General features: G+C 60.3%; 51 protein-coding genes (1 of these 51 only partly in view). 22 read left to right on the top strand and 29 right to left on the bottom strand.

Going from position 1 to position 57671, the window contains the following annotated elements; translation table 11 throughout:
* On the top strand, positions 1-1063 hold the 3' portion of the coding sequence (locus HKD28_RS08980) for a peptidylprolyl isomerase (RefSeq protein ID WP_194262342.1). The gene continues 296 nt to the left of window position 1, outside the view; only the last 1063 of its 1359 coding nucleotides appear in the window; its start codon lies beyond the left edge, outside the window; it ends in the stop codon at positions 1061-1063.
* 1 nt (position 1064) lies between these two features.
* Complete coding sequence (rsmA, locus tag HKD28_RS08975; protein ID WP_194267967.1) at positions 1065-1883, top strand: 16S rRNA (adenine(1518)-N(6)/adenine(1519)-N(6))-dimethyltransferase RsmA; 819 nt, start codon at positions 1065-1067, stop codon at positions 1881-1883.
* A 9-nt stretch (positions 1884-1892) separates the two neighbouring features.
* On the opposite strand, the gene HKD28_RS08970 is transcribed toward rsmA, so the two are convergent.
* The 7 genes from HKD28_RS08970 to dnaG all read right to left on the bottom strand — a co-directional run bounded on the left by HKD28_RS08970 (position 1893) and on the right by dnaG (position 9359).
* Positions 1893-3110 carry an SAM-dependent methyltransferase gene (locus HKD28_RS08970; protein ID WP_194267966.1) on the bottom strand — a complete coding sequence of 406 codons (1218 nt, stop codon included), beginning with the start codon at positions 3108-3110 and terminating at the stop codon, positions 1893-1895.
* A 140-nt stretch (positions 3111-3250) separates the two neighbouring features.
* A complete protein-coding gene (rplI, locus tag HKD28_RS08965) occupies positions 3251-3841 on the bottom strand; it encodes a 50S ribosomal protein L9 (protein ID WP_099286870.1) in 591 nt (196 codons plus the stop codon).
* 10 nt (positions 3842-3851) lie between these two features.
* Positions 3852-4142, bottom strand: a complete 291-nt coding sequence (rpsR, locus tag HKD28_RS08960) for a 30S ribosomal protein S18 (protein ID WP_099286871.1) — start codon at positions 4140-4142, stop codon at positions 3852-3854.
* Between the two features lie 5 nt (positions 4143-4147).
* Complete coding sequence (gene rpsF, locus HKD28_RS08955; protein WP_099286872.1) at positions 4148-4630, bottom strand: 30S ribosomal protein S6; 483 nt, start codon at positions 4628-4630, stop codon at positions 4148-4150.
* 159 nt (positions 4631-4789) lie between these two features.
* Entirely contained in the window at positions 4790-5365 is a 576-nt protein-coding gene (locus HKD28_RS08950; RefSeq protein ID WP_194267965.1) for a GNAT family N-acetyltransferase, read from the bottom strand.
* Positions 5366-5386: 21 nt separating this feature from the next.
* Positions 5387-7345 carry an RNA polymerase sigma factor RpoD gene (gene rpoD, locus HKD28_RS08945; protein WP_194267964.1) on the bottom strand — a complete coding sequence of 653 codons (1959 nt, stop codon included), beginning with the start codon at positions 7343-7345 and terminating at the stop codon, positions 5387-5389.
* A gap of 166 nt (positions 7346-7511) precedes the next feature.
* Positions 7512-9359: a DNA primase gene (gene dnaG / locus HKD28_RS08940; RefSeq protein ID WP_194267963.1), complete on the bottom strand. Its 1848-nt coding sequence runs from the start codon at positions 9357-9359 to the stop codon at positions 7512-7514.
* 205 nt (positions 9360-9564) lie between these two features.
* On the opposite strand from dnaG, the gene HKD28_RS08935 reads away from it, so the two are divergent.
* Positions 9565-9936, top strand: coding sequence for a hypothetical protein (locus HKD28_RS08935; protein ID WP_194267962.1), 372 nt, complete (start codon positions 9565-9567; stop codon positions 9934-9936).
* 57 nt (positions 9937-9993) lie between these two features.
* Here the strand turns inward: HKD28_RS08935 and HKD28_RS08930 are convergent, their stop codons facing one another.
* Both HKD28_RS08930 and HKD28_RS08925 read right to left on the bottom strand, forming a co-directional pair.
* Positions 9994-10944 (bottom strand): cation diffusion facilitator family transporter, encoded by a 951-nt coding sequence (locus tag HKD28_RS08930; protein ID WP_194267961.1) that lies wholly within the window; start codon positions 10942-10944, stop codon positions 9994-9996.
* A 129-nt stretch (positions 10945-11073) separates the two neighbouring features.
* Complete coding sequence (locus HKD28_RS08925; RefSeq protein ID WP_194262332.1) at positions 11074-11529, bottom strand: GatB/YqeY domain-containing protein; 456 nt, start codon at positions 11527-11529, stop codon at positions 11074-11076.
* A gap of 260 nt (positions 11530-11789) precedes the next feature.
* Between HKD28_RS08925 and carA the strand changes: the two genes are divergently transcribed.
* Both carA and carB read left to right on the top strand, forming a co-directional pair.
* A complete protein-coding gene (gene carA / locus HKD28_RS08920) occupies positions 11790-13184 on the top strand; it encodes a glutamine-hydrolyzing carbamoyl-phosphate synthase small subunit (RefSeq protein ID WP_194267960.1) in 1395 nt (464 codons plus the stop codon).
* A 3-nt stretch (positions 13185-13187) separates the two neighbouring features.
* Positions 13188-16442 carry a carbamoyl-phosphate synthase large subunit gene (gene carB / locus HKD28_RS08915; protein WP_194267959.1) on the top strand — a complete coding sequence of 1085 codons (3255 nt, stop codon included), beginning with the start codon at positions 13188-13190 and terminating at the stop codon, positions 16440-16442.
* Positions 16443-16496: 54 nt separating this feature from the next.
* Here carB and HKD28_RS08910 read toward each other — a convergent pair whose 3' ends face one another.
* Both HKD28_RS08910 and HKD28_RS08905 read right to left on the bottom strand, forming a co-directional pair.
* A complete protein-coding gene (locus HKD28_RS08910; RefSeq protein WP_194262329.1) occupies positions 16497-16703 on the bottom strand; it encodes a helix-turn-helix domain-containing protein in 207 nt (68 codons plus the stop codon).
* Positions 16703-17227 carry a hypothetical protein gene (locus tag HKD28_RS08905; protein WP_194267958.1) on the bottom strand — a complete coding sequence of 175 codons (525 nt, stop codon included), beginning with the start codon at positions 17225-17227 and terminating at the stop codon, positions 16703-16705. The genes HKD28_RS08910 and HKD28_RS08905 overlap by 1 nt, the downstream gene beginning before the upstream one ends.
* Before the next feature lie 165 nt (positions 17228-17392).
* Between HKD28_RS08905 and greA the strand changes: the two genes are divergently transcribed.
* A complete protein-coding gene (gene greA / locus HKD28_RS08900; protein ID WP_099286880.1) occupies positions 17393-17866 on the top strand; it encodes a transcription elongation factor GreA in 474 nt (157 codons plus the stop codon).
* Positions 17866-19092 (top strand): threonine ammonia-lyase, encoded by a 1227-nt coding sequence (locus tag HKD28_RS08895; RefSeq protein WP_194267957.1) that lies wholly within the window; start codon positions 17866-17868, stop codon positions 19090-19092. Before greA ends, HKD28_RS08895 begins: the two co-directional genes overlap by 1 nt.
* A gap of 3 nt (positions 19093-19095) precedes the next feature.
* Here the strand turns inward: HKD28_RS08895 and HKD28_RS08890 are convergent, their stop codons facing one another.
* The 3 genes from HKD28_RS08890 to msrB all read right to left on the bottom strand — a co-directional run bounded on the left by HKD28_RS08890 (position 19096) and on the right by msrB (position 20516).
* Entirely contained in the window at positions 19096-19383 is a 288-nt protein-coding gene (locus HKD28_RS08890; RefSeq protein ID WP_194267956.1) for a DUF1330 domain-containing protein, read from the bottom strand.
* 81 nt (positions 19384-19464) lie between these two features.
* Positions 19465-20103 carry a uracil phosphoribosyltransferase gene (gene upp, locus HKD28_RS08885; RefSeq protein ID WP_099286883.1) on the bottom strand — a complete coding sequence of 213 codons (639 nt, stop codon included), beginning with the start codon at positions 20101-20103 and terminating at the stop codon, positions 19465-19467.
* Entirely contained in the window at positions 20100-20516 is a 417-nt protein-coding gene (gene msrB / locus HKD28_RS08880; RefSeq protein ID WP_194267955.1) for a peptide-methionine (R)-S-oxide reductase MsrB, read from the bottom strand. Before msrB ends, upp begins: the two co-directional genes overlap by 4 nt.
* 163 nt (positions 20517-20679) lie before the next feature.
* On the opposite strand from msrB, the gene HKD28_RS08875 reads away from it, so the two are divergent.
* The 6 genes from HKD28_RS08875 to HKD28_RS08850 all read left to right on the top strand — a co-directional run bounded on the left by HKD28_RS08875 (position 20680) and on the right by HKD28_RS08850 (position 27059).
* Positions 20680-20871, top strand: coding sequence for a CsbD family protein (locus tag HKD28_RS08875; RefSeq protein ID WP_062033238.1), 192 nt, complete (start codon positions 20680-20682; stop codon positions 20869-20871).
* A gap of 114 nt (positions 20872-20985) precedes the next feature.
* Positions 20986-22518 carry a 2,3-bisphosphoglycerate-independent phosphoglycerate mutase gene (gene gpmI, locus HKD28_RS08870; RefSeq protein WP_194267954.1) on the top strand — a complete coding sequence of 511 codons (1533 nt, stop codon included), beginning with the start codon at positions 20986-20988 and terminating at the stop codon, positions 22516-22518.
* Positions 22505-23785 carry a murein hydrolase activator EnvC family protein gene (locus HKD28_RS08865; RefSeq protein ID WP_194267953.1) on the top strand — a complete coding sequence of 427 codons (1281 nt, stop codon included), beginning with the start codon at positions 22505-22507 and terminating at the stop codon, positions 23783-23785. The genes gpmI and HKD28_RS08865 overlap by 14 nt, the downstream gene beginning before the upstream one ends.
* Positions 23786-23913: 128 nt before the next feature.
* The gene (locus HKD28_RS08860) at positions 23914-25371 is read left to right on the top strand and encodes a S41 family peptidase (RefSeq protein WP_194267952.1); all 1458 of its coding nucleotides are present in this window, start codon (positions 23914-23916) and stop codon (positions 25369-25371) included.
* 18 nt (positions 25372-25389) lie between these two features.
* Positions 25390-26550 carry a divergent polysaccharide deacetylase family protein gene (locus HKD28_RS08855; RefSeq protein WP_194267951.1) on the top strand — a complete coding sequence of 387 codons (1161 nt, stop codon included), beginning with the start codon at positions 25390-25392 and terminating at the stop codon, positions 26548-26550.
* Positions 26547-27059: an RNA pyrophosphohydrolase gene (locus tag HKD28_RS08850; RefSeq protein WP_194267950.1), complete on the top strand. Its 513-nt coding sequence runs from the start codon at positions 26547-26549 to the stop codon at positions 27057-27059. The genes HKD28_RS08855 and HKD28_RS08850 overlap by 4 nt, the downstream gene beginning before the upstream one ends.
* Here HKD28_RS08850 and HKD28_RS08845 read toward each other — a convergent pair.
* From HKD28_RS08845 to HKD28_RS08835, 3 genes are read right to left on the bottom strand one after another with little or no spacing between them, the layout of a single operon-like run.
* Positions 27017-28771: an ABC transporter ATP-binding protein gene (locus tag HKD28_RS08845; RefSeq protein ID WP_194267949.1), complete on the bottom strand. Its 1755-nt coding sequence runs from the start codon at positions 28769-28771 to the stop codon at positions 27017-27019. The genes HKD28_RS08850 and HKD28_RS08845 overlap by 43 nt on opposite strands.
* A 45-nt stretch (positions 28772-28816) precedes the next feature.
* The gene (locus tag HKD28_RS08840; protein WP_194267948.1) at positions 28817-30007 is read right to left on the bottom strand and encodes a CCA tRNA nucleotidyltransferase; all 1191 of its coding nucleotides are present in this window, start codon (positions 30005-30007) and stop codon (positions 28817-28819) included.
* The gene (locus HKD28_RS08835) at positions 30004-30543 is read right to left on the bottom strand and encodes a DUF1285 domain-containing protein (protein ID WP_207728943.1); all 540 of its coding nucleotides are present in this window, start codon (positions 30541-30543) and stop codon (positions 30004-30006) included. The genes HKD28_RS08840 and HKD28_RS08835 overlap by 4 nt, the downstream gene beginning before the upstream one ends.
* Before the next feature lie 152 nt (positions 30544-30695).
* Here HKD28_RS08835 and HKD28_RS08830 point away from each other — a divergent pair, with 152 nt between their 5' ends.
* The 5 genes from HKD28_RS08830 (at position 30696) to HKD28_RS08810 (ending at position 38116) form a co-directional block, all read left to right on the top strand.
* A complete protein-coding gene (locus HKD28_RS08830) occupies positions 30696-31724 on the top strand; it encodes an AAA family ATPase (RefSeq protein WP_194267947.1) in 1029 nt (342 codons plus the stop codon).
* A 5-nt stretch (positions 31725-31729) separates the two neighbouring features.
* Positions 31730-32656, top strand: a complete 927-nt coding sequence (locus HKD28_RS08825) for a DUF58 domain-containing protein (RefSeq protein WP_194267946.1) — start codon at positions 31730-31732, stop codon at positions 32654-32656.
* A complete protein-coding gene (locus HKD28_RS08820) occupies positions 32653-35385 on the top strand; it encodes a DUF4159 domain-containing protein (protein ID WP_194267945.1) in 2733 nt (910 codons plus the stop codon). Before HKD28_RS08825 ends, HKD28_RS08820 begins: the two co-directional genes overlap by 4 nt.
* Entirely contained in the window at positions 35382-37421 is a 2040-nt protein-coding gene (locus HKD28_RS08815) for a DUF7408 domain-containing protein (protein WP_194267944.1), read from the top strand. The genes HKD28_RS08820 and HKD28_RS08815 overlap by 4 nt, the downstream gene beginning before the upstream one ends.
* A 77-nt stretch (positions 37422-37498) precedes the next feature.
* Positions 37499-38116, top strand: a complete 618-nt coding sequence (locus HKD28_RS08810) for an ankyrin repeat domain-containing protein (RefSeq protein ID WP_194267943.1) — start codon at positions 37499-37501, stop codon at positions 38114-38116.
* A 71-nt stretch (positions 38117-38187) separates the two neighbouring features.
* Here the strand turns inward: HKD28_RS08810 and HKD28_RS08805 are convergent, their stop codons facing one another.
* The 4 genes from HKD28_RS08805 to HKD28_RS08790 form a co-directional block, all read right to left on the bottom strand.
* Complete coding sequence (locus tag HKD28_RS08805) at positions 38188-39273, bottom strand: site-specific DNA-methyltransferase (RefSeq protein ID WP_194267942.1); 1086 nt, start codon at positions 39271-39273, stop codon at positions 38188-38190.
* Positions 39270-39893: a ribonuclease HII gene (locus HKD28_RS08800; protein WP_194267941.1), complete on the bottom strand. Its 624-nt coding sequence runs from the start codon at positions 39891-39893 to the stop codon at positions 39270-39272. Before HKD28_RS08800 ends, HKD28_RS08805 begins: the two co-directional genes overlap by 4 nt.
* A 146-nt stretch (positions 39894-40039) precedes the next feature.
* On the bottom strand, positions 40040-40675 hold the full coding sequence (locus tag HKD28_RS08795; RefSeq protein WP_194267940.1) for a DUF4339 domain-containing protein: 636 nt from the start codon (positions 40673-40675) through the stop codon (positions 40040-40042).
* A gap of 76 nt (positions 40676-40751) precedes the next feature.
* A complete protein-coding gene (locus HKD28_RS08790) occupies positions 40752-41042 on the bottom strand; it encodes a CsbD family protein (RefSeq protein ID WP_194267939.1) in 291 nt (96 codons plus the stop codon).
* Between the two features lie 295 nt (positions 41043-41337).
* Here HKD28_RS08790 and HKD28_RS08785 point away from each other — a divergent pair, with 295 nt between their 5' ends.
* Genes HKD28_RS08785 through HKD28_RS08770 form a run of 4 tightly spaced genes read left to right on the top strand, consistent with a single transcriptional unit; the run spans position 41338 to position 50742 of the window.
* Complete coding sequence (locus HKD28_RS08785; protein ID WP_194267938.1) at positions 41338-42684, top strand: efflux RND transporter periplasmic adaptor subunit; 1347 nt, start codon at positions 41338-41340, stop codon at positions 42682-42684.
* 38 nt (positions 42685-42722) lie between these two features.
* Entirely contained in the window at positions 42723-45923 is a 3201-nt protein-coding gene (locus HKD28_RS08780; protein ID WP_194267937.1) for an efflux RND transporter permease subunit, read from the top strand.
* Complete coding sequence (locus HKD28_RS08775) at positions 45920-49198, top strand: efflux RND transporter permease subunit (protein WP_194267936.1); 3279 nt, start codon at positions 45920-45922, stop codon at positions 49196-49198. Before HKD28_RS08780 ends, HKD28_RS08775 begins: the two co-directional genes overlap by 4 nt.
* A complete protein-coding gene (locus HKD28_RS08770) occupies positions 49198-50742 on the top strand; it encodes an efflux transporter outer membrane subunit (RefSeq protein ID WP_194267935.1) in 1545 nt (514 codons plus the stop codon). The genes HKD28_RS08775 and HKD28_RS08770 overlap by 1 nt, the downstream gene beginning before the upstream one ends.
* Before the next feature lie 64 nt (positions 50743-50806).
* Here HKD28_RS08770 and HKD28_RS08765 read toward each other — a convergent pair whose 3' ends face one another.
* The 8 genes from HKD28_RS08765 to secY form a co-directional block, all read right to left on the bottom strand.
* Complete coding sequence (locus HKD28_RS08765; protein WP_194262303.1) at positions 50807-50977, bottom strand: DUF1328 domain-containing protein; 171 nt, start codon at positions 50975-50977, stop codon at positions 50807-50809.
* A 379-nt stretch (positions 50978-51356) separates the two neighbouring features.
* A complete protein-coding gene (locus HKD28_RS08760; protein ID WP_194267934.1) occupies positions 51357-52667 on the bottom strand; it encodes an MFS transporter in 1311 nt (436 codons plus the stop codon).
* 338 nt (positions 52668-53005) lie between these two features.
* Positions 53006-53428: a 50S ribosomal protein L17 gene (gene rplQ / locus HKD28_RS08755; RefSeq protein ID WP_099286909.1), complete on the bottom strand. Its 423-nt coding sequence runs from the start codon at positions 53426-53428 to the stop codon at positions 53006-53008.
* 27 nt (positions 53429-53455) lie between these two features.
* Entirely contained in the window at positions 53456-54475 is a 1020-nt protein-coding gene (locus HKD28_RS08750; RefSeq protein WP_011251942.1) for a DNA-directed RNA polymerase subunit alpha, read from the bottom strand.
* Positions 54476-54606: 131 nt separating this feature from the next.
* The gene (rpsK, locus tag HKD28_RS08745) at positions 54607-54999 is read right to left on the bottom strand and encodes a 30S ribosomal protein S11 (RefSeq protein WP_011251943.1); all 393 of its coding nucleotides are present in this window, start codon (positions 54997-54999) and stop codon (positions 54607-54609) included.
* A gap of 58 nt (positions 55000-55057) precedes the next feature.
* Positions 55058-55435: a 30S ribosomal protein S13 gene (gene rpsM, locus HKD28_RS08740; RefSeq protein ID WP_099286973.1), complete on the bottom strand. Its 378-nt coding sequence runs from the start codon at positions 55433-55435 to the stop codon at positions 55058-55060.
* 216 nt (positions 55436-55651) lie between these two features.
* A complete protein-coding gene (locus HKD28_RS08735) occupies positions 55652-56233 on the bottom strand; it encodes an adenylate kinase (protein ID WP_194267933.1) in 582 nt (193 codons plus the stop codon).
* The gene (gene secY, locus HKD28_RS08730) at positions 56230-57603 is read right to left on the bottom strand and encodes a preprotein translocase subunit SecY (RefSeq protein WP_194267932.1); all 1374 of its coding nucleotides are present in this window, start codon (positions 57601-57603) and stop codon (positions 56230-56232) included. The genes HKD28_RS08735 and secY overlap by 4 nt, the downstream gene beginning before the upstream one ends.
* Positions 57604-57671: the final 68 nt, after the last annotated feature.

The following is a 57671-nucleotide window of genomic DNA, read 5'->3' as shown; positions in this document are numbered from 1 at the left end:
CGACGAACGCCTGAAAACGCAGGAAATCCTCAAGCGCCACATCAACGTGGAGCCGGATCAGATCGCAGGTGCCATCGCCAATATCGAACAGCGCAACGGGATGCCCAAAAACGCCCTCCGCAACCGCCTGGCTTCGGACGGCGTCTCGCTCACGACCCTGATCGACCAGATCCGCGTCCAGATCGGCTGGATGCAGGTGCTGCGTGAAAAGCTTGGCGAGGAAGGCCGCATCACGGCAACCCAGATCAGCCAGCGCGAACAGGCGCTTCAGGCGGAACAGGGACGCCCGCAGTATTTCATGAGCGAAATCTTCGTTCCCGTCGCCGACCCGCGCCATGACGAAGCCGAACTCGCCTTCACCAAAACCATCATCTCCCAGCTCCGCGAGGGCGCGCCGTTCCCGATTGTGGCCGCGCAGTTCTCTCAGGCCCAGTCTGCTCTCGACGGCGGCTCCATGGGCTGGGTGCAGGAAGACAACCTCGATCCGCAAGTCGTCAACATCGTCCGCCAGATGCCGATCGGCGCCATCTCTAACCCCATTCAGGTCGCGGGCGGCTTCGTCATCGCCACCGTTCAGGCCAAACGCGTGGTCGGCAAACAAATGGGCACCCAGCTTGATCTGAGACAGGCCTTTTTCCCGTTCGATGCGCCCCTGAACCCGCAGAACCCGACCGAACAGCAGCGTGCAGCCCTACAAAAAGCCACGACCGCCGTTCAGACGATCCATAGCTGCGATGCCATGGAAGCGCTCAACAAGTCTCTGGGTGAAAAGCGCCCCGGTAATCCCGGTTCTCAGATTCTGGAACGTCTGATGCCGCAGATGAAATCCGTCCTCGAATCGCTCCCCCCCAACAAGGTCAGCCGTCCGCTGGTCTCGATGGACGGTATCGCCCTGCTCATGGTCTGCAACCGGCAGCAGAAAAATCTGGCGCAACAGAGCCCGAGCGAAATCGCCGACCAGCTTATGAACGAGCATGTCGAGCAGGCGTCGCGCCAGCTTCAGCGTGATCTTCAGCGCCGCGCCATCATCGAGATGCGTCCTGCTGCCAAGGCCACCAACTGACGTGTCCCTTCCCTCACTGCGCGACACCATCCAGATCCATGGTCTGGATGCCAAGAAATCCCTCGGCCAGCACTTCCTTCTTGATCCGGGCATCTGCGCCCGGATCGCAGCCCTTGGCGGCGACCTGACCGGGCGCAGTGTCGTTGAAATCGGTCCCGGTCCTGGCGGCCTGACCCGCGCTTTGCTGGACACGCCCGCCACCCGCGTCGATGTCGTGGAAATCGACGAACGCGCCTGGCCCCTGCTTGACGAACTGGCGACCTACTATCCGGACCGTCTTCACGTCGTCCGCGAAGATGCTCTGAAGCTGGACGCGGCCACCCTTGCCCCCGCACCCCGCCAGATCATCGCCAACCTGCCCTATAACGTCGCCACCCCTCTCCTCGTGGGATGGCTGCGACAGGCATCGCAGTGGGAACGGCTCTCCCTGATGTTCCAGCTCGAAGTCGCCGAGCGGATCTGCGCGGAACCGGGCAGTTCGGCTTACGGGCGCCTCGCAGTTCTGGCCCAGTGGTGCGCCACATGCTCGGTCGCCCTGCGCATCCCGCCCGGAGCCTTCTCACCGCCACCCAAGGTCCATTCCGCAGTGGCCGTCATCATCCCACACGCCGAGCAGCCCTCCCCACAGTTGTTCCGCGCCATGGAGCAGGTTACGGCGGCCGCCTTCGGACAACGCCGCAAGATGCTGCGCTCCTCGCTGAAATCCATCGGGGGCGAACGCCTTCTGGAAAAAGCCGAAATCGAGCCCACCCGCCGCGCCGAAACCCTCTCGGTCGCTGAATTCGCACGGCTGGCGGAACTCAATCTCGCCAGCCGCTAAAACTCCTTACTAGCCTGCGCTTTCCCGTTCACGCTCGAACATGTAATCGCGCGTGAACGGCACCGCATCAATCGACCGGGCCAGCTGAAGCTGAAAGTTCATGTGCCCCTGCACCCGGAACGACAGCTCAGCCCCGACCAGATAGAACTCGAACATCCGGACAAAGCGCTCGTCATACAACGCCCGGATCTTCTCACGGTTGGCATCGAAGCGCTTGCGCCATTCCGCCAGCGTACGCGCATAATGCAGACGCAGCACCTCACAATCCGTCATCCACAGACCTGACCGTTCAATCGCTGCCAGTGTCTCGCTCAGAGCAGGCGAGTACCCGCCCGGAAAAATATATTTCTGAATCCAGGGATTGGTCGTTCCCGGCCCGTCCATCCGTCCAATCGAATGGATCAGCGCCACGCCATCCGGCTTCAGACAGGCCTTCACTTTCTGGAAAAAAGCCTCGAACTGCGGCGGCCCCACATGCTCGAACATGCCCACCGAAACAATCCGATCAAACTGCTGGTGCAGGTTGCGGTAATCAATCAGTTCAAACCGGACCTGCCCGTCGAGCCCTTCATCCTTCGCCCGCTGCCGCGCCACAGCAAGTTGCTCGCGTGACAGCGTGATCCCCAGAACCCGTGCGCCGTAATCCTTCGCCAGCGTCAGGGCCATTCCGCCCCAGCCACAGCCGATATCCAGCACCTCCAACCCCGGACGATCCAGATTGAGCTTGGCCGCGATATGGCGCTTCTTGGCACTCTGCGCCTCCTCCAGCGTCATGTCCTCACGCTCGAAATACGCGCAGGAATACTGCCGGTCCTTGTCGAGAAACAGATCGTATAGCGTGCCGTTCAGATCATAATGATGCGCCACATTGCTTCGGGACGTCTTGAGAGAATTCAGCGTCTTCCAGGCCCGGGTGACGTACCGCAGACGGTCCTCGATTTCCTCGAAAACATGCCCATGACTGTTGATGTTTTCCATCAGCACCGTCAGCAGCGTCTCAAGTGTACATCCGTCGGGAACGATGCTGCCCGCCATGTATTCCTCACCAAAGGCGAGACCGGAATTGACGATGAGGGCCCGCTCGGCCTGCTTGGTCCGAAGATGCAGACCCGCCTCAAGTCCCGGCTTTGATCCGCAATAGGTCCGGACAATACCATCGCTGAATGTGACCCGCAGGCGTCCCGTCTGAATGAATTTCCGCAAGACAAAATCCAGAATTCGCTTCATTCCGATCTCCTGATTCCAATACCGGGAAAAAGCCTCAGCGGGCCTCTAGTTGTATCCTGCCAGTCAAATGGACATAAAAAAACCCGGCTCGGGAATATTCCCGGCCGGGTTCTTTAAAACCAAGATCAGCGGTAAAAGCCTTACGCTTCTTCCGAGGCCTCGGCAGCTTCGGCAGCAGCCTCTTCGGCGGCGTTCTCAGCCTGCAGGTCACCAAGGATGTTTTCATCCTCTTCCTGCACGCCGATCTCTTCGCCACGAGCCTGACGCTCGGCTTCTTCAGCGGAACGGGCAACGTTGACCGTCAGCGGAATGGACACTTCCGGATGCAGCACAACGCGTGCTTCCGTCAGACCAAGCTGCTTGATCGGGTGTGCCAGAACAACCTGCTGACGCGAAATCGTCAGGCCGGCATCCGTAGCGGCAACCGCGATGTCGCGGGTGCTGACGGAACCATACAGGCTGCCACTGTCGCCAGCCTGACGGATGACAACAACGGACAGTTCGTGCATGCGCTCGGCAAGGCGCTCGGCCTCTTCGCGCTTCTTGAGGTTCTGGGCCTCAAGCTGGGCGCGCTCGGTCTCGAAACGCTTCTTGTTGGCAACCGTGGCGCGCATGGCCTTGGCCTGGGGCAGCAGGAAGTTACGGGCATAGCCCGGCTTCACGTGCACCAGGTCGCCCATCTGGCCGAGATGCTCGACCCGCTGCAGCAGGATCAGTGCGGTCTGGGACATGATGCTCTCCTCAGTTCACAACGTAGGGGAGCAGGGCGAGGAAGCGGGCGCGCTTGATCGCCTGTGCCAGCTCACGCTGCTTCTTGGCCGAAACGGCCGTGATGCGGCTCGGCACGATCTTGCCGCGCTCGGAAAGGAAGCGGCTCAGCAGACGCACGTCCTTGTAGTCGATCTTCGGGGCATTGGCACCAGAGAACGGGCAGGACTTGCGACGACGGTAGAACGGACGACGTGCGCCAACTGCCGTGCGACGGGCAGCGGGGTTCACTTCGTTTGCGTCAGGCGTGATGGTGTCAGACATGATTCTTACTCCGCTCCAGCCGTCTCGCGAACATCGTCATGCTCGCCGCGTGCACGATATTCTTCACGGTCTTCGCTGCTGCGACGGGGACCGCCACGGCCGCTCTCGAAACGACCAGCCGGCTTGGAGCCGCCACGGAAGTTACCGCGATCGCCACGATCGTCGCTCTTGCGAGCCAGAACCGGAGAGGGGTTCTCGTCGATCTCGTCGACGCGCAGCGTGAGGACGCGCAGCACGTCTTCGTTCAGGCCGAGCTGACGCTCAACTTCGCGCAGCGTGTCGGGGGTGCAGTCAAGGCCCAGCAGGACGTAATGGCCCTTGCGGTTCTTCTTGATGCGGTATGCGAGGGAACGCAGGCCCCAGAACTCGCGCTTCTGGATGGAACCGCCGTTGTCCGTGAGCAGGGTTTCGATGGTCTCGACCAGGGTTTCCACCTGAGCCTGCGACACATCATTACGTGCAATGAGCACGCTTTCATACAATGGCATGAAGACTCCCTTCGGATTGGGTCAACCCGCAACTGGCTCCGACCCATGCCGGAAACAGGGCCCATGTTACAGGGCGCGGGTATAGCCGGCGCGATGCCACATCGCCCGGCAGGGAAAGGCGGCATTAATCACGCACAGCCCCCAAAAGCAAGTCTTAACTCAGAGTCGCCTCAGTCTTTCCGGCACATATTCGTCTGGAACGTCCCATGTTTCAGACACGACATGCCGGACCGCAAATCCCGCCCGACGATAATTCGGAAGCGCATTGGGATGGTCCAGCGTGCAGGTATTGACCCGCAGCCGCCAGCTCCCTGCCCCGAACGCCCGCGCAATGGCATGGTCCAGAAGTGCCCGACCCAGCCCACGCCCCATCGCTTGTGGCAGAAGGCCGAAATAGGCCAGATTGGCATCCCCACCCTGTCGCAGATCCAGCTCATAGAAACCAGCCGGTTCGCCGCTGCTGTCACGCAGAACCATGAAATGAACAGCAGGATCATGGAGGATTTCTCCCAGTTCCGCATCCGGCATCGACCGGCGCATCCACCAGCAGTATTCCTGCCCGACTGTCGAATACAGGAAACGGTAAAGCGGAAGAGCTTCGTTCCCCGTCGTGCGCGACAGGGAAAACCCTTCAGGCAGAACCGGAGAGGGTCGGGAAGAACACGTCTCCAGAAAAGTGACATCCACCGCAAGACGGGTGGATGCCCCTTTCGGCCTGAGCCAGTCCGGCAACATTGCCGCGCGCTCTCAGACGGCTCAGTTGTCGTCGAGGAAGGAGCGCAGCTTGCGCGAACGGCTCGGATGCTTGAGCTTACGCAGCGCCTTTGCCTCGATCTGACGGATACGTTCACGCGTGACGTTGAACTGCTGGCCCACTTCCTCAAGGGTGTGGTCCGTGTTCATGCCAATGCCGAAGCGCATCCGCAACACACGCTCTTCACGCGGCGTCAGAGACGCCAGAACGCGGGTCGTGGCTTCACGCAGATTCGTCTGGATCGCGGCATCCAGAGGAATAACGGCCGTCTTGTCCTCGATGAAGTCACCGAGATGGCTGTCTTCCTCATCACCGATCGGCGTCTCAAGCGAGATCGGCTCCTTGGCGATTTTCAGGACTTTGCGGACCTTCTCCAGCGGCATACCGAGCTTCTCAGCCAGCTCTTCCGGAGCCGGCTCACGCCCGATCTCATGCAGCATCTGACGCGACGTCCGGACCAGCTTGTTGATCGTCTCGATCATGTGGACCGGAATACGGATCGTCTTGGCCTGATCCGCGATGGAGCGTGTGATCGCCTGACGGATCCACCAGGTCGCATAGGTCGAGAACTTGTAGCCGCGACGGTACTCGAACTTGTCCACAGCCTTCATCAGGCCGATGTTGCCTTCCTGAATCAGATCCAGAAACTGCAAGCCGCGGTTCGTATATTTCTTGGCGATCGAGATCACCAGACGCAGGTTCGCCTCGATCATTTCCTTCTTGGCACGCGTGGAATCACGCTCGCCTCGGGAAACGGTCGCATAAACGCGACGGAATTCACCAACCGGCAGACCCGTTTCATGCGACAGGGCCGCAATCTCGCCACGCAGGTTGCGCAGCTGGTCCATGTGCTTGGTCGTCAGGTTTTTCCAGCCCTTGCCGGGCAGCGCGGAAATGCTGTCCAGCCAGGTCGGGTCCAGTTCGCGGCTGCGATATTTGATGAGGAAGTCGTCACGCGAAATCTTGCAGCTCTCAGCCAGACGCATCATCCGGCCTTCAACGCCGTTCAGCTTCTGAACCTGCATCTTGATCTGCGCGACCAGTTCCTCAATCCGGTTGTTGTGCAGATGCACCTGCTCAACCAGACTGACCAGTTCATGACGCAGCTTCTCGTAGGTCTGCTCGGACTTGTCCGAGTGATCCTCGCCGCCCGTCAAGGCCTCAATACGTTTGATCTGGATCTTGCGCAGTTTGTGATACAGCGGCTCGATGGCTTCGAAACGGGCCAGAATTTCCGGCTTCAGCTTCTCTTCCAGCGCGGACAGGGACAGGCCACTGCCTTCCTGCTGCTCGCCGTCGCCCTCTTCGTTCTCGTCCTCGGCCTTGTCGTCCTCTTCGGACGCCTCATCGCCTTCTTCGCCCTCAACCGCGTCCGGATCGGGACCACCGCCCTGACTGGCCTCCAGATCGACGATGTCGCGCAGGAGCATCTCGCCGTCCTTGAGGCGCTCATGCCAGGAAATGATGGCGCGAATCGTCAGCGGGCTCTCGCACAGGCCGCCGATCATCTCATCGCGACCCGCCTCGATCCGCTTGGCGATCGCGATTTCGCCTTCGCGGGACAGCAGTTCAACCGAACCCATCTCACGCAGGTACATCCGGACCGGATCATCCGTGCGGCTGGCGGCCTCGGCATCAACGTTACCGCCCTGAGGGCCTTCGGCCTCCTCGGTCTCGGCTTCGCTTTCCTTCTCGGAAGCGCCTTCGCCTTCGTCCTGATCCTCGTTTTCAAGAACCTGAATGCCCATTTCCGACAGGGCCGCCATGACGTCTTCGATTTGCTCGGAAGACATCTGGTCCTGCGGCAGGACCGCATTCAGTTCATCAAAAGTGATATGCCCGCGTTCACGCCCTTTGGCGATCAGCCGCTTGACGGCAGCGGACTGCGTATCAAGGAGAGTGGCATCCCCCTCCTGTTCCTGCGCGTTCCGATCCGTTCCAGAGGCTGTTTTCGTCGCCATTCGTCTCTCCGTCAACTCCGCCGCGAGTTAGCAATCCGGCAGCGTGCAGGTGGTCGATCCTTCGCCCGAAGTCAAGATTGCAGCCCCAAAGAATGCAACCTTTCGGGAATAAAAATCGTTTCGTATCCGTTTCTTCGCAAGTGATCCCAACACCACATCAGGGCGCTCACTCTCCGACTCTCTCTCCGCTTTTGAGAGCATCGCGCACCCGCAGCCGGGTCATGAGCGCACTGGGAAAGCGCAACCCACTCTGACCAGTCTCATCCACAAAAGACTCCATGTCACCATTCACAACAGCTTTGGTCACGTCTTCTTCAAGAGTGCGCTCGAAAGTCTGGAAATTGACCAAGGCATAAAAATGCCACCAGCTTTCAATGACATCCACCTTCAGGATCTCATCCCGGACCTTCCCGTCCCCCACACCGCGCGGCAGCGGTCCACTTTTCAGCGCCCCAGCCAGATCCGCCAGCCCATGCTCTTCAAGCCACGCCATGCAGCTTTCTTCCGTCAGGGCATCGCGCCCCTCTTCCTGACAGGACCAGTCCAGAAGCGCAGAGCGCAAACGATCCAGATCCGACGGGAGAGAAAGCCCTGCATAGGCCTGTTCCACTTCCGGAAGGATATCGGGATGCTGCAGCAGCATCGTCGTCATGATGTTGAGCCGCTCCACATTGCCCGACTCCACATCGCGCATCGCACCGGGGGCCTGCGTGGACAGCTTCAGACTCTCTCCAGCTTTACGCTGGAAAGTTTTCTTCCGCCTGAAACGCTCGAAGAACATGTCCAGCAGGGTACTGCGATATTCCGACGCCAGAGAGCGGTCCGGGATCAGCTTCGATAACGTCACCAGCTTCTCCCGCAGCGCCGCCCGCTGGTCCGGCCCTGGATCGACCAGCCCCGCCGTCAGAAGCCCGAACAGTTCCTCCGCCATGGACGTCGCGCCTGCCAGCGCCTCCTTCATGGCTCGCGGTCCACGACTGCGGATCAGACTGTCCGGATCGTCCTTCGCATCCAGCCGACAGAAGCGGATCGTCCGTTCCGGCGAAAGAAGCGGCAGCGAAACCTCACACACCCGCAGCGCTGCTCTCGCGCCCGCCGCATCGCCATCCAGACACAGGATCGGCGACGGCGACATGCGCCACAGCAGTTCAAGCTGCTCCTCGCCCATCGCCGTGCCCAGAGGCGCGACCGCCCCCCCAAACCCGGCCTGATCGAGGGCAATCACGTCCATATACCCCTCGACCACCACGAGATCCGCCCCGCGATGCACGCCTTCCCGCGCCAGATCGAGATTGAAAAGCGTCCGGCGCTTGGAGAACAGCGCCGTCTCTGGACCATTGAGATATTTGGGCTGCCCGTCTCCCAGCGTCCGAGCACCAAAGGACATCATCCGCCCGCGCCGGTCCCGGATCGGAAACGTCACACGGTTGAAGAACAGTTCCCCCTTCGGCGCGCCCTGCTCGTCCACGCGCATGACACCCGCACGGATCAGCATCTCAACGTTCACACCATGTGGTCGCAGTTCGTCCAGCAACTGCCGCCCATCACCGGACCAACCCAGACCAAACCGCTCAATCGTCTGATCCGTCAGCCCACGTCCACGCAAATAGGTCAGTCCCTCCCGCCCTTCCGGACGATACAGACGCCGCCGATAGCTCTCCTGCACGAGCTTCAGAACATCGCCCAGCGATTGCGCTTCCCGCGCACGCCCCTCGGTTCGCGGATCCGCTTTCGGAACCTCAAGCCCGGTTTCAGAAGCAAGCTGTTCGACAGCTTCGGGAAAGCTGCGCCCTTCGCTCTGCATCACATAAGAGATCGCATCTCCATGCACACCGCAGCCGAAACAATGGAAATGGTCGTCATAAATATAGAAGGACGGCGTTTTTTCGCCGTGAAACGGGCAGCAGGTTTTCCAGTTACGCCCGGACCTCACCAGCTTGTTGCGCCGCCCGATCAGCGACGGAAGCGGCGTCCGGTTCCGTAATTCATCCAGAAAGGCCGGATCAATTGCCATGGGCAGAAAGAGCCTTTCATGAGCGTTGGAGAAAAGTTTCCCGAGCGCATACAGCGCCAGCGCTCCTGTTTAAAGGAAACTTTCCACCGAAATCCATATCCGTCACATCGCACCGCCCGTTGTTCAGGATACAAGGTTAAGGCATGATTAAAGCTATCTCTCTGCTGCCGGGTCTTCCGACAGCTTTGAAAAACAGGAAACGTTCATGAAAAAGTCCCTGATGCTTGCAGCCGCAACCGGCCTGCTGGCAACGTCGCTCACGACAGCACAGGCCGAACCGGGCGGATGCCTCAAATATGGCGCCGCTGGCGCCGTTGGCGGCCATGTTGCCAACCACCACGGTGTTCTGGGCGCCATGGGCGGCTGCGTGACCGGCATGTATGTGCGTCACCGCTACCGCAAGGAAGCCCGCGCCAAGGCGGCCCTGTACGATCAGGAACACCCGGGCGCCAAAGGCTCTTATGAAGAGAAGGCTACGGCTTATGACGTGGAACACTCCACAAAGCCCGGCCAGATGACTGGCACCGCCCCTGCAACCAACGCACCTGCCGCAACGGCTCCGGCACAGCCCCAGTAAGCACACCACACCGGGCTTCTTTCAACGGAAGCCCGGTTCCATTGAAGAAAGCCCGTTTCAGATCGGAACCGGCACACCATCCCTGTGGTCCTGTGCCTCGACATACATTCGCATGACCGACGGATACCGCGCCCGTGTTATCCGCTCCAGCGCTGACACGCCCTGCTCGACCTGACCGGCCGTCAGCGTATCCTCCCAGTCCAGCGACAGCAGCACGATAATGCTCCCCGGGCCCCGCGTTTCGGTCACAACCTCATTCACCCCAACCACGCCTGGCAGCTTCATCGCCTCCTTGCGCACATAGGCGTCAATTTCCGGATTGCTCTCCCCGACCAGCAAAGAGCGCGTCTCGTTCGTCAGCAGCACCGCCACGATCACCAGAACCACCCCGATCAGCAGCGATGCAACACCATCCAGCACATGCCACCCCGTCACCACGGACAGCACAGTAAAGACCAGCGCAATCATCAGACTGACCAGCGCCGCCCCGTCCTCAAATAGCACGACAAACAGCCCCGGATCGGTACTGCGACGGATCATGGTCCACAAAGATCCCTTACCCGCTGGCATGGACTTCATGGCCACCAGAAAACCATAGCCCTCCATGCTTCCCGAAATCCCGAGAATGGCCACGTTCAGCCACCAGCCGGACAGGACGTGTCCCAGAATGTGAACAGGCTCCATCGCCGACGGATGCCAGACCTTCTCCCAGCCTTCATGCAGAGACGCGACACCACCGCCGACAAACAGCGCGCCCGCCACAACCAGCGTCCAGAAATAAAGCTCCCGGTGATGACCCAGAGGATGCTCTTTCGTCGCCGGAGCCGCCGCCCGCTTCATCCCCACCAGCAGAAGGATCTGGTTGCCGCAGTCGACAAACGAATGAACCGTCTCCGCCAGCATAGCCGCCGAACCGGTCAGCAGCGCAGCGGCCCCCTTCACGCAGGCAATTCCGAAATTGACCCCCAGGGCAATGAAAACGACCTTCGTTGAACCACCTGCGGACATTCTGGCCTCATTCGTAAAATCCGGACATCAAAGTGATGACCGCGACGCGCGTCTGTCAAACGTCCGTCCCAACAAAAAAGCCGCCCCCGAAGGAGCGGCTTTCTGCATCATAGGCTTCTGAACGGTCGATCAGGCCGAAAGATGCGCCTTCACCAACGCACTGGCCTTCGCCGGGTCCAAATCTGCGCCGAAGCGCTCTTTCAGAGCCGCCATGACCTTGCCCATATCCTTCATGCCCGTCGCTTCAGTCTTCTGCACCGCTTCGGCAATCCCGGCCTTCAGCGCAGATTCATCGAGTTCCGGCGGCAGGTAAGACTTGATCGTGGCGATCTCGCCCTCTTCCTTTTCCGCCAGTTCCGGACGACCACCCTCGCGATACATCGTGGCGGATTCCGTGCGGGACTTGATCATGGAGCGCAGGGCAGAAATGATGTCCGTATCCGTCACCTCGGCGCTCTTGGCACGGGCAGCGACATCCAGATCCTTGATCTTGGCCGTGATCCCGCGGATCTGCGCCACCGTCTCGGACTGACCGGCCTTCATCGCCGTCTTGAGGTCATCCATGATCTGCTTGCGAAGCGACATCGCCGTTCTCCTTCATCGGACAGCCCGCAGGAAACTCCCTTGGCGAACTGTCCCTCATTCCTTGAATCGCGGCAAAATCGCACAAAAGCCGGATTGCAACAATCCGACAGCCTCCCAACGCACGAAACGAGCCATTCGGAAAAAACTTCCCACCCCCTCCCGGCATGCACAACACACAGTGGGAAAAAACTTCCCATTCCGTTTCCGATCCCGTATTCAGAGGCTCCAGAGCCTATCCGGCAGCCAGCAACGGGGCGACCATGGACATCGACAGAATCATTGAAAAAGCCGGAGGCGCGGACGAAATCGCCGCTCTTGCGGGCGTCGGGCTTGAGGCCGTGCGCAAATGGCGCCAGTCCCGCATGGTCCCTACCAAACACTGGCCAGCCCTGCTGCGCGTGCCGGGAATCGCCCTTCAGGATCTGACAGCGGATCTCACCGCACCTCAATCCCCACAAGAACAAGCCCCGCAAGAACAAGAAAGAGAGACGGACGTGTCCAATCCCTGCCCTCCCGGCGCCAACGCCGCCCTTGTCCTTGCAGACGGGACAGTCCTGTGGGGCCGTGGCTTCGGCGCCCACACCGATGGCGCCGTCGGTGAACTGTGCTTCTCCACCGGTATGACCGGCTATCAGGAAACCTTGACCGACCCATCCTTCGCCGGACAGATCGTGACCTTCACCTTCCCGCATATCGGCAATGTCGGCACGAACGCCGATGACAACGAGGCCCCGAAAATGGCTGCCCTCGGTGCCGTCGTGAAGGAAGACATCACCGCCCCCGCAAGCTGGCGTTCGCATGAACCCCTCGCGGCATGGCTGAAGCAGCACAACCGTGCGGGTATCAGCGGCGTCGATACCCGCGCCATCACCCGTACCCTGCGCGACAACGGCCCGCAGACCGCCATCCTCGCATTTCCGGAAAATGGCCGCATCGACACGGACAGCCTGCTGAACCGCGCCCGCCAGTGGCCCGGCCTCGAAGGCATGGACCTCGCCAAAGAGGTGACGCAGCCCAAGCGCGTCTGGACACAGGGCGTGTGGGAAACCACCCGCCCGGCCCGGACCGAAAACCGCCGCCGCGTTGTCGCCATGGATTACGGCGCCAAGGACAACATCCTGCGCTGCCTCGTGACCGCCGGCTGTGACGTTACCGTCCTGCCCGCCACGGCCACTGCCGAAGAGATTCTGGAACTCAAGCCTGAAGGCGTGTTCCTCTCCAACGGCCCCGGCGATCCGGCCGCAACCGGCACCTATGCCGTCCCCGCGATCCGCACGGTGCTGGACGCGAACGTCCCCGTCTTCGGCATCTGCCTCGGCCATCAGCTTCTGGCACAGGCGCTGGGCGGCAAGACCTACAAGCTGGACCGCGGCCATCGCGGCGCAAACCAGCCGGTCAAGGACATCGAGACCGGCCGCGTGGAAATCACCAGCCAGAATCATGGCTTCGCAGTGGACGAAAAGTCCCTGCCCGCCGACGTGAAGGTGACGCATGTGAGCCTGTTCGACGGCTCCAACGAAGGCATCGCCTCCACCACAAAGGACGCCTTCTCCGTCCAGTACCATCCCGAGGCGAGCCCTGGCCCGTCCGACAGTTTCTATCTTTTCGAGCGTTTCGTCGCGGTCATGGACCGTCGCGCTAAAGCAGGAGCCTGAGCCATGCCAAAACGGACAGACATTTCGTCCATCCTGATCATCGGCGCTGGCCCGATCGTCATCGGACAGGCCTGCGAATTCGACTATTCCGGCGCACAGGCCTGTAAGGCCCTGCGTGAGGAAGGCTATCGCGTCATCCTGATCAACTCGAACCCCGCCACCATCATGACCGACCCCGGTCTGGCGGATGCGACCTATATCGAGCCGATCACCCCGGAATTCGTCGAGCGCATCATCCTCAAGGAAAAGCCCGACGCCGTCCTACCGACGATGGGTGGCCAGACAGCCCTGAACGCCGCCATGGCGCTCGACAAATCCGGTTTCCTCAAAAAGCACAATGTGGAGCTGATCGGCGCGGACGCGGAAGTCATTGACCGCGCAGAAGATCGCCAGAAATTCCGTGAAGCCATGGACGAGATCGGGATCGAAAGCCCCCGCAGCACCATCGCCCATACGCTCGAAGAAGCCCGCGCGGCCTTGGCCGATGTCGGCCTGCCCGCCATCATCCGCCCGTCCTTCACCATGGGCGGCGCTGGCGGCGGCATCGCCTATAACCGCGAGGAATTCGACCAGATCGTCGCAGGCGGCCTCGATGCCTCCCCCACGACCGAAGTCCTGATCGAAGAATCCGTTCTCGGCTGGAAAGAATACGAGATGGAAGTGGTCCGCGACACCGCGGATAACTGCATCATCATCTGCTCCATCGAGAACATCGACCCGATGGGCGTCCATACCGGTGACTCCATCACCGTCGCCCCTGCTCTGACGCTGACCGACAAGGAATACCAGCGCATGCGGGACGCCTCGATCGCGTGCCTGCGCAAGATCGGCGTCGAGACCGGTGGCTCCAACGTGCAGTTCGGCGTCAACCCCGCCGATGGCCGTCTGGTCGTCATCGAAATGAACCCGCGCGTGTCGCGTTCTTCCGCGCTCGCTTCAAAAGCCACCGGCTTCCCGATCGCCAAGATCGCCGCCAAGCTGGCCGTCGGCTACACGCTGGACGAACTCAAGAACGACATCACCAAAACGACTCCGGCTTCCTTTGAGCCGACGATCGACTATGTCGTCGCCAAGATCCCCCGCTTTACCTTTGAGAAGTTCCCCGGCTCCCCGGCGCTCCTCTCGACGTCCATGAAGTCGGTCGGTGAAGCCATGTCGGTGGGCCGGTCCTTCGCCGAAGCCATCCAGAAGGGCCTGCGCTCGATGGAAACGGGCCTCACCGGCCTCGACCCGGTCGAAGCCCCCGGCGACGGTTCGCACAACGCCTATCTCGCCGCATTGGCCGAGCCGCGCCCCGAGCGCATCCTGATGGCCGCACAGGCCCTCCGCGCCGGACTGTCGGTCGAACAGGTCAACGCAGCCTGCAAATTCGAGCCGTGGTTCCTGCGCCAGCTTGAAGACATCGTGGCCTCCGAGCGCGAGATCGAAAAGAACGGCCTGCCCACGGACGCCTACAACCTGCGCCGCCTCAAGGCCCAGGGCTTCTCGGACACCCAGCTCGCCCGCCTCTCCGGCCAGAGCGTGACGGATGTCGCAGAACTGCGTGAAAAACTGGCTGTCACGCCGGTCTATCGCCGCATCGACACCTGCGCCGCCGAATTCGCGTCCGACACGCCCTATCTGTACTCGACTTATGAAGGCGGGTTCGGTACGCCGGAATGCGAAAGCCGCCCGACGAACCGCGACAAGATCATCATTCTCGGCGGCGGCCCGAACCGTATCGGTCAGGGCATCGAGTTCGACTATTGCTGCGTCCATGCCGCCTACGCTCTGCGCGAAGCCGGTTTCGAGACGGTCATGGTCAACTGCAACCCCGAGACGGTCTCGACCGACTACGACACCTCGGACCGCCTGTATTTCGAGCCCCTGACCGCCGAGGACGTGATCGCCCTGATCCGCACCGAAGCCAAGGGCGGCAAGGTGCTGGGCTGCATCGTGCAGTATGGCGGCCAGACGCCGCTCAAGCTGTCCCGCGCCCTTGAAGACGCTGGCATCCCGCTGCTCGGCACGCCCGCGGACGCGATCGACCGCGCCGAAGACCGCGAGCGCTTCCAGACCATGCTGCGCAAGCTCGGCCTGCGCCAGCCCCGCAACGGCATCGCCCGCAGCCCAACGGAAGCCGAAGCCATCGCGGAAGAGGTCGGCTATCCGGTCGTCGCCCGCCCGTCCTACGTCCTTGGCGGTCGTGCGATGGAAATCGTCTATGACAAACCGGGCCTCAAGCGCTACCTCAACGAAGTCCTGCGCGCCGCAGGTCCGGAAGTCTCGACCGGCCCGGTCCTGCTCGACCACTATCTCAACGACGCCATCGAAGCAGACGTGGACTGCATCTGCGACGGCGAGAACGTCTATGTCGCAGGCGTCATGGAACATATCGAAGAAGCCGGCATCCATTCCGGTGACTCCGCCTGCTCCCTGCCGCCCTACACGCTCTCCCCGGCACTGGTGACGGAACTGCGCTCCCAGACCGAAGCCATGGCGCGCGAACTGGGCATCCGCGGCCTGATGAACGTCCAGTACGCCATCAAGGATCAGGAAGTCTTCGTTCTCGAAGTAAACCCGCGCGCCTCGCGGACCGTACCCTTCGTTGCCAAGGCAACGGGCGTTCCGGTCGCCAAGATCGGCGCGCGCGTCATGGCGGGTGCGAAGCTCACCGAGTTCAAGCTCGATGGCGGTGCGGTTTCTCCACATGTCGCGGTCAAGGAAGCGGTGTTCCCGTTCCACCGCTTCGCCAATGCCGACACGATCCTCGGCCCGGAAATGCGGTCCACGGGTGAGGTCATGGGGCTGGATTCCAGCTTCGAGCGCGCCTTTGCAAAGTCCCAGCTTGCCGCTGGGGTCACACTGCCGCTTGCAGGCACGGTGTTCCTGTCCGTCCGTGACAGCGACAAGGCCCATGTCCAGCCTCTCGCCCGCAAACTGGTTGCCATGGGCTTCACGATCCTCGCCACCAGCGGCACGGCGTCCCGTCTGGAAGACGCCAATATTCCCGTAAAGCGCGTAAACAAGGTGATGCAGGGTCGCCCGAACTGCGTGGATTCCATCCGCTCAGGCGACGTGCAGATGGTCATCAACACCTCACAGGGCGGTCAGGCCGCACAGGACAGCTACGAAATCCGTCGCAGCGCCCTGACCATGGGGATCCCGCACTACACCACGATCGCAGGCGCCCGTGCGGCGACCTATGCCATTGCAGTCCTCAAGGAAGACGATCTGGGCGTGGCCCCGCTCCAGTCCTACTTCAAGGGCGCGTTCTGAACCCTTCCTGACCCTGAAAAACCCCGCCGGAGCACTCTGGCGGGGTTTTTCGTTTCAGTCGCCTGAATATCGAAGAAGATCGCCCGGTTGACAGTCGAGAACCCGGCATAAAGCCTCAAGGGTTGAAAACCGGATCGCCTTTGCTTTGCCTGTCTTGAGAATGGAGAGATTGGCCAGCGTCAGCCCCACTTTCTCCGACAGTTCCGTCAAAGACATCCCCCGCGCCTTCAGCAACTCATCCAGATTGACCTGCACCGGCATCAGATGACCTCATCCATTTCGGACTGAAGCTGAACACCCATCTCGAAAAGTAAGGCGATAAGATAAAGCAGCCCCAAACACAGTGCGGAATCAGCAAGATCCGAAAGAAGCTCAATCCAGGAAAATGGACCGTATGCGGCAGGATCTAGGAAACTTGAAAACACTCCTGCGAAAAAGACAATTCCAGAAAAACAAAAGATTTTTCTGAAAATAATCCAAACAATATCGGAATTATTTCGAGAAAAAATTTTCCCCGAGAGAGCATTGTCAACAATCGAGATTGAATTCCCCAAGATGCTCTTCAAAATATAAAAAATAATAACTCCCACGATCAGGCCAGCCATGTCATTGCCATCGTGCGCCAGAGAGTAGGACTGTCTGTTCCAAAACATATACAGTACCGGCATGAGAACAAGAGAGCCCACCAACAGGAGCAGTTCGCTCCAGAACAAAACCGCTGAAGTAGCGAAAAGAAAACGCAGAACCTGACGAACGCGATGAAGGGCATCAACTGTTTTCATCATGACTTCTCCTTATCGAAAAACGATAAGCACATACACTCATGATCCAACAAGATTTTTATTGCTTTTCGATAAATAAAAATACGCCATCTTGCAAAAAACTCGCCGAAATCCTATATTGTCAGGCTGTTTATCAAGTTTCAGTCACGCTTTTTCGAGGATTTCAGAGTGCAGAAGATCCCCATGACCGCGAAGGGACAACAGCGTCTCGAAGACGAACTGCGGACCCTCAAGAGCGTCGACCGCCCGGCCGTCATCCGCGCTATCGCAGAAGCCCGCGAACATGGGGACCTGTCCGAAAACGCCGAATACCACGCCGCCCGTGACCGTCAGTCCTTCATCGAAGGCCGTGTTTTGGAGCTGGAAAGCATCATTTCCAACGCAGAAGTTATCGATCCTTCGACCCTGACCGGAACGCGTGTCCGCTTTGGCGCACACATCGAACTGGTTGACGAAGAAACCGACAAGGAAGCCCTGTACCAGATCGTCGGCGTCCATGAGGCTGACATCAAGCAGGGCCTGATTTCGATTTCCTCACCGCTGGCCAAGGCGCTGATCGGCAAGGATGTCGGTGATACCGTGTCGGTCCCCGCTCCCGGCGGAGACCGGACTTATGAAATCCTCAAGGTCGCATATCGCTAATGTCTGACGTCCTGACGTCCACCGCCCCTGTTGTGACCATTGCGGATATCGAAAGCGCCCATGAGCGCATCGCATCCACGGTGGTCCGCACGCCGACGATTTCCTGTCCTGCCCTGTCCAAACTGACAGGCGCGGAGATTACGCTCAAGCTCGAGAACCTTCAGGCGATCGGCTCCTTCAAGGAGCGCGGAGCGGCCAACAAAATGGCCCTTCTGACGCCGGAAGAGCGGTCCCGTGGCGTGATTACCGTCTCGGCAGGCAATCACGCTCAGGGTGTGGCCCGTCAGGCCAGTCTTCTCGGCATTGATGCCACCATCGTCATGCCGCGCTTCACGCCCGCCACCAAGGTCGCGGCAACGCAGGCTTGGGGCGCGAACGTGGTGCTCGCGGGCGACGACTTCGCGCAGGCCAGTGAAACAGCCGCAGAGCTTCAAAAGCAGGACGGACGCGTTCTCGTTCATCCGTTCAATGATCCGGCCGTTATCGCCGGTCAGGGCACGGCCGCACTTGAGCTTCTGCAGGACGCCCCGGATATCGACACGGTCGTCGTGCCGATTGGTGGTGGCGGGCTGATTGGCGGGTTTGCCACCGTCATGGCAGCCTTGCGCCCGGACGCTGAGGTGATCGGCGTACAGGTCGAGGCCTATGCCTCACTGTCCAGCTATCCCAAGGAAGACGGCCCGACACTGGGCGGATCGACCATTGCGGAAGGCATCGCCGTTACCAGACTCGGCGATCACTGCCTGAGCGCGTTTCGTAACCGGATTTCCAAAGTTCTCGTTGTCAGCGAGCTTCAGGTCGAGAGCGCCGTCACGACACTGGCCGAAAAAGCCAAGCAGGTCTGCGAAGGTGCGGGCGCGACGGGCCTTGCCGCCGTTCTTGCCTATCCTGAATTATTCAAAGGACGCCGCGTCGCCCTGCCGCTTTCGGGCGGCAACATCAACGCGCGCATTCTCGCCAATACGATCCTGCGCTCCCTGCTCCGGGATGGACGGATCCTGCGGCTGATCTTCCAGATCCCCGATCGTCCGGGCACACTGGCAGATATCTCCACCCGCATCGGCAATTACGGCGGAAACATCATCGAAGTTTCCCATCACCGCCTGTTCGCCTCCCCGTCTGTTCAGACCGCCGAACTTCTGGTGATGGTGGAAGCCCGCGATACCGAACATGCCCACCAGATCGAGACCGATCTGGCGCGGCATTACATCGTCCGGCGGGACTGATCCTCAGACCCCGTCCACGATCACAACATTATACGGCCCGGCCTTCCAGCGATGCTCTGCAGCCTTCTGGTAGGCCGGGCTTTCGTACCAGGCGCGGGCCGAGGCAGCATCCGGGAACTCGATAATCACCACACCATCAGGCTCGGTGCCTTCGAGTTTTTCCTGCCTGCCATAAGCGGCAAGGATTTTGGCCGGAAACCCTTTGAAGGTTTCAGCCACGACTTCCGAATATTTCTTGAATTCAGCCGGATCGGCCAGTTTTTCACGAATGAACAGGGCATAGGCAGGCATGAAAAGCTCTCCTCAGGATGAGCCTCCATACCCGCCACAAAATGCCTGACATTTCAGCACACAAGACCGTGTGTCCGTGCTTTAGCGCGTCCCGAACAGACGGTCGCCCGCATCTCCAAGGCCCGGAACGATATAGCCATGCTCGTCCAGATGGCTGTCGATCGAACAGGTCACGATCTGCACATCAGGATGCAGTTCCGCCATATGGGCAATGCCTTCCGGAACGGCCAGCAGGCAGGCGAAAATCGGGTTCGTCGCCCCAGCCGCCTTCACGCGGGTCAGCGCAGCCGCAGCCGAATGACCCGTGGCAAGCATCGGATCCAGAACGATGCAGGTGCGACCCGGAACATCGCTCGGCATGTTGAAATAATATTCGCTGACCTCAAGCGTCTCATGATCCCGGCGCAGACCGATATGCCCCACGCGCGCGGACGGCACCAGATCCAGCATCCCGTCCAGAAGACCATTGCCAGCCCGCAAGATGGAAACGAAACACAGCTTCTTGCCGTCCAGTTCCTCGCCTTCCATCGGCCCGCTCGGCGCTTCGATATGACGCGGCGCCAGCGAAAGGTTTCGCGTGGCTTCATAGGCCAGCAGCAGGCTGAGTTCGCGCGTCAGGCGCCGGAAACCGGCCGTGGATGTGTTGTGGTCACGCAGACGGGTCAGCTTGTGGCGCACCAGCGGATGGTCGAGGACGATAGGCGGCAGCGCCTTGCTCATGCTTTTTCTCCTTCGGCCGGGCGGAAATCGAGCGCCAGACCATTCATACAATAACGCAGCCCCGTGGGCGGCGGCCCATCGGGAAAGACATGCCCCAGATGACCCTTGCAGTTCGCACAGTGAACTTCCGTGCGGACCATGCCATAGCGGCTGTCCTGCGTGGTTTCGACGCCTCCAGCCAGAGGCTGGAAAAATGACGGCCAGCCGCTGCCGCTGTCATATTTAGCCTCCGAGGAGAACAGCGGGCGTCCACAGGCTGCACAGGCATAGGTTCCCGCACGCTTCTCATCATTAAGCGGGCTGGAACCGGGACGTTCCGTGCCATGCTCGTGCAGGATGCGCCGCTGCTCGGGTGTCAGACCAACGCCGCAACCACTGTCGGTCTGCCCGTTCGGGCCGCAACTCTGGGTCATGCTGGTTCTCCGGAAACTCTGAGGGACGTCTTCTGGGGATGGATCTTTGAGGATGTATGAAAGCGCGGCCGTATTTTGTCACGCATCTTAAACTGTCAGAACGCAACCCGGCACGATGAAACCCGTTAATATCTGCACAACATCAAGACGGAAGGATCCGGTCATGAGTTCCATCGAAGACAAGATCAAAGGCGTTGCCAATCAGGTGACGGGCAAGATCAAGGAAGAAGTCGGCCACGTGACGAACGATGAGAAGCTTGAGGCTGAGGGTATCGCCCAAAACCTCAAGGGAAAGGTCCAGAAGGGCGTCGGTGACGCCAAGGATACTGTCAAAAGCGGTATCGACAAACTCTGAGCCCTGCCTCCGATCACAATGCAGCGCCCGCCTTCATGGCGGGCGTTCGCATTTGCGGGGAATGGTGGCATGATGGACGGCAGTTCCCTCCTTCTTTCCCTTCAGGAGACTGTCATGTCTGCATCCTCAACGCCCCGCCCCGTCATGCTGGTCATTCTCGACGGCTTCGGCTGGCGTGAAGATGACTCCGACAACGCAGTCCGCCTCGCCAATACCCCGACATTCGACACGCTCTGGGCCACCAGCCCGCATGCGTTTCTGAAAACATCCGGCGAGGATGTTGGCCTTCCGGACGGCCAGATGGGCAATTCCGAAGTCGGCCATCTGAATATCGGCGCCGGTCGCGTCGTGATGCAGGAACTGCCCCGCATTTCCCGCAGCGCCCGGGATGGATCGCTGGCCCAGAACCCCGTCCTTCTGGATCATATTGCGGCGCTAAAAGCCTCGGGCGGAACCTGCCACCTCATGGGCCTGATCTCGCCCGGCGGCGTCCATGCCCATCAGGATCATGTTGTGGCACTGGCCAAAATCGTCAGCGCAGCAGGCGTTCCCGTCGCTGTTCACATCTTCAGCGATGGTCGTGATACCGCGCCGCGTTCCGGTGAGGAGTTCATCGGTAAATTCCTGACAGACCTGCCAGACACCGTAAAAGTTGCCACACTCAGCGGCCGCTACTACGCCATGGACCGCGATCGCCGCTGGGAGCGTGTTGACCTAGCCGTCGCGGCCATCCGAGATGCGAAGGGGCCTCACGCTCCGGATGCGCTCTCCGCTCTTCGGGCCAGTTACGACAGCGACAAAGGCGATGAATTCGTTCTTCCCACCGTTCTGGGCGATTACGCTGGAATGAAGGACGGAGACGGCATCCTCTCCTGCAATTTCCGCGCAGACCGTATCCGCCAGCTTCTGGACGTTCTGGTTCTTCCGGATTTTGCGGAATATGACAGCGGACGGAAGATAAAATTCGCGTCCGTCTGCGGCATGTCCCGATACTCCGACCATCTTGCCCCTTACATGAGCGTCCTGTTCTCCAAGGTGCCGCTCGACGATCTGCTGGGAGATGTGGTGGCCAAAGCGGGCAAAACGCAGCTCCGCATGGCGGAGACGGAAAAATATCCGCACGTCACCTACTTCCTCAACGGTGGCCGCGAAGTCCAGTTCGAGGGTGAGGAGCGTATTCTGGTCCCGTCCCCCAAGGTCGCGACCTATGACCTTCAGCCCGAAATGTCCGCACCTGAACTGACGGACAAGGCTGTTGCCGCCATCGAGAGCGGCAAGTTCGACATGATCGTCCTGAATTTCGCCAATCCGGACATGGTCGGCCACACAGGCTCCCTGCCCGCCGCCATCAAGGCCTGCGAAACGGTCGATCAGGGGCTGGGCCGCATCAATGACGCCATTGTCAAAGCAGGCGGAGCCCTGCTCGTAACAGCGGATCACGGCAATTGCGAAACCATGCGGGACCCCGTAACGGGCGGTGCCCATACGTCCCACACCCTGAATGTCGTGCCCGTCATTCTGGCCCATGCAGACGGCAAAACCATTCATGACGGCCGTCTGGCGGATCTCGCCCCGACCATGTTGGCTCTCATGAATATCAGGCAGCCTGACGCAATGACGGGTGTCTCCCTGCTTGAAAGCCCCTGATCCACGACACATCCTGCCGCTTGCCCTGCTCCTGTCGCCCCACTGGGCGACAGCGCATCATGCGGCACACCACCATCCTGCCAAATCAACGGCAACAGCGCCGAGCGCGGGGCAGAAAGCCCTCGCCCGCGCGCAGGCCGCACGTCGCGCGCTGGAACAACAACAGGCCGCAGAAGCCGCAACCCTGCGCGCCAAACAGATCGCATCGGCGCAGGCCGAGGCAAAAGCCAGGCAGGACACAGCCCGGACGCTCGCCTACACCGCCCAGACCCATACGGCGCAGTCCGCCATGGACAGCACCCAAAGCCGCATCCAGACTCTACAGGCCAACATCTCAGAGCTGAAAAAAAAACGGACAGCCGTACAGGCCGACATCCGGCAACAGAACGCCGCCCTGCACCCCCTGCTCCCCATCGCAGCGCGCCTGTCCATCGCGCCTGACGCAGCATTGCTGGCATCTCCGGAAACAGCATCTGAAAGCGTCACCGCCCTGTCCATTCTCGGCGGCTTTTCCCAACTCACCCAACAGCGCGCCCAGACCCTTCAGTCCCGCGAAGACGAACTCCATGCCATCGGCAGCGATCTGGAACAGCAACAGAAAAAACTTTCGGACCTGCTGACGCAGCAGACGCATGAACGCAATACCGCTGCCACCCGGACCCGAATTGCCGCACATCAGGAAGCCGTCGCAGATCAGGGCGCGCAAAAAGCCCGCAAAGCCGTTGCCGACGCCATGCAGGCCGCAGCGGAACTTTCTTCGGAAATTACCAGTCTGGTACAACAGGAAGCACAGGCCCGCGCCGAACTTGAAAAAGAAGCCGCAGCTCTCGCCCGCCAGCACGAATTCGAACGTGCCCGTCATGCGCGCTCACAGGCCCAGTCACTCTCCTCCGCCGGACAGGGCGTTTCCAGCACCGGCGGCCACGCCCCGGTTCCGGGCCATGTGGCGATCCGCTGGGGGCAGGCAACAGAAGCCGGTCCGGCCACCGGTATTACCTATGCCGCCCTCTCTTCTGCCCCCGTACAGGCTCCCTGTACGGGCCGAGTCGAATTTGCCGGTCCTTTCCGCTCTTTTGGGCAAATGCTGATCCTCGATTGCGGACGCAACTATCGTTTCGTGCTGTCAGGACTGGGCCAACTCACTGTTTCGGGTGGCCAAAGCATCAGGAAAGCTGCCACACTCGGCCAGATGCCTGCGGCGGAAGGGATGCTGTTCGTCCAGCTCCGCCACGGCGCACAGGTGGTCAGCCCGGCACCTTTCCTCTGAGCCGGTTTGCCGAGAGCGTCTGACCTTGTAGGATCGTATCTTAGTAATTTGGCAACCTGAACCGGCCTAGTCTCCCTGCGGAGCACCGTCGGCCAGCAGGTTCCTTCGTGCCCGAGGATGGAGATCACATGAAGTTTCGCAGTGGCCTGTTGCTGGGCACCGCCTTTCTGGCCGGACTGGCTGTCGGACCGGGCGCCCTGCGTCTTGCTGGCTCCAGCGACTTTCCGGGCGCAGCCTTCGCCCGTGAGATTTCTCATGACAACAGCGCGGAAACCGTCCGCCTGCTGACGCTGCTGGGAACGGTCATGGACGTGGTGAAGGCGGAATACGTCCACCCCGTGTCCGACAAGGACCTCATCAACAACGCGCTGGATGGCATGGTCGGCAATCTCGACCCCCATTCCTCCTACATGACCGCAGCCCAGTTCCACGACATGCAGACCGAGATTTCGGGCAAGTTTGGCGGTCTGGGCCTGCAGGTTCAGGGTGAATCCGGCCATGTCCGTGTCGTCTCCCCGATCGACGGCACCCCTGCCGCACGCGCTGGCATCCAGCCAGGCGATTTCATCACGATGGTCGACCACAAGAGCATTGATGACCTGACGCTCGATCAGGCCGTCCGCAAGATGCGCGGCGATCCGGGTACCAAAATCAGCCTGACAGTCGTGCGCCCCAAGACCGGCAAGACCCTGACCTTCGACATGACGCGCGAAATCGTCCATGTCCAGATCGTAAAATCTGCTCTCTACGGCAGCACGGGCTATATCCGTCTGACCGAATTCGATGACGATCTTGAAGGCGCCATGCATGCCGCGTTCGACAAACTCAAGGCAGAAGCGGCCAAAACTCCCGGTGGCAAGCTGACCGGGATCATCCTCGACCTGCGTTCCAATCCGGGCGGCAAGCTCGACCAGGCCATCGCGGTCGCGGACGATTTCATCAAGGACGGAGAAATCGTCTCCATTCGCGGTCGTCATGCGGAAAACAACCAGCGCTGGGATGCGAAAGGCACGGACATCACCAATGGCCTGCCGATCGTCGTTCTGACGAATGGCGGTTCGGCCTCGGCCAGTGAAATCGTGGCTGGCGCGCTGAAGGACCATCACCGCGCCATCATCCTCGGCGAAAAGACTTTCGGTAAAGGCTCGGTCCAGACCCTGATCCCAATCGGAGATCAGGGCGCAGTCCGCCTGACAACAGCCCGCTACTATACGCCATCCGGCCGTTCCATTCAGGGCCTTGGGATCACCCCCGATATCCCTGTCTCCGAAACGAAGGACGACGATTCTTACGGATATCGTGAAGCGGATCTGTCTCACATCCTGACGAATATCGGTGGCAACCGGACGACCGAAACACCACGCACGGATATTCCGCCGATTGCGAAATCCATTCCCAAAATGCCGGATGCCAACTGGCCCGCATTTGACGCGACGAAGCCCGCGACGGATTTCCAGCTTCAGCAAGCGATCAAGGTCGTCAACGCTATGGCAGGCATTTCAAATCCGGCTCCTGCGACAGCCCCGGCAACCGAGGTCAAAGCTGCCGCTCCTGCTGCCCCCAAACCGCCCGAAGCACATCACTAACTAAGGACATCCCGGATCGTGCAGAACCGTCCCGCCTCCAGCCGTGCAGGGCTCTGGCAACGACTTCCCGTTATCGGACGCCTTCTGATCGCGTTCTGGGCCGTCCTTCTCGCAGGAGGGGCAGGAGCGGCGGCGCTCCTGTTCCATCAACAGAAACCCGTCGTTCTGGCAAAAACTACTCCCCCGGCACGACCGGAAGCTCCACCTGCACAGAACGCTTCCTCAATCGTCTCCACACCGGTGCCGAAAGAGGCAGTCCGTTCTGTCAGTCCATCTGAGGTGCAGCAACCTGCAACGCCGGTTGCTGCACCGACAGTCATTCCCGCCAAAGCCGTTCCGCCCACATTGGCAGCACCCTCAACCGCCGTGATGCAGCAGGCCCTGCCGTCGGTGCCGTCGCCTGCCGCCGCCAGTCCAGCAGCCGTCGTCAGACCGCCTCCACCCACAGTTCCGGCGGACCAAACCGCCATTGCAATCGTGCTTCAGGGTTTTGGCTATTCCGACGCGCTGACCTACGACGTCCTTTCGCGCATTCCAGCCCCGGTCGCGGTCGGGATTTCGCCTTATGTAAGCAATATCGGCGACATTATTGCCCGCGCCCATGCCAGCCATCGTGAAGTCTATGTCACGCTTCCGATGCAGAGCGCACACCCCGAACGCGTCGATGAAGGCCCGCACGCACTGGGATATGGCAACTCCGCCGCCGATGATCAACGTGAACTGGAATGGTGTCTGTCCAGAGCAACAGGCGCAGAAGGCTTGACGGACGCTTCTGAAAACGGAGACGATCAGCCGGGTGGCGGATATGCGACCTCGCCGGATTTTGCTCCGATTGCCAGTTTCATCAGCAGTAAAGGGCTTTTTTATCTGGCTGGCTCTGCACAGGATGGTCGCCGTACACGCGGCATGACCGCGACGGCCTGGATTGATGGCGACACGGACGCGGCCACTCTGGACAGCCGTCTTGCCGCTCTACTGCCCCAGGACGGAAAGCCCACGAAAATTCTGTTGATGGTCGGTCCTGTCACCCCCGTCATGATCGACCGTCTTGCAAACTGGCTCAAAGGCCCGGCGGCAGGCCGCTTTGTTCTGGTGCCGCCGTCCAGTTTCGTCGATAGCGGCATTGCAAACGATCAGGCCGCCAATCTGCTATCTTCCAGTCCGGTTGCCCCTTTATGAGCGATTGCATGACCCTGCCCTATCGTCCGAATGTCGGAATTGCGCTCTTTAATCGGGAGGGCAAGCTGTTCATCGCCTGCCGGACAGATCTTCCGGGGCGCGTCTGGCAGTGCCCGCAAGGTGGGATCGATGAGGGCGAGACGCCCGAAACAGCCGCCATAAGAGAGATGGGCGAAGAAATCGGCACAAGCAACGCCCGCATTCTTGCCGAACGTGAGGGGTGGCTGTCCTATGATCTGCCATCTGCCCTGATCGGCAAAGCGCTGGGTGGCCGCTTCCGGGGGCAGACCCAGAAGTGGTTCGTGATGGGGTATGAAGGACAGGACTCCGATATTCGGCTGGACCTTCATGAGCCAGCGGAATTCGACTGCTGGGAATGGGTTGCACCGAACGACGTTCTGGAACGCGATCTGGGCTTCAAGAAAGACCTGTATGTCGCATTAATCCCAGAACTGGCGGCCCTGTTTCAGGCCGCCGCCAAAGACTGGGTTCGTACCAGCCGCGCATAAAGACCGTCCTGTCTGAGAAGTTCCGCATGCGTGCCCGCTTCGACGACGGCACCATGATCCATAACGACGATGAGATCCGCCGCCTGAACCGTTGAAAGCCGGTGCGCCACAATTACGGTCGTGCGGCCCGAGCGCAGATTGGCCAAGGCTTTCTGAACTCGCGCTTCACTTTCGGAATCCAGCGCGCTCGTCGCCTCATCAAGCAGAAGCACCCGCGGGTTGCGAAGCAGAGCGCGGGCCAGTGCCACGCGCTGACGCTGACCGCCCGATAGTCGACGTCCGCCCGGCCCCACCCGCGTTTCCAGTCCCGCTGGCAGATTATCGAGAAAATCGACCGCCGCCATGGCGCATGCCTTTTCAACCTCATCCCGCGACGCTGACGGTCGCCCGATCCAGATATTCTCGATCAGGGACATGTCAAACAGGGTTGTGTCCTGACTGACATAGGCGATGGCATCACGAAGGGATGAGAGCGTCAGATCACGCAGATCCACGCCTTCCAGTTGAATACTCCCTTCACTCACATCATGCAGACGCGGGATCAGGGACAGAGCCGTGGATTTTCCGGCCCCGCTAGGCCCGACAAGCGCCACGGTTTTTCCGGGCTGCACGTCGAAAGTCAGGCCCCGCAACGCGACCCGACCATCTTCATAACGATAACCGGCCTGCTCGAACACCAGATGTCCCTTACCAGCTGGCAAAGGTTTTGCACCGGCCCGCTCCATCACGGCAGGAGGTTCATCAATCACCGCGAAAACACGCGACAGTCCGGCCAAACCTTCCTGAAGAGCGGTGTTGAGCGAGCCCAGCGCCCGGATGGGCCGAGACGCAGTCAGAAGAGCTGCAATAAACGCAGTAAAATCTCCGAGCGTCGCACCGCCCTGCGCCGCCCGCCAGCCCGCAAACCCCAGCACGGCAGCCACGGCTGCACCACCCAAAACTTCAAGCACCGGATCGACGCGGGCACGGCCTTTGGCAATGCGCAGAAATGCGGAATGCAGCAGATCAAGGGAATGATCGACCCGCGTGCTTTCCCGGTCTTCCATACGGTAGATACGGATCTGCCGGGCCAGAGCGAAACTTTCGTTCAACAGCGCCGAGGTTTCGCCAATCTGCTCCTGCATGCCGCCCGAAGCACGGCGCACTTTTTTGCCCAGCTTCTGGATGGGGACAGCCGCAACCGGATACAGCACGAGTGCGATCAGACTCAGTTCCCAGTCCGTCACGATCATGGAAATCACCAGCCCCACCACCGTCACAGCGTCTCCGAGCGCGTTGACCACACGGATCATAGCCTCGCGGATCGAGATGGCATCGGTCGTAAAGCGGGCGGCCCATTTGGCAGGCGCGTCCTTTTCAATCGTCGAGACATCTGCCTGGAGCGAATGAGCAAACATGCGGGACTGCAATCCCCGGATCACCGCCAGAACCAGCCCCTGCACGGCAATCGTCTGCCCATACTGAGACGCGGCCTTGAGTCCGGTCACAAGCACGACAAGAGCCGGGACCTGATACAGGATCCGGGAATCATGCGCCGCAAACATGTCCACGGCCCGCTTGATGACGGCGGGATAAAGCGCGGTCAGCGCGGCCATCAGAACGGTCAGAACAACGACGGAAATGATCCGTCCCACATGCTGGCGCATTTCCTCGCGCCAGATGCGTTTCATCAGGACGCGGCTGTCCGTATCAAGGGCTGTGGTTTTCGTCATGTCCGGGGGTGTAGCAAACCTTGCGAAAAGGACGAAACCGCGATCTCACGGATATCCGGCAAGATAGGCCAGACACTGCGCCCGATCCGGCAGACATCCCTGCGCCATCCACCAGTCCCGGCCTTTTTTCAGCCACTGCCCCATTCCCGGCCCCGGCAGGATCCCCTGAGCAAGAGCATCCTTGCCCGATAACGGGAACTGCGGCTGTGGCAGCGCCTGCAATCTGGAGCGAAACCGATCCCAGGTGCTGTCAGGTCCGCCCACGAGACGGGCCTGTTGTAGCCAGTTCCGCTCCACAAGCGGATCCAACTCCTGCTCCGCGCGTAGCCGTCTCAGGTCATCGTCAGACATGCTCAGAGACAAAACCGGTCTGTCTGAAGCCCAAACTTCAATTCTTGCCGCATCTGCGTTGGAAAGTTTCAGTCGTCCAGACAACTCCCGGCTGCTTTTATGGCAAAGGGCGAATAACCTGAGCAAAGGATTTTCCGGAGCACCGCAGTTCAGCAAACGATTCAAATCCACCGGGTCCGGGTTCGGCAGGATCACCGGCAAGAGGCCGACCGCTGCCATTGCTGCGATTGTTTCCGCAAGGCGCGGACCCGACAGTATTCTCAAAAGTTCAGACGCGACCCTTTCGGCAGAAAGCGTCCCAATCAGTCCGAGTTGCTCTGACACGGCTTTACAGGCAGCGCGGTCAGGATTGCCGTTTCCATAACGCGCGTCGAACCGAAAGAAACGCAGTGCTCTCAAGGCGTCTTCTGCAATCCGGCGCGATGCGTCCCCCACGAAACGGACCTGACGATTCTTCAGATCCTCTTGTCCTCCGAAATAGTCATGGAGACGATCATGACGATCCAGCGACATGGCATTGATCGTGAAATCGCGCCGGGCCGCATCTTCCGTCCAGTCCTGCGTCCAGACCACAACTGCGTGACGTCCATCCGTTTCTTCGTCACGACGCAGGGTCGTGATCTCATACGGAACACCATCCAGCACCGCTGTTACCGTTCCATGGGACAAGCCGGTCGCGATCACCCGGATTCCCACATCTTTCAGCCGATGCTGAACGTCCTCCGGAGGCTCTGGAGTCGCAAGGTCCAGATCATGGACAGGAACGTCTGCGAGCAAATCACGAACGGAACCGCCAACAAGACGGGCCTCAGGCAGGACACTCCAGATCCGGTCCAGACCTTTCCGATCCGGCAGCCGCTCCAGCAGACCAGAGCTCTGTGTCATGCAGGCCGCGAAAGCGGGAAAAAGCAGTCCTGACTCCAGACACCGAGACAGGGCTTTCCTTTTACATGACCGGGAACGGCGAGAGCCGCGAGTTCATAATGAACCGCGCGCGTCACCCGTGCCTGGATTGGCAAGGCGCCTTCGCCATCCCGCACATGGATGTAAGGCACCCCCGCACACTCTTCCGAAGGCCGGTCCCAATCACAGGACAACGGATGTTCGGGGCCGATGCAGATCAGTTCGTCCATATTGGTGCGGAAACAGAGATTCTGCTGGCGACCGCAAGTTCCGCGAAAATCCAGTTCGACCGCCACGAACGGGGCGTCCTCGACCTGAATGATCCCCTGTTCCATCGGCGTTTTCAGCCAGTAGATGCCTTCGGGGTCGCGGGTCAGCATGGACGAGAACATGCACAGCATGGCTTTGCGCTTCACCGCAGAGCCCCGATACAGCCATGTCCCGTCGCGCTGGATCAGAAAGGGCAGCTTTCGAGGACCCGTGGACGAGCAGTCGGGAAAGGAGGACGGTGCCACCAGCGGATCTGGAGCCGCGAAGACGTCAGGCCGGACCGCCTGCCGGAGCTGATGATCGCTCAATTTTCCCTCCAACTGCATAAAAACTCTCTTCTCACACCAACTTGGGTGCAATCGAGCCTTGATGAAACCCCCACACCTGTCAGACTGGCACTATGAGCGAGCAGCAATATTCTTCCGGCGTCTCCGCCGGCACCCTGCGGGGCGAGGCGGACGTGGCTGAAGCCGATCGTCTGGCTCCGGTTCTCCATCATGTCCGTCAGGCCATCGGCAGCATTGTTCTGGGCCAGGACAGTGTCATCGAACAGGTCCTTGTCACGATCCTGTCCGGTGGTCACGCACTTCTGATGGGCGCGCCCGGTCTGGGCAAGACCCTGCTGGTCAACACGGCGTCGCAGGTCCTGGGTCTGGAGGCAACGCGCATCCAGTTCACGCCCGACCTGATGCCGTCGGACATTACAGGGGCGGAAATTCTCGATCAGGATGCTGACGGACGACGCGCCTTCCGCTTCCTGCCCGGCCCGATCTTTGGCCAGCTTGTGCTTGCCGACGAAATCAACCGCGCCAGCCCCCGCACCCAGTCCGCGCTGTTGCAGGCCATGGCGGAACGTCGGGTCACACAGGGGGGCAAGGATTATGCCCTGCCGCGCCCCTTCCATGTTCTCGCGACCCAGAATCCGATCGAGCAGGAAGGCACCTATCCTCTGCCCGAAGCCCAGCTCGACCGGTTCATGCTTCAGATCAGCCTCGGCTTTCCGAACCGGGACGCGGAACGGCAGATGCTGCTTCAGACGACAGGCGCCACGACGCCGACGGTTTCGGCCCTGATGAATGCGGAAAGTCTTCTCACAGCCCAGAACCTCGTCCGGCGTCTGCCGGTTGGCGACCAGATCGTGGATGCCATCCTGAGCCTGACGCGTTCGCTGCGCCCGGAAGATCCGTCCGCTGCGCCGGAAGTCCGGGAGGCCGTGTCATTCGGACCCGGTCCGCGTGCGGCTCAGGCGCTGATGATCGCCACCCGTGCCCGCGCCCTACTGGATGGCCGTCTGGCACCGAGCCTTGATGACGTTGTGACCCTTGCAAGCCCGGTCCTGTCCCATCGTATCGGGCTGGGCTTTGGCGCCCGTGCCGCCGGGACGGACAGCGAAGCCCTGATCCGCAAGCAGGCTCAGGCTCTCCTCTGATCGCCGTGAAAAGTCCGTCCGATACCCTGCGCAGTTTCTTCCGCCGCAACCGGGGCGCCAGTTCCGGCGCTCCGACTGCGCAGGCGGAAAGCCTGCCCCTGCCCGCGCTCGTTCTTGAAGCCGAAAAGATTGCCGCAAGCCTGCAAAGCGGCGTTCATGGCCGCAGACGTTCAGGGCCGGGCGAGGATTTCTGGCAGTTCCGGCCCTATCATGCCGGCGAGCCCGCAACATCCATCGACTGGCGGCAGTCTGCCCGCTCGCCGGTCGAAGACACGTTCTGGGTTCGGGAACGCGAGCGCGAAAACGCCCAGTCCTTGATGCTGTGGTGTGACCCCTCGCCTTCCATGCGATGGCGCTCGTCCGATACCCTGCCCACCAAAGCTGAACGCGCGCAGCTCTGCACGTTGGCGCTGGCGTCCGCGTCCCTGCGCGGCGGCGAACGCGCGGGTCTGCTGACCGGAATCGAGGCTGGACGCGCCCTTGCCGGACGTCAGGTTCTCCCGCGACTGGCGGCATCCCTTCTGCGTCAGGATGCGGATGAGCCAGAATTTCCCCGCATGTCTCTGGTTCCTCCACGGTCCGATCTGGTGGTGATCAGCGATTTCCTGTGGGACGAAGACCGGATCGATACGTTTCTCAAGACCTGCGCCAGCCGCCCGGTACGAACCCATCTCCTCTGCATTCTCGACCCGGCGGAACGCGAACTGAAACGCACAGGACGAATCCGGTTTGAAGGACTTGAGGGGGGTGTTCTGACTCTTCCCGCCATGGAAAGTCTCGGTCCGGCCTATGAGCAGGCGATGAACGCGCATCTCGCGGCCCTCAAACAGAGTGCGGCGTCGCTCCATGCCGACTGCATCGTGCATGATACGTCGCAGAACCCGCTTCCGGCCCTTCTAGCGTTGCACATGGCGCTTGGAGGCGGCCGATGATCCTTCTTGCTCCGTTCCTGTTGCTTGGTCTGCTCGCACTGCCTGCGCTGTGGTGGCTGGTGCGGGCAACTCCACCCGCGCCGCAGGAACAGTCCTTTCCGTCCTTGCTCATCCTGAACCGGCTCACGGCCCGGCGGGAGGACGCCGCCCGTTCCCCGCTCTGGCTTCTGATTCTGCGCATGGTGGCGGTGGCCCTCGTCATTTTCGGGCTGGCCCGTCCTGTCCTGACGCCGCATCAAACCGAAACCGGCAATGGACCGCTGACCCTCATCCTCGATGATGGCTGGGCCGCCATTCCGCACTGGACCGACCGTATTTCCGCAGCGCTCGCGCTTGGCGAAACCGCGATCCGCAACGGTCAGGACGTCACGTTCCTGCACGCTGCACGCGCACCGGACGGCGCAATGCCCGAAGCGTTTACGACCCACGATTCCCATGCCCTATCCGAACATCTCTCACATTTGCGTCCGCAGCCCTGGCCAACGGACCGTCAAGCGTTGGCCGTCTTGCTCGGGGGGCGGGATCTATCGGACCAGCGCGTGATGGTACTCTCGGACGGTCTGGCTGCGAAAGGAGACGACGCGCTGCGGGGCGCGCTCGCAAAGGCACGGTCCGTTCAGGACATGCGCTGGAACGGCTGTGACATCCTGCGCCTTGACGCTGCGACAGGTCAGGACGGCGCGCTTCATGCGACAGTCGACACGCTGCCCTGCCCGACCCGGACCGTGACGCTGCATGCCGTCAACGCCAATGGTGGCACACTCGCGGCCTATCCCCTCACGACGGGAAAAGACCAGACGCTCTCCCTCCCGGCCCTGCTGCGGAACCAGCTTGATCGTCTGACACTTGAAGGTGCGACCGGTCCTGCTGCTGTGCATCTGATGGGACAGGCCGATCATCGCCGCCCGGTCGGTATCCTTCAGACGCCCGGAGACGCGACGCCTCTTGTCGGATCGGCGTTCTTTCTCAATCGCGCCCTGCAACCGATTGCGGACCTGCATAGCGGCGATGCCACAGCCCTGCTGGGCGCGCCCCTGTCAGTTCTGATCGCCACGGATGGTGCGCTTTCGGGCGAGCAGACGCGCAATCGCGTTCTGGACTGGGTGCGTCATGGCGGAATGCTCGTCCGCTTCGCAGGCCCCGGTCTCGCGGCCGATCAGACCGCCACGTCCGACGCGACCTCCGATGCGCTTCTCCCAGTCCATCTCATGAGCGGAATGCGTCAGCTGGGTGGCCCGATGTCGTGGGGGAAACCCCAGACGCTGGCACCGTTCCCCGAAACTTCGCCGTTTTCGGACTTGACGATTCCGCCCGATGTCACCGTTTCGCGACAGGTTCTGGCCAAGCCCGAGACGGGGCTGACGGATCATGTCTGGGCGGCTCTGAGCGATGGCACCCCGCTCGTAACCGCGCGCGCCGAAGGCAATGGCGAGATCGTCCTGTTCCATGTCACGCCCTCACCCGACTGGTCGAATGTGCCGCTTTCCGGGCTGTTTCCCGACATGCTGGAGCGCCTGATCGAACGGTCCGCTGGCGTGGCAGGCGGCGGTCCGGCGGAACTGGCGCCATGGCGTATCATCGGGAGCGACGGCGGGCTCGTCATGCCGCCACAGGCTGCGCGCTCCATTCGCGCTTCGGATCTGGCGCATACGGATGTTTCCGCCACGCATCCTGCCGGGCTTTATGGCCCAGCCCGTGGAACGCGCGCACTCAATCTCGGCGATGCTGCTTCGCCGATGGTGGAGGAGCCTTTGCTCGGCACGCGGATTTTGCCTGATGGCGCGCATGCGGATCGTCCGATTGGCCCTGCGCTGATGGCGGCGGGTCTGCTACTGCTGCTGCTGGATCTGATCCTGTCCCTACGGCGGCGCGGTCTGCTTGGCGCTCTGGCAGTCGCAGGCTTTCTGCTTCTGCCGATTGCCCATGCTCAGGCCCAGACACCCGCTCCCCTTCCGGCAAACATGCCGCAGGCCGCGCTCGAAACGCGGCTGGCCTATGTTCTTACGGGCCATGACGATATCGATGCCGTCTCCCGCGAGGGGCTTCAAGGGCTCTCCGACTATACGAGCGCTCGCAGTTCCGCGACGCTCGGCCATCCCGATGGCGTTGTTCCGGGCAAGGACGATCTGGCGTTCTATCCGCTCCTGTACTGGCCGATCACGCCAGATATGCAGCCCGATCCCGAACGCACGAAAGCACTCAATACGTTCATGGAACACGGTGGGATCCTGCTGATCGACGAACAGGGCGCGGGCACCGACACGGATTCCGGCACCAGCGCCGCCGCCCGAGCTGCGTTGCAGCGCGTGACCGATGGCCTTGTCGTGCCCCCACTCGCCAAGCTGACGGACAAACACGTTCTGGCCCACACTTTCTATCTGCTGCACAGCGGCTTTCCCGGTCGCGTTGCCGGTCAGCCAGTTTATGTCGCGCGCAACGGGGACGAGGCGAATGATGACGTCAGCCCCGTCATCATCGGTAATGGCGACTGGGCGCATGCCTGGGCCGTAGACGGCTCGGGCAACCATCCCTTCGCCGTCATTCCCGGGGGCGAAGACCAGCGCACGCAGGCCTATCGTTTCGGCGTGAACATGGTGCTCTACGCCCTGACCGGAAACTACAAGAACGATCAGGCCCAGTACCCCGAAATGCTCCGCCGCCTCGGCAGCCCGGATGCAGCATCCGCCACGACCAGTCCCGACACCGCCGACGAGGAGGACGCGCCATGATGTTCGATCTTTCTCCGATGCTGCCCGTCTGGCTGCTGGCGACGCTGGCCGCACTGAGTGTTGCAGGAGCGATTTACGGTGCCCTGCGTGGCGCGCGCGGAATGCTCTGGCGGGCTCTGGCCGTTCTCGCTCTGCTGGGATGGCTGTCTGGACCGCGCGCGCTTCACCCGGTGCTCCGCCCGGTGCCGCAGGATGCGCTGCTCGTCGTGGATCGTTCAGCCTCGATGCAGGTCGGTCCCCGCACTGCCATCGCGGATCAGGTCGCACGGCAGATCATGCAGGACGCGGCTCGTCTTCCGGGCCTGACCCTGCATCGCGTCGATGTTCCGGGTGGCACAGGCCACGGCACCCGCCTGTTCGAGGCGCTGGATCATGCGGATCTGCCGCAGGGCCGGTTCGCAGGCGCCATCGTCGTGACGGACGGCATGGATCATGACGTTCCGGCCCATCTTCCGGCGCGCTTTCAGGGACCGGACGGACAGAAACTTCCACTGCACCTTCTGCTGACGGCGCGGGGCGAGGAACAGGACCGTCGCCTGCGTATCCTGAGCACGCCGCCCTATGCCATCGTCGGACAGAACGCCACAATCCGCGTTCAGGTCGACGATCTGGGCGCTCCGGGTTCGGCCGACGCCGTTCTCACGATCCGCTCAGGCGATGCTCCGCCACAGACCCGCCCGATCCGGACCGGCACGCCACAGGACATCACGGTCCCCGTGCAGCATCCCGGCGAAACACTTGTCGGCCTGTCCGTCTCTCCGCTGGCCGGGGAAGCATCCACGGAAAACAATAGCGACGTCGTGCGAATCCGGGGCGTGCGCGACCGGCTGCGGGTGCTGCTGGTGTCCGGCGTTCCCAATCAGGGAGAGCGCGTCTGGCGCAGGTTGTTGAAGGCCGATCCGTCCGTGGATCTCGTGCACTTCACCATTCTGCGCTCCCCCAACACCGATGATGGCACTCCGCTGTCGGATCTGGCGCTGATCCCGTTTCCGATCCGCGAACTGTTTCAGGAAAAAATCCGCAGTTTCGATCTCATCATTCTGGACGGCTTTCGCAACAGCAACATCCTGCCAGACGAATACCTGACCAATATCGCCGATTATGTCCGCAACGGCGGCGGCCTGCTGGTAACGGCAGGACCTGAATTCACGCAGGAGGGCACCCTTCAGGATACGAGCCTCGCACAGATTCTTCCGGCCCATGTCGGGACGGACGGGGTCGTCACACAGGCTTTCCGTCCGTCCCTGACTGCTCTGGGCAAGACACATCCCGTCACGGCGGGCCTAACGGAAGACTGGGGCCCCTGGTATCGTGCCCTCCGGCCGGACCAGTCGCATGGCGAAGACCTGATGCATGGTCCGGATGGCGCGCCGCTTCTGCTGCTGGACCGTGTTGAGCGGGGGCGCGTGGCCATGCTCATGTCGGACCAGCTCTGGCTGTGGTCTCGTGGCGAAGGCGGTGGCGGTCCGCAGGCCGAACTTCTGCGGCGGCTGTCACACTGGCTCATGAAAGAGCCGGACCTTGAAGAAAACCGCCTGACGGCCCGGATCGAAAACGGTCAACTCGACATCGAGCGCCACGCCGCGGGACAGGCTGTCTCGCCTGAGGCTTTCGTCACCGCGCCGGACGGGAAGCGCACGCCCGTTACCCTAAAACAGACCGATGGCGTTTGGCACGCCACGCTGGCCGCCACGACGCCCGGCATCTGGAGCGTCCGGCAGGATGGTCTGGTTGCTTTCGCCAGCCCCGTTTCTCACGACCCGATCGAGCGGCAGGACCTGCGCGCCACCGCGACCATCATGGGCGCCAGTGCTCAGGCATCGGGAGGAACCGTGGCGTGGGTTGCGGATCATACGCCCCATCTGAAACAGGTTCCCATCGGCTCGGCCATGAGCGGCTCGGACTGGATGGGGCTTCCCGTCACCACGGCGGCCGTCGCAGGTGAGACGCGGACGACGGACCTCGTTCCGGCATGGGCGGCCCTCCTTGCAGCGCTGATTTTCCTCGCAATCGGCTGGTGGCGGGAAGGTCATTGAAAAAATGTCACAATCCGGCACCTCCGAGAGGCATCTGCAGACTCGCGCAGGACGAACGATCACAGTATATTGGTTTTATGCGACTGCTCCCCACCCTGCCCCGCCTGCTGCTCGTTGCCGCTCTGGCAATGACGCCGACGATTCTCGTACCCTGGCATCACGCCCAGGCTCAGGATGCCGACGACGCCGAGGCTGAACAGGAAGCCGAGGCCAACCAGAAGAAAGCCGAAGCCCGCAAGGCTGCCCAGCGCGCCGCGCCGCCTTCCGCCCTTCCGGGAGCAGAATCTTCCGACGACGATGCCGGTCATGCCCGGGCCGACGTAAACCCGACCGTCGCCCTGTTCGATGCCATCAATCGTGGCTCGCTCAACGCGGCAAAAGAAGCGCTCAACCGCGGCGCCGATATGGGTGGGCACAATGTTCTGGACCAGACGCCGCTGGACATGGCCATCGACCTGAACCGCAAGGACATCATGTTCCTGCTGCTGTCGATGCGGACCTATAATCCGGACGGAAAGATCGAGAACAGCGTATCCGATCAGGGTGTGGAGATGAAGAACGGCAGCGGTCATCTGACGATCGGCGGGAAATCCGTCACCCCCAAACGCGCCGCCGTCGCAGCTTCCTCGCATTTCGACGCAAGCGGCGGCAAGGCCGATCCTTCAATCGGCTTCCTCGGCTTTGCAGGGCACTAAACGCTCCTGATCCAGACGCAAAAAAAGCCGGAGAACATTCTCCGGCTTTTTTTATGGGCGCTGGTTTTCCGTCAACCGACGTTGCGCAGCGCCTGACTTTCCTGACGCAGGACGTCGATCTGAACGAACTGATCGTCGCGCTCGAAATACCAGAACGTCCAGCCATTGCAGGACGGAGCGCCCGTCAGACCTGCGCCGAGCTTGTGAATAGAGCCACGCTGGTTGCCCGATACGAGCGTGCCGTCGGGTGTCACGGTCGCTTTCAGACGCTTCTGCCGGTCGTAGAGCACGGTCCCTGCCGGAAGCACGCCCGTTTCCACGAAACTTCCGAACGGGATACGCGGCATTTCACGCCGTGCTGGCGTCGTCGCCAGTTGCTCGGAGGTCAGGCGCTCTTCCCGTGCCACACGCTCCCGCGCGGCCTTGACGTAATCCGGGTGCCGTTCGATGGCGATGTAATGACGCCCCAGACGCTTGGCCATTGCCGGGGTCGTGCCGCTACCGCAGAACGGGTCCAGCACCACATCATTGGCATTGGTCGACGCCACCAGAACACGATGCAGCAGACTTTCCGGTTTCTGCGTCGGATGTAGCTTCAGGCCATGTTCGTTCTTCAGACGCTCATTGCCCGTGCAGAGCGGCAAATACCAGTCAGAGCGCATCTGAAGGTCGTCGTTCAGGGCCTTCATAGCCTGATAGTTGAATCGATATTTGCTCTGCGGACCACGTGCCGCCCAGATCAGCGTCTCATGCGCGTTCGTAAAACGCCGCCCGCGGAAATTCGGCATCGGGTTGGATTTGCGCCAGACGATGTCGTTGAGGATCCAGAATCCCAGATCCTGCATAATAGCGCCCAGACGGAAGACATTGTGATAGGAGCCAATGACCCAGATCGTGCCGTCCTTGTGCAAAATCCGGCGTGCTTCTCTGAGCCATTCGCGCGTGAAATTATCATAGGTCGCGTAATCCGCGAACTTGTCCCAATCGTCATCCACGCCGTCCACGACAGTCTCGTCCGGACGACGAAGCTCGCCGCGCAACTGGAGGTTGTATGGCGGATCGGCGAAAATGCAGTCCACGCTCCCATCGGGCAGCGTCTTCATCGTTTCGATGCATTCTCCACGCAGGATCTGGTCGACGGGAAATTCACCGCTCATGCTGCGTGTGCCTCTGCTTCAATCATGTTTCGTATCGGCGCGAACCCGCGCCTGTGATGAGGTGTCACCCCACGGAGCTTCAAACCCTGCATGTGTGCAGCCGTGCCGTAACCCGCATTGCGCTCCCAGCCATAAGCATCGTGGCGCATGGCCAGACGCGCCATCAGGCGGTCCCGCGTCACCTTGGCGATGATGGAGGCTGCAGCAATGGACAGGCTGATCCCGTCGCCACCGATCACCATCTTGATGGGACAGGGCAGTTTCGGGGCGTGTTTGCCGTCCACGAGGGCAAGGTCCGGCGTTCGGCCGAGCCGGGACAGCGCTCGGCGCATGGCCAGATAGCAGGCCTGGGCGATATTGATCTGCTCGATTTCCAGAACCGATGCCGCACCAATGCCGATCAACGCCTGTTCGTCGGCCATCAAGGCCTCATAGGCGAGCATCCGGCGTCGGGCCGTCAGCTTCTTGGAATCATCGAGAAGGGCAGACAGAGTGTCAGACGGCCGGGCTGTAAAAGCCACGGCGGAGGCCACGACCGGCCCTGCCAGAGGACCACGCCCGACTTCGTCGATCCCGACGACCAGCCCCCCATGGGCAGCTTCAAGGGCGTAATCCGGCATTTCTGAGTGTCTCCCCGACAGATCACCGCGAAATCAGGTGACCGAATCGGTTTTGAATCATGGCGACTCGAAAGGGAAGCCCAAAAATGCAGGAGTTCTAAGTTTAATATGTCAAGTGTGGTGGGAAAGACTCTTTGCCTACGGTGTCAGAGCTCTTCCTGCTGATTTTCCTGACCGGGCTCTGATGGAGCCGATGGAGCGGGCTGAGCCGTCTGTCCATGCTGCATCTGAAGTTCCTTTTCGATCTGAGGGAACTGATAGATTTTCTCCGTCACATTGACGGCAAGAAGCACAAGGCTGACGATCAGCAGCGACAGCCCGCGACCGACGATCTGGCGCCGCTTCCAGAAATATCCCGGCAGAAACAGCCACCACCAGAAACCCGGCGGCGTCTTTCCGCTTTCGCGAAGGGAATTACGGTCCAGCATGAACGATATGAAGAACAGGAGCAGCGACATCATCCCGACGACGGACAGCGGCCCTACCCGGCCACTATCCGGAATCTGACGCCAGTCCAGGATCAGCAGCGTCAGGCGTTGGATCAGCCACGGACCCACCAGAAGCGCCCAGGCCCAGTGCTCCGAACTCCCCGCAGACATCCGCAGAAGTCCCGTCAGCGGAGAGACGAGCCCCGCAGCGCTGGCCGGACGCCATGTTGCGCCGAATTCCTGTGTCCAGACGAGCGTTTCGGGCTTGATCTGCCGCTGCATGATCAGACGCAGGATTTCCTCACGGGAGACTGGACCGGCCTGCTGCCCGTTGTTGTCGTAAAACCATTCCATGAAAAAAAGCCTCCCGGATTACTCCGGAAGGCTTTTAGCACAAAGACGTCCCTATGGTCGAAACGCCTGTTGGGCCTCAGTCGCTTTTACGACCGAACAGCAGACCACCAACGATCATTCCGACAACTGTGGCGATCACCAGCGAGATCAGCGGACGATCCTGCACAAACGCCGTTGCGGCTTCGAGCTTGGTTTCGCCTTCGTCGTACAGATCGGCGAATTCCTGCTGTGCCATGCCGGAAAGCTGATCGAACTTGCCTTCGGCCTGAAGCTTCGCATCGCCGGTCAAACCACCAAAACCGTCCTTGAGCTTGCCCTTGGCTTCATCCACAAGGCCCTCGACCTTCGTTTCAGTTGTATCGGCCATTTTGTTCTCCTCTGTCCGGATTAACCTGTCCTCAATGCAAACGCATAACAGAGACATCCGGTTCCAACCCGATATGATCGCTGCATTGAAAAGAGACAAGCCCTGCACCCACACTCATACGCATAAATGTAACGAAAAGTATCATTTTCGGTCATTTTGATTTTCATTACCAAAACTGAACAGGATTTAAGGTCGCGTCATGGCAGGCGCTGGCCTCCTGCCGTATAAGCATGAAAACACATAACATCGTCGCCTGAGAGCCCTGCGCTCTGCTATGCGGAAAGACAGAACCACCATGGATCAGCAGACGGCCAGCTCCAGCGACCGCCTTACGAACAGCACCGCCCAGTCTTCTCCCCCTCCTGCGCGGTCCCGCCGTCGGCGCTGGATCCTTTGGGGCGTTGTTCTTCTGATTGCTCTTCTGATCCTGTTCGCGATCTTCCGCCCTCATGGCGCGACACACAAACATGGTCGTGGTGCCGCAGCCGACGGAAGCGTGCAGCCCGTTGCTGTCGCAACCGTCCATACTGGCGACATGCCCGTGATCTTTCAGGAACTCGGCACAGTCGTCCCCGTGACAAACGTGACGATCACGCCGCGCGTCAACGGCCATATCTCGGCCGTCTATTACAAGGAAGGCCAGCACGTCCATAAGGGTGACGAACTCGAACTGATCGACCCGCGCCCCTATGAGGCCACGCTCGCCCAGTATCGCGGCACACTGGCCGCCGATATGGCGCAGCTTGAAAAGGCCCGTGTGGACAACGCCCGTTACCAGCGCTTGATCAAACAGAACTCGACCTCCGCCATGACGGCGCGCGATCAGGAGTTCACGGTGCAGCAGCTTGAAGGTCAGGTCGAATTCGACCGGGCCAATGTCCGCAATGCCGAACTGAACGTGATGTACTGTCACATCATTGCGCCTGTCGAAGGCCGTGTCGGTATTCGTGTGCTCGACGTGGGCAACTATGTGACGGCTGGCCAGTCCGGTGGTCTGACCATCCTGACGATGATGCAGCCCATCTCCGTGATCTTCACGGTTCCGCAGAACCAGCTGCAGGAGGTCATGAAATATCTGGACAAGACCGGCGAGCTGTCCGTCGAAGCGTGGGACAGCGACAACACCCACAAAATTGCCACCGGCACCGTCAAGGCGCTCGACAGTCAGATCGACACCGCAACGGGTACCGTCCGGATGCGTGGCATCTTTGCGAACGAGGACGAGCACCTCTTTCCGAACCAGTTCGTTAACCCGCATCTGCTGGTCACGACGCTGCATGACGCCCTGCTTGTGCCCGCAAATGCTCTTCAGACAGGCCCGGACGGACGCTTTGTCTATCGCGTCAAGCCTGACATGACCGTGGAAGTCGTGCCCGTGACGGTCGGCACGACCGATGGCACGAACGCCGTGATCGAAAAGGGTCTGAGCAGCGGCGACCGGATCGTGACGGATGGTGTCAGCCATCTGCGCCCCGGCCAGAAGGTCTCCATCCCCGACACCTCGTCCGCAGCAGCGCAGACGACGGAAGCCGAGCACAAGAGCGCCAGCCAGCACCGTCATCATCGTGACGGACAGCAGAGTTCGGATGCGCCCCAGCAGAAGAACGACCCGTCCTCGTCCGCCGACACCGGCAACCACTGATCGCCATTCAGAACAGTCAAACAGGGAACATCAAGATCGTGAATCCGTCCCGCCTGTTCATCGAGCGCCCGGTTGCCACCAGCCTTCTGATGTTCGCCATCCTGCTGAGCGGTCTGCTCGGTTACCATTTTCTGGCCGTCTCAGCCCTGCCGCAGGTCGAATATCCGACGATCACGGTCTCGACATTCTATCCGGGCGCCGGGCCGGACGTGATGAGTACGTCCGTCACCGCGCCACTGGAGACCCAGCTCGGCCAGATGGCCGGGCTGGACCAGATGACGTCCCAGTCTTCTGGTGGGGCTTCGGTCGTCACGCTGCGCTTCGGGCTGGACATGTCGATGGACGTGGCCGAACAGGAAGTTCAGGCCGCGATCAACAACGCCACCTCCCTGCTGCCAAGCGATCTGCCCGCCCCTCCGATCTATGCGAAGGTCAACCCGGCAGACACCCCCGTCCTGACGCTCGGCATCACGTCAAAAACGCTGCCGCTTCCTGAAGTCGAAGATTACGTCAACACGCGGCTTGAACAGAAGATCAGCCAGATTTCCGGCGTCGGTCTCGTCACCCTGTCGGGTGGTAATCGCAAGGCGTACCGGATTCAGGTCAATATTCCGAAGCTGACCTCTTACGGCATCGCAATCGACACGCTGCGCACCATCATCAGCACGGTCAACGTCAATTCCCCGACCGGCACATTCGACGGCCCCAAACGCTCCACGTCCCTGCGCATCGACGGTCAGATCCAGTCCGTCGAACAGCTTATGAATCAGGTGATCGCGTATCAGAACAACGGCCCGATCCGCGTGCGCGACATTGCGACGGTGGTTGAAGGGGCTGAGAACGCACAGCTTGCCGCCTGGGCCAACCGCACGCCTGCGCTGATCCTGAACGTACAGCGCCAGCCCGGCGCGAACGTTATTGGTGTTGTGGACAACGTTCTGCGCGTTCTGCCGCAGCTCAAACTCGACCTGCCGCCGGGCATTGACGTTACGCCTCTGACGGACCGCACCACGACCATTCGCGCCTCGGTTAGCGACGTAGAATATGAACTGGCGCTCGCCATGCTTCTCGTGGTGGGCGTGATCTTCGTGTTCCTGCGAAATGTTCCGGCGACGATCATTCCCAGCCTGTCCGTTCCGCTGTCTCTGATCGGAACGCTGGCGGCGATGTATCTGCTGGGCTTCTCGCTCGACAACCTGTCGCTAATGTCCCTGACGATTGCGACTGGCTTCGTCGTCGATGACGCCATCGTCGTGATCGAGAACATTGCCCGTTACGTCGAGGCCGGTGAAGACCGCTACACCGCTGCGCTCAAAGGCGCGGGAGAGATCGGCTTCACCATCATCTCGCTGACGGTCTCGCTGATCGCCGTGCTGATCCCCCTGCTCTTCATGAAGGATGTCGTCGGGCGTCTGTTCCATGAATTCGCGATGACACTCTCCATCACCATCATCATTTCCGCCGTCGTCGCCCTGACGCTGGTGCCGATGATGTGCGCCCGTCTGTTGTCCGACACACATGCGCCGTCCACGAGAAACACGGTCTGGAGCCGCCTGTCCAATAGCACCGAGCGCGGCATCAACGCCCTGATCGCGGGTTACGGGCGCTGGCTTGATGTCGTGCTGCGCTTTCGTGTTACGACCCTTCTGGTCACACTCGGCACGATCATCCTGACCGGTATTCTGGCCTGGACCATTCCCAAGGGCTTTTTCCCGACACAGGATACCGGCGTTATTCAGGGCATCTCCGTGATGTCGCAGGCCATCTCCTTTGAAGGCATGAAGAGCCGTCAGGCCGCTCTTGGAGACGTGATCCTGAAGGACCCGGATGTCGCCAGCATCTCGTCTTTCGTGGGTATCGACGGTCAGAACATGACGTTGAATGTCGGCCGCTTCCTGATCAACCTCAAACCGCGGGACCAGCGCACGTCCAGCCTCGAAGCCATCATGCGTCGCCTGTCTTCTGCTGGGGATCAGGTGATCGGGGCGCAGCTTTATGTCCAGCCGATTCAGGATCTATCGCTGGATTCCTCGATTTCCGCCACGCAGTACCAGTTCATGCTGGAAAACCCGGATTACGACACCTTCAAGACCTGGGTGCCGAAATTCGTGGATGCCCTGCGCAAAGAACCGTCGCTGCGGGATGTCACGTCCGATCTTCAGGCCGAGGGGTTGGTCGCCCAGCTTTCGCTCGACCGCCCGACCGGCGCGCGATACTCCATCACGCCGCAGACGGTCGACAATCTCCTGTATGACAGCTACGGCCAGCGCCAGATCACGACGATCTACACGCAGTCCAACCAGTATCGCGTCATTCTGGAAGCCGATCCGAAACTCCAGACCGATCTGACATCTCTGAGCCAGCTTTACCTGCCGGGCATTTCCTCGCAGGCCGGTGGCAGCACGTCCGGCCCGACGCGCCAGCCGACATCGGGGCTTGTCCCGCTGTCGCAGGTGACGACGATGACGCATGTCCTCGCCCCGCTGCTCATCAGCCATTTCGGCCAGTTCCCGGCCACGACCGTGTCGTTCAACGTCGCCAGCGGGTATTCGCTGGGGGCTGCGACCAACGCCATCGAGCGCGTGGAAAAGCAGATCGGTCTGCCGCCGGAATTCCAGACCGCCTTCCAAGGTACGGCGGCTGCCTTCCGCTCGTCGCTGTCCAACGAGGTCTGGCTGGTCATGGCAGCCGTGATCGCGGTCTATATCGTGCTGGGTATTCTCTATGAGAGCTATATCCACCCGATCACGATCCTCTCCACCCTGCCTTCCGCCGCCATCGGTGCGCTGATCGGGCTCTATCTGTTCGGGATGGATCTCGACATCATGGGCATCATCGGCATCGTGTTGCTGATCGGCATCGTGAAGAAAAACGCCATCATGATGATCGACTTCGCCCTCGAAGCCGAACGTCTGGAAGGCCATACGCCGCTTGAATCCATCAAGCAGGCGGCGATGCTCCGCTTCCGTCCGATCCTGATGACGACGCTGGCCGCCCTGTTCGGTGCCCTGCCTCTGCTGATCGGCACGGGTGTCGGTTCCGAACTGCGCCGACCGCTGGGTGTGGCCATCGTTTTCGGCCTGATGATGTCCCAGCTTCTGACGCTTTTCACCACGCCCGTCATCTATCTGTTCATGGATGAGTTGGGGACAAAAACGCGCGCCTTCATACAGCGCCACCGCCGCAACAACCCGCCGTCGCAGCCCCAGACTCCAAGCCCCCATACAGGCGCTCCGTGAATCTGGTTCGCCTCTTTGTCCTAAGGCCCGTTGGCACGACGCTGCTGGCGGTCGCTCTCGTGATCGGCGGCGTTATGGGCTATTTCGCCCTGCCCGTCGCCGATCTGCCGGACGTGGACTTTCCGGTCATCATGGTGACCGCAAACCAGCCCGGAGGCTCTCCGTCCGAAATCGCGAGCACGATCGCAGGGCCTTTGGAGCGGCATCTGGGGGCGATTTCCGGCGTCACGGAAATGACCTCGGAATCCATGGTCAACCAGACGCGCATCACCCTTCAGTTCGACCTGTCACGAGACATCAACGGCGCTGCGCGTGACGTGGAAGCCGCTTTGCAAGGCGCACGGCAGGATCTGCCCACCAGTCTGCGCAGCAACCCGACCTATATGAAGGCGAACTCCAACGGTCCGCCCATTCTCGCTTTGACGCTATCGTCCAGCACCCGGACGCCGCAGGAACTCTACGATTTCGCAAGCAACATCCTCATCCCGCAGCTCAGCCAGATCCAGGGCGTCGGTGATGTGGAAATCCGCGGCGCGTCCCTTCCCGCCGTGCGTGTTGAAATCAATCCGCTGCGCCTGTTCCATTACGGGATCGGCTTCGAAGATCTGCGCGCCGCCCTCGCCTCCGCCAATGCCCATACGCCCAAAGGTTTTCTGGACGCCAATGGCGAGCGCATGATGCTCTCTACCAACGATCAGGCGACGGATGCGGAAGAATATCGCGATCTGGTCATCGCCTATCGCAACAACCAGCCGGTCCGCCTGACGGATCTCGCGGACGTCAAGAACAGTGTCGAAGATCTTCGTCAGGCGGGGTATCTGAACGGCAACGCCGCCATTATCTGTACGGTCTTCTCGCAGGGTGGCGCAAACGTCATCAAGACGATCGACGGCATCCGCGGCCGCCTGCCAGCCCTTCAGTCCGCCCTGCCCGGTAATACCAATATTTCAATCCTGATCGATCGCTCCAAAACAATCCGGGCCTCGCTGGACGATACGAAACAGACCCTTGTCATCGCCGTCGTACTCGTGGTCGTGGTCGTCCTGCTGTTCCTGCGCAGCCTCTCTGCCATCATGGTTCCTGCCATCGTGGTGCCGGTCTCGATCGTCGGGACCTTCGGGGCCATGGCGCTGATGGGGTACCAGCTCGACAATATGTCGCTGATGGCCCTGACGATTTCGACGGGCTTCGTGGTCGATGACGCCATCGTCGTTCTGGAAAACATCGCGCGCTACATGGAGATGGGTTACAACCGGCAGGACGCCGCCATCAAAGGCACGACCGAAGTCGCGTTCACGGTCGTTTCGATCACGGTCTCGCTGATCGTGGTGTTTGCGCCAATCATGCTCATGGGCGGGATCGCGGGGCGGCTGTTCCATGAGTTCGCGATGACCATGGTCATCACGCTCTGCATTTCGCTGCTCCTTTCCCTGACGCTGACGCCTATGATCAGCGCCCAGCTTCTGACCCACACGGACGATAACGGTCCGGGTCTGTGGAAGAAAACCGGCCGTTTCCTCGAACGCATGATCAGCGCCACCACGTCGGGTTACGGCAAATCGCTGGACTGGGCCTTGGGGCATCAGTTCCTGATCGCGATGTCCCTGCCCGCCACTCTGGTGCTGGCCGGTGTGCTGTATGTGAAAATGCCCAAAGGTTTCTTCCCTTCCGAAGACACCGGACAGATCATGGGGCGTGTGGTTGCCGATCAGTCGATCTCGTTTCAGGCGCTTCAGAAAATCGTGGTCAAGGCCATGAAGAGCGTCGCGTCCGACCGGGATGTCGTAGGCGTCATGGGCGGTGTCGGTGGACGTTCGGCCAACTCAGCCAACATGTTCATCGCACTTAAGCCCAAGTCCGAGCGAACGGACGATCTTGCGACCACCATCCAGCGCCTGACCCGCAGGTTCTCCCATATTCCTGGCGCGCAGCTCCGTCTGATGGCCCCCGGCAGTGTCCGGACGGGCGCGCGGCCCGGAGACGCCGCCTATCAGTATTCGCTTGAGGGCCCTTCCGCGGAAGACCTGTTCGAATGGACTCCCAAGATCGTGACCGCGCTTTCCAGACTGCCGGAGCTCATGGACGTGACATCGGACGTGGAACAGGGCGGTCAGGGGATCAACATCGCGATCAACCGCGACACGGAAGCCCGCTACTCCGTCACGCCACAGCTCATTTCCAACACGCTCTATGATGCGTTCGGCCAGCGCGCCGCCTCCATTATCTACGGCAACCTCAACCAGTACCGCGTCATCATGGAAGCAGCGCCCCGCTACTGGCAGGATCCGTCGATGCTGCAACAGATGTGGATCAGCACGTCCGGCGGAACAGCAGCAGGCGGAACGGCATCGAACAACATCCGCGCCCGCACCACAACGGCTGTCACGACCCTGTCGCAGAGTGAGCAGTCTTATCAGAACTCGGTCGCCAACGCGCTGGCAGGTGGAAAATCGGCATCAAGCGGTGCAGCCGTCGCCACCAGCGTGGACAACATGGTCCCCCTGTCCGTCCTCTCACGCCAGCGCAATACCAACACGGCCCTGACCGTCAGCCATGAAGGACAATCCGTCGCGACGACCGTGTCCTTCAACCTTGCTCCCGGCGTCTCGCTTGGCACGGCCGTGGATGCCGTTCAGGCCGCCATGGTAAAGCTGCATGTCCCGTCAGACATTCACGGCGGGTTTGCGGGCAACGCGGCGGCTTTCCAGAAATCCGCAGGGAGTGAGGTTCTGCTGATCCTCGCCGCCCTCGCCGCCGTCTATATCGTGCTGGGCGTCCTGTATGAGAGCCTGATCCATCCCCTGACGATCCTCTCAACGCTGCCATCCGCAGGCGTCGGCGCCATTCTGGCTCTTCAGATCTGCGGAGAGGAATTCTCCCTCATGGCCATGATCGGCGTGATCCTGCTTATCGGCATCGTCAAGAAAAACGCCATCATGCTGATCGACTTCGCCCTCGTGGCGCAGCGTGAAGGGCTGTCGGCCAGAGAGGCCATCCGTCAGGCCAGCCATCTGCGCTTTCGTCCCATCCTCATGACGTCTCTGGCCGCTGCGTTCGGTGCCGTGCCCCTCATCATCGGCAACGGATATGGCTGCGAACTCCGCCGCCCGCTGGGGATCGCCATTCTCGGCGGCCTCGTCGTCAGCCAGTTGCTGACGCTCTACAGCACGCCCGTCATTTTCCTGTATCTCGACCGGTTCGGACGCGCCATGGGCCGTCTGCGTGCCCACGTCGCTTCCTTTTTCCATCTTTCAGCCCGGGGAACACAGTCCTGATGCCCGCCCTCCGTAAATCCACCCTGCGCACTGCCCTGCTGGGGGCGGCGACCCTGCCTTTCCTGAGCGGCTGTATCGGCGGCATGGTCGGGCCGAACTATCATCGTCCGAAAGCCATCATCTCCGCCAAATTCAAGGAAGCGCCTCCGCCGCCGGGCTGGCAGATGGCTGCCCCCGATCTTGCGAAAATGCCCAAAGGAGACTGGTGGACAATCTTCAACGATCCCGTTCTCAACGACCTTGAAGAACGCGTGGCCACGTCCAACCAGAGCCTGAAGGAATATGAGGCGCAGTATCGCAAGGCGGCCGCGACGATTGATTCGATCCGCGCGCAGCTTTTCCCGACCCTGAGCGGCAAATTCAGCTTCAACCGCAACTCACAGGGCGGCAGCACCTCGAATGCCAGTAACGGCATTCCCTACACGTCCAGCCAGTCCTACACGTCCAACACATGGACGACCGGCCCATCCGCAAGCTGGACCGTCGACGTCTGGGGTATGATCCGCCGGCAGGTTCAGCAGCAGGTTGCTGCCACACAGGCTGACGCCGCCCTCGTTGCGAACATGCGACTGTCCTATCAGCTCCAGCTCGCACAGGATTATTTCGATCTGCGCTATCAGGACAGCCTGATTGCGCTTTATGCCCGTAACGTGGATCTGTATCGCCACAATCTGGAAATCCTCCAGAACCAGCTTGATGCCGGTGTCGCTGATCCGACCAGCGTTCTTCAGGCCCGCTACCTGCTGCAATCGACGCAGGCCAGCCTGTCCAACGCCCATATCGCCCGCGCACAGTACGAGCACGCCATCGCCATGCTGACGGGCCGGGCTCCAGCAGAACTCACGCTGGCAGCCTCTCCCCTTCCCGAGACGATCCCCGCCGCCCCCGTCGCCGTGCCCTCCATGTTGCTTCAGCGTCGTCCGGACGTGGCGCAGGCCGAGCGCAATATGGAAGCCTATAATGCGGAAATCGGGTACGAGATCGGCGCGTTCTTCCCACAGGTCACGCTCTCCGCGTCTTATGGCTATAGCGGCAATCCTCTTGAACAGCTGATCCAGACCGCTACGCGCACATGGAGCCTCGGTGCGGCTGCAAGTGAAACCATCTTCCAAGGCGGCGCGCGTTCTGCTGCGGTGCGCAGCGCAGAAGCCGATTACGACAATGCCGTGGCCACCTACCGCCAGACGGTTCTCGCAGCCCTTCAGGACACCGAAGATCAGATGTCCGGCCTGCGCTATCTCGATCAGCAGCTTGCCTTACAGAATGCTGCCGTGAAAACCGCCGAAAGCGCCGTTCAGGTGTCCATGAACGAGTATCTCGCCGGAACGCAGATCTACACAACGGTCATCACCGCCGAACAGAACGCCCTTCAGTATCAGGAAACCCAGCTCAGCGTGCGGCAGCAGCAGTTTCTCGCCGAGGTCAAGCTCATGACGGATCTGGGCGGAGGCTGGACGACGCAACAGCTCCCGAGCAAAAATTCGCTTCAGACGGATAATCCGTTCCTGCCTTCCTTCATCCAGAGGGACAAGAACGGGAACTAAAGATCATAAAAAAGGGCGGGGCCATCGGCACCCGCCCTCTTCATATCAGCATCGTATCAGGTGATCAGAGCGCGTGCAGTCCTGCCACACCTGCGAGAATGGCCAGCACCGCAAGAACCAGAAAGAGAATGAAAAACAGTTTGGCAATGCCTGCTGTGGCGGCAGAGATGCCTGAGAAACCGAAAACGCCGGCGATGATGGAAATGATGAAGAAAACAATCGCGTAGTGCAGCATGACGGCAGTTCCTTGCCCAAGAGTTCGTGGTCATGTCGTAACGTCACGCACGTGCGGAAGTTTAATTTCTTCTTAAAAGACGCTTTCCCAGGAAAAACCCGATAAAAGATGCGGCCAACAGCCAGAAGAGTGGCTGATCCACCATCAGATCACTGACAAGTGCTTCCGTTTCTTTTGTTACCCGAGAAATTTTTGTTACGAGCGCGCTTTTACAGGAACTCTCGATCATCCCGGGCTGCAAGCGCTCCGAGTCCGTGTTCGTAAATTTTCTTCCCGCCATGACATCCTCCCAACACAAGAAAAGGCAGTCCGCTATCGGACTGCCTTTTCTTTTACATCGTCAGAACACTTAAGGGATGATCTGAATGAGACCGTCCACTCAGTGACCGACTGCCGGAGCATCTTCGCCCCGACGTGCGGTTTCTTCATTATAGCGCTGCGCTTCAGGAGAGATGGTCAAAGCCATCGTCATCCCGGCAGACAGCAGATAAATCACCGCAAACGTCCAGATCACATACTGCATGCCCGGTCCGAAAACCGCCTCACAGCCGGCAACAACAGCTGGTCCAACCCATGTGGATGCGCCCGCACCCAAACCAAGAATGGACAGTGCAGCCGCTTTCTCGCGCGGGCAGATCTGCGGCATCAGGCCCGACAGCGGCACGAAAGCCGCGACAGTCGCGCCATAGAAAATTCCTGCTGCGGCCACGGCCCAGAAATTTCCCGGAAACCAGAGCGGTACATAATAAAACAGCGGAATGGCTACGAAACCACCGATCCCACCGAAAACGGCCACGACAAACCGGTGTCCAAGCGTATCGGCAACCATGCCCGAGACAAGGTTGAACAAGATGTTGCTCAGGAAAATGAGCGACAGGAGGTTCAGCCACTGGGCAAGAGAGAAGCCGAGATGATCCACGAAAAACGCAGGCATGATTGCGAGAAACGCATATTCCGAAGATGTATCAATCACGCGGACGATACCGGCGATCAGCGTTTTCGGCTCACGCCACATGATGCTCATGGAGCCAAAGAAAATATCCTTGGTCGGAATATGGTCCGGCAGAAGGCGTTTCTTACCCGTCGGTTCATGCGTGAACAGCAGCGCAACAAGACCACCCAGAATCACAAGCCCCAGGGAACACCAGAAGGTGCGAAGCTCGCCAATTTCCGGAATGGCAAAGCGTGCGAATTGCGACCCGAGAGTGGGCAGACCTGCTGAAAAGGAAAACCAGAACCAGCCCGCGGCCGAGCCCAGCATGGCTGTCGGCGTTGCGGCGGCAATCCAGACGAGGAAGCCATACGCAAACAGCGGGTATGCAAACCCTCGCAGCGTATAGAACAGCAGAATCATCGGCCCACTGTTTGGCCCAAGTCCCAGAGCCAGAAACCCGACTTCAAGCACGCTCCACAGAATGAGGCCAAGCCACATGACTTTCTTCGGTCCCATGAGATCCGACAGAGGCCCGGAGAACCAGGCGGCGATCATCACGGTGATGCCATAAAACGTGAACATTTCATTCACGAAACCCTGCGTATGGCCATGATGGAGCATGTAGGTATCGAGATACCCCGCCTCCACACCATCACCGACCATGAACAGGAGCTGTCCCACGAACGCCCAGAACAGGGCTCTGGGTATTCCAAGGGTTTCCGCCAACCCATGTTTTGGAGGGGAAGATTCAGACATTATAACGCTCTCCAAACGCTGGACGCATCACGAACCCATCCGGGCCTCATTGCCGGGATACATATTCGATGCGTCGTGGCAGGCCCTACGAGAGTGCTCGGGCCTGTTTCTCAGAATGATGCAGCCCCTATGAAAAAGAACGACGGAGCATTCTTCAAAAGGGAGAACCCGCGCCTTGTGAAGGAGCGGAAATTCAGACTGTCTCTGAAAGAGACAGGAAAGATTCTGCAAAGAGTGCTGACTACATATCACACACTTGCGTGACCAAGAAACCACGAATCAAAAAAGGCCGGGACATTCCTGCCCCGGCCTTTTTCAACGCTTCAAAAACAGGAGCCTCAGGCGGCTTCCTGCTCCGCAGCAACGTTCTGCTTCGGTCCGCTGTCCTGGCCCTTCGCAGCGACATCGCGATCGACCAGTTCAATCACGGCCATATCGGCATTGTCGCCATAACGCACGCCAGCCTTCAGAACGCGGGAGTAGCCACCGGCACGTCCCTTGTAACGCTCGGCGACAGCCGAGAACAGCTTCGTCACGACGGCATCGTCACGCAGCTGCGCGAAGGCCTGACGACGGGCGTGCAGATCACCACGCTTGCCGAGCGTGATCAGCTTTTCGACGACCGGACGAAGTTCTTTCGCCTTCGGGAGCGTCGTCGTGATCTGCTCGTGCTTGATGAGAGCCACGGCCATGTTGCGGAACATGGCAGCGCGGTGAGAAGAGGTGACATTGAGCTTACGCCCGCTCACACCATGACGCATTGCTAGTTTTCCTTACCTTGAAAGTTCTCAGAACGTCTCGTCGAGACGCTTGGCCAGATCCTCGATGTTCTCGGGCGGCCAGGCTGGGACGCTCATGCCGAGCGACAGCCCCATACCGGTGAGAACTTCCTTGATCTCGTTGAGCGACTTGCGCCCGAAATTAGGCGTACGGAGCATTTCCTGTTCGGACTTCTGCACCAGATCGCCAATGTAAACAATGTTGTCGTTCTTAAGGCAGTTGGCGCTACGCACCGACAGCTCAAGTTCGTCAACCTTGCGGAGAAGATTGCGGTTGAACGGCAGGTCATCCTGCGGCTCTTCATGCTGGACCGGACGCGGCTCATCAAAGTTGATGAACAGCTGCAGCTGATCCTGAAGAATCCGGGCTGCAAGAGCCAGACTGTCTTCAGGCGTCACCGCACCGTTGGTCTCAACCGTCAACAACAGCTTGTCATAGTCAGTGACCTGACCGACACGCGTCTGCTCGATCTTGTAGGAAACCCGACGGACTGGCGAATAAATCGCATCGATGGGAATCAGGCCAATCGGAGCATCTTCGGGACGGTTTGCTGCTGCTGCAACATAGCCCTTGCCCATATTGACGGTGAATTCCATGCCGAGCTTCACGCCGTCATCGAGCGTGCAGATCACCAGATCGGGATTCATGATCTCGATGTCATGACCTGCCTGGATCTGGCCAGCCGTCACTTCACCTGGGCCAGTGGCCGTCAGGATCATGCGCTTGGGGCCTTCACCATGCATGCGAAGAGCAAGCTGCTTGACGTTCAGGACGATGTCCGTGACGTCTTCACGCACACCCGGCACGGCGGAGAACTCATGCAGCACACCATCGATCTGAATGGCGGTCACGGCAGCGCCCTGCAGTGACGACAGGAGAATACGACGCAGTGCATTACCGAGCGTCATGCCGAAGCCGCGTTCCAGAGGCTCGGCCACGACAGTGGCGATGCGCGAGGCAACCGGTCCGGGCTCGACTTCAAGCTTCTCCGGCTTGATGAGGGACTGCCAGTTTTTCTGGAGAACCAAGGTCGTGGCCTTTCAAACAACGAAGCACGCCAAGGGGATTGGCGGCACCTGGGCCCGCACCATCGGTGCGGTAAAAGATGCAATCACTTACAGATGCTGCGTATCGCACGCGATACGCAGCACAGCATCACTCAGACGCGACGACGCTTCCGGGGACGGCAGCCATTGTGCGGCACGGGCGTCATGTCGCGGATGGACGTAATGTTGAACCCTACGGCCTGAAGAGCACGAAGAGCGCTTTCACGCCCCGAACCCGGACCGGAGACCTCGATCTCAAGCGTTTCCATGCCATGCTCGCGTGCCTTGCGGCCGGCATCTTCTGCAGCGACCTGAGCAGCATACGGCGTGGACTTACGGGAGCCTTTAAAGCCCTGCGCACCCGACGACGACCAGGCAATCGCGTTGCCCTGTGCGTCAGAAATGGTGATCATGGTGTTGTTGAACGTGGAAAGCACGTGAGCAACACCGGAAATGATATTCTTGCGTTCCTTTTTACGGATACGCGGAGCAGCGGCCTTCGCCATGAGAGAGGTCGTCCTAAAAGTTTAAGCAAAACGTCGATGAAAAAAAATCATGCGCGGATTAGCGCGTAACCTTCTTCTTGCCTGCAATCGCCACAGCCTTGCCCTTGCGGGTACGGGCATTGGTGTGCGTACGCTGACCGCGGACCGGGAGGCCACGACGGTGACGAAGGCCACGGTAGCAACCGAGGTCCATCAGACGCTTGATGTTCATTGCGGTTTCACGACGAAGATCGCCTTCGACGCGCAGTTCGGAATCGATCAGTTCGCGGATCTTGACGATTTCGTCGTCAGACAGCTCGTTGACGCGCTTGGCATCGGGAATTTCGAGCTTCGTGCAGATGGACTGCGCTGTCGCCGGACCGATGCCATAGACATAACGCAGGGCAATGACGACCCGCTTGTTGGTCGGAATGTTTACGCCGGCAATACGTGCCACGCTTGTTACTCCCATTGAAACGGCCCGGAGCCGCTTCAGACTGTTATATCCCCAGCCATGGCCAGGTCGATGATCTTGTAGCCAAACCTGCTGCCTACCGATTCCGGCAGACGCACGAACAGTTTGGCTACACCTATGTCGAGGGCGCGCAATAGACTGCCCACCCCACCTGAGTCAAATAATAGAGATCACTTTTTCGTGATATCTGTCTGAAACTCAGTTTTTTGCCGCGCCTGTGACGATGGCATCAATCGCTTCGCCAACGCTTTCAACGTCTTTCATACCGTCAACATGAAGCAGACGCCCGGCTTTCTCATAATAAGGAAGGATCGGAGCGGTTTGCTTGCGATAGACGTCAAGACGCGCACGGACGACCTCGGGGTTGTCGTCCGGACGCCGCGTTCCGTCCTCGCCTCTGCGACTGGCGATACGCTCCACAAGTTCGTCTTCGTTGACGTCCAGCAGAATGACCGCACCGATTGTCAGATCACGCAGAGACAGCATCGCATCGAGCGCCTCGGCCTGACTTTCTGTCCGGGGAAAGCCATCAAGGATGAATCCACGCTGGCAATCCGGTTGTGCGATACGGTTCTGAATCATGGCAACGATAATCGGGTCTGGAACGAACTGTCCCTTCTCCATGATCGCCTTGGCTTCGTTGCCAATTGCCGAACCAGCGGCCACTTCAGCGCGCAGCATATCGCCCGTGGAAATCTGCTTGAAGCCATAGAGGGTTTCAAGCCGTTTGGCCTGCGTTCCCTTACCGGCTCCGGGCGGCCCAAGAAGAATGATGTTCATCGACGCCTCGTGCCTCCCTGCACTCCGCCACGGCTTCCGCGACTGCGTTGCTTGCGGATCAGACCCGAATACTGATGCGCCACCAGATGAGACTGAATCTGCGTGACCGTATCAATCGTGACCGAGACGATAATGATCAGACTCGTGCCCCCAAAATAAAACGGGACATTATATTTACTGATCAGGATCTGCGGCAACAGACACACCACAACCAAGTACAGAGCGCCGATCGCGGTCAGACGGGACAGGATCTTGTCAAAATACGTTGCCGTGCTCGCACCCGGTCGAATCCCCGGAATGAATCCCCCCTGCTTCCGCAGGTTCTCTGCCGTTTCCTCGGGATTGAATGTAATCGCCGCATAGAAATAGGAGAAGAACAGGATCATCGCAGCATAGAACAGCATGTAGAGCGGCTGCCCTTGGCCAAGCTGCTGCCCCAGAATGGAGAGCCATCCCGGCATCGAATGACCGTTCATGAAACCGGAAATGGTCACAGGAATCAGCAATACGGATGATGCGAAAATTGGCGGAATAACGCCAGCAGTGTTGACCTTCAGCGGCATGTGGGTGGAGTCACCGCCGAAAATACGGTTCCCAACCTGACGTTTGGGATACTGAATCACAACGCGACGCTGTGCCTGCTCCATGAAGACGATGAAGCCAATGACAGCAATCGCCAGAACCAGAAAAATCACCACAAAAATTGGCGAAAGCGCTCCTGTCCGTCCCAGTTCGAAAAGACTGGCCAGAGCATTCGGCAGATTGGCGACGATACCCGCAAAGATAATGAGGGAAATGCCATTCCCGACACCCCTGGACGTAATCTGCTCGCCCAGCCACATCAGGAACATCGTCCCGCCGACAAGCGTCACCACACAGGAGGCAATGAAGAACGCTCCCGGAGCTACCACAGCATTCGCACCATGCGCCGTCATGTTTTCAAGCCCGACGGCAATGCCGTAAGCCTGGAAAAGAGCGATAAACACAGTAAGATAGCGCGTGTACTGATTGAGCTTTTTACGACCCGCCTCACCTTCCTTCTTCATCGCTTCCATGGAAGGAAGCGCCGTGGAAAGAAGCTGAATAATGATCGAGGCGCTGATATACGGCATGATATTCAATGCGAACACGGTCATACGCCCAAGCGCACCGCCCGTGAACATGTCGAACATCCCCAGAATGCCACCCTGATGCTGGGCAAGAAGCTGCCCCATCACGGTCGCATCGACGCCGGGCACCGGAATATAGGTGCCAAGTCGATAGACGATCAGCGCTCCGAGAGTAAACCAGATGCGCTTCTTGAGTTCGGTCGCCTTGGAAAACGAACTCATATTGAGATTGGCGGCGAGCTGCTCTGCTGCGGAAGCCATCCACCTGTCCTTTCATGAAAACAGCGTCGCCGCACATAAGCACGGGACGCTGTTCACTATCCAACCCT

The sequence above is a fragment of the Gluconobacter cadivus genome (genome assembly GCF_015244745.1).
GTDB classification, from domain to species: Bacteria; Pseudomonadota; Alphaproteobacteria; order Acetobacterales; family Acetobacteraceae; genus Gluconobacter; species Gluconobacter cadivus.
The sequence above is the reverse complement of the archived record's forward strand: the minus strand, read 5'-3'. Positions and strand labels throughout refer to the sequence as shown.

Excerpts from the sequence above, each read along its gene's own strand:
- HKD28_RS08930 (WP_194267961.1), bottom strand. The coding sequence starts at position 10,944 with ATGTCCGCAGGTGGTTCAACGAAGGTCGTTTTCATTGCCCTGGGGGTC.
- dnaG (WP_194267963.1), bottom strand. The coding sequence starts at position 9,359 with ATGGCAATTGATCCGGCCTTTCTGGATGAATTACGGAACCGGACGCCG.
- HKD28_RS08935 (WP_194267962.1), top strand. The coding sequence starts at position 9,565 with ATGAAAAAGTCCCTGATGCTTGCAGCCGCAACCGGCCTGCTGGCAACG.
- HKD28_RS08820 (WP_194267945.1), top strand. The coding sequence starts at position 32,653 with ATGATCCTTCTTGCTCCGTTCCTGTTGCTTGGTCTGCTCGCACTGCCT.
- rpsF (WP_099286872.1), bottom strand. The coding sequence starts at position 4,630 with ATGCCATTGTATGAAAGCGTGCTCATTGCACGTAATGATGTGTCGCAG.
- HKD28_RS08925 (WP_194262332.1), bottom strand. The coding sequence starts at position 11,529 with ATGTCGCTTCGCAAGCAGATCATGGATGACCTCAAGACGGCGATGAAG.
- HKD28_RS08785 (WP_194267938.1), top strand. The coding sequence starts at position 41,338 with ATGGATCAGCAGACGGCCAGCTCCAGCGACCGCCTTACGAACAGCACC.
- rpsR (WP_099286871.1), bottom strand. The coding sequence starts at position 4,142 with ATGTCTGACACCATCACGCCTGACGCAAACGAAGTGAACCCCGCTGCC.
- HKD28_RS08800 (WP_194267941.1), bottom strand. The coding sequence starts at position 39,893 with ATGCCGGATTACGCCCTTGAAGCTGCCCATGGGGGGCTGGTCGTCGGG.
- gpmI (WP_194267954.1), top strand. The coding sequence starts at position 20,986 with ATGTCTGCATCCTCAACGCCCCGCCCCGTCATGCTGGTCATTCTCGAC.
- HKD28_RS08830 (WP_194267947.1), top strand. The coding sequence starts at position 30,696 with ATGAGCGAGCAGCAATATTCTTCCGGCGTCTCCGCCGGCACCCTGCGG.
- HKD28_RS08790 (WP_194267939.1), bottom strand. The coding sequence starts at position 41,042 with ATGGCCGATACAACTGAAACGAAGGTCGAGGGCCTTGTGGATGAAGCC.
- rplQ (WP_099286909.1), bottom strand. The coding sequence starts at position 53,428 with ATGCGTCATGGTGTGAGCGGGCGTAAGCTCAATGTCACCTCTTCTCAC.
- carA (WP_194267960.1), top strand. The coding sequence starts at position 11,790 with ATGGACATCGACAGAATCATTGAAAAAGCCGGAGGCGCGGACGAAATC.
- HKD28_RS08795 (WP_194267940.1), bottom strand. The coding sequence starts at position 40,675 with ATGGAATGGTTTTACGACAACAACGGGCAGCAGGCCGGTCCAGTCTCC.
- rplI (WP_099286870.1), bottom strand. The coding sequence starts at position 3,841 with ATGTCCCAGACCGCACTGATCCTGCTGCAGCGGGTCGAGCATCTCGGC.
- HKD28_RS08850 (WP_194267950.1), top strand. The coding sequence starts at position 26,547 with ATGAGCGATTGCATGACCCTGCCCTATCGTCCGAATGTCGGAATTGCG.
- rpoD (WP_194267964.1), bottom strand. The coding sequence starts at position 7,345 with ATGGCGACGAAAACAGCCTCTGGAACGGATCGGAACGCGCAGGAACAG.
- upp (WP_099286883.1), bottom strand. The coding sequence starts at position 20,103 with ATGAGCAAGGCGCTGCCGCCTATCGTCCTCGACCATCCGCTGGTGCGC.
- HKD28_RS08875 (WP_062033238.1), top strand. The coding sequence starts at position 20,680 with ATGAGTTCCATCGAAGACAAGATCAAAGGCGTTGCCAATCAGGTGACG.
- HKD28_RS08860 (WP_194267952.1), top strand. The coding sequence starts at position 23,914 with ATGAAGTTTCGCAGTGGCCTGTTGCTGGGCACCGCCTTTCTGGCCGGA.
- HKD28_RS08840 (WP_194267948.1), bottom strand. The coding sequence starts at position 30,007 with ATGACACAGAGCTCTGGTCTGCTGGAGCGGCTGCCGGATCGGAAAGGT.
- msrB (WP_194267955.1), bottom strand. The coding sequence starts at position 20,516 with ATGACCCAGAGTTGCGGCCCGAACGGGCAGACCGACAGTGGTTGCGGC.
- secY (WP_194267932.1), bottom strand. The coding sequence starts at position 57,603 with ATGGCTTCCGCAGCAGAGCAGCTCGCCGCCAATCTCAATATGAGTTCG.
- HKD28_RS08905 (WP_194267958.1), bottom strand. The coding sequence starts at position 17,227 with ATGATGAAAACAGTTGATGCCCTTCATCGCGTTCGTCAGGTTCTGCGT.
- HKD28_RS08805 (WP_194267942.1), bottom strand. The coding sequence starts at position 39,273 with ATGAGCGGTGAATTTCCCGTCGACCAGATCCTGCGTGGAGAATGCATC.
- carB (WP_194267959.1), top strand. The coding sequence starts at position 13,188 with ATGCCAAAACGGACAGACATTTCGTCCATCCTGATCATCGGCGCTGGC.
- HKD28_RS08970 (WP_194267966.1), bottom strand. The coding sequence starts at position 3,110 with ATGAAGCGAATTCTGGATTTTGTCTTGCGGAAATTCATTCAGACGGGA.
- HKD28_RS08735 (WP_194267933.1), bottom strand. The coding sequence starts at position 56,233 with ATGAACATCATTCTTCTTGGGCCGCCCGGAGCCGGTAAGGGAACGCAG.
- HKD28_RS08810 (WP_194267943.1), top strand. The coding sequence starts at position 37,499 with ATGCGACTGCTCCCCACCCTGCCCCGCCTGCTGCTCGTTGCCGCTCTG.
- HKD28_RS08910 (WP_194262329.1), bottom strand. The coding sequence starts at position 16,703 with ATGCCGGTGCAGGTCAATCTGGATGAGTTGCTGAAGGCGCGGGGGATG.
- HKD28_RS08760 (WP_194267934.1), bottom strand. The coding sequence starts at position 52,667 with ATGTCTGAATCTTCCCCTCCAAAACATGGGTTGGCGGAAACCCTTGGA.
- HKD28_RS08845 (WP_194267949.1), bottom strand. The coding sequence starts at position 28,771 with ATGACGAAAACCACAGCCCTTGATACGGACAGCCGCGTCCTGATGAAA.
- rpsK (WP_011251943.1), bottom strand. The coding sequence starts at position 54,999 with ATGGCGAAGGCCGCTGCTCCGCGTATCCGTAAAAAGGAACGCAAGAAT.
- HKD28_RS08770 (WP_194267935.1), top strand. The coding sequence starts at position 49,198 with ATGCCCGCCCTCCGTAAATCCACCCTGCGCACTGCCCTGCTGGGGGCG.
- HKD28_RS08890 (WP_194267956.1), bottom strand. The coding sequence starts at position 19,383 with ATGCCTGCCTATGCCCTGTTCATTCGTGAAAAACTGGCCGATCCGGCT.
- HKD28_RS08765 (WP_194262303.1), bottom strand. The coding sequence starts at position 50,977 with ATGCTGCACTACGCGATTGTTTTCTTCATCATTTCCATCATCGCCGGC.
- HKD28_RS08815 (WP_194267944.1), top strand. The coding sequence starts at position 35,382 with ATGATGTTCGATCTTTCTCCGATGCTGCCCGTCTGGCTGCTGGCGACG.
- HKD28_RS08895 (WP_194267957.1), top strand. The coding sequence starts at position 17,866 with ATGTCTGACGTCCTGACGTCCACCGCCCCTGTTGTGACCATTGCGGAT.
- HKD28_RS08950 (WP_194267965.1), bottom strand. The coding sequence starts at position 5,365 with ATGTTGCCGGACTGGCTCAGGCCGAAAGGGGCATCCACCCGTCTTGCG.